Annotated in this window: 24 protein-coding genes, 17 pseudogenes and 1 riboswitch; of the genes and pseudogenes, 38 read left to right on the forward strand and 3 right to left on the reverse strand. The window is 39.4% G+C overall.

From position 1 onward, the window contains the following. Positions 1-3: 3 nt before the first annotated feature. Positions 4-1,003: pseudogene (locus JCM21531_RS09605) on the reverse strand (aspartate-semialdehyde dehydrogenase). Between the two features lie 159 nt (positions 1,004-1,162). After that, positions 1,163-1,340, reverse strand: a riboswitch (Lysine riboswitch). Positions 1,341-1,629: 289 nt separating this feature from the next. Between JCM21531_RS09605 and JCM21531_RS21655 the strand changes: the two are divergent. The 5 genes and pseudogenes from JCM21531_RS21655 (at position 1,630) to yajC (ending at position 6,114) form a co-directional block, all read left to right on the forward strand. Next, the gene (locus JCM21531_RS21655) at positions 1,630-2,025 is read left to right on the forward strand and encodes a hypothetical protein (protein ID WP_243467506.1); all 396 of its coding nucleotides are present in this window, start codon (positions 1,630-1,632) and stop codon (positions 2,023-2,025) included. Positions 2,026-2,233: 208 nt separating this feature from the next. Further along, entirely contained in the window at positions 2,234-3,337 is a 1,104-nt protein-coding gene (locus JCM21531_RS21660) for a SpoIID/LytB domain-containing protein (protein ID WP_243467507.1), read from the forward strand. 217 nt (positions 3,338-3,554) lie between these two features. Next, positions 3,555-4,579, forward strand: a pseudogene (gene queA, locus JCM21531_RS09615) (tRNA preQ1(34) S-adenosylmethionine ribosyltransferase-isomerase QueA). 43 nt (positions 4,580-4,622) lie between these two features. Then, positions 4,623-5,749 (forward strand): annotated as a pseudogene (tgt, locus tag JCM21531_RS09620) (tRNA guanosine(34) transglycosylase Tgt). 65 nt (positions 5,750-5,814) lie between these two features. Continuing rightward, the gene (gene yajC / locus JCM21531_RS09625; protein ID WP_038289325.1) at positions 5,815-6,114 is read left to right on the forward strand and encodes a preprotein translocase subunit YajC; all 300 of its coding nucleotides are present in this window, start codon (positions 5,815-5,817) and stop codon (positions 6,112-6,114) included. A 36-nt stretch (positions 6,115-6,150) separates the two neighbouring features. On the opposite strand, the gene JCM21531_RS09630 is transcribed toward yajC, so the two are convergent. Next, positions 6,151-6,624 (reverse strand): carbohydrate-binding protein, encoded by a 474-nt coding sequence (locus JCM21531_RS09630; protein ID WP_038289327.1) that lies wholly within the window; start codon positions 6,622-6,624, stop codon positions 6,151-6,153. 297 nt (positions 6,625-6,921) lie between these two features. Here JCM21531_RS09630 and JCM21531_RS09635 point away from each other — a divergent pair, with 297 nt between their 5' ends. The 33 genes and pseudogenes from JCM21531_RS09635 to JCM21531_RS09790 all read left to right on the forward strand — a co-directional run bounded on the left by JCM21531_RS09635 (position 6,922) and on the right by JCM21531_RS09790 (position 41,588). After that, positions 6,922-7,332 (forward strand): TIGR04086 family membrane protein, encoded by a 411-nt coding sequence (locus JCM21531_RS09635; RefSeq protein ID WP_038289330.1) that lies wholly within the window; start codon positions 6,922-6,924, stop codon positions 7,330-7,332. A gap of 293 nt (positions 7,333-7,625) precedes the next feature. Further along, the gene (pyrR, locus tag JCM21531_RS09640; RefSeq protein WP_038289332.1) at positions 7,626-8,102 is read left to right on the forward strand and encodes a bifunctional pyr operon transcriptional regulator/uracil phosphoribosyltransferase PyrR; all 477 of its coding nucleotides are present in this window, start codon (positions 7,626-7,628) and stop codon (positions 8,100-8,102) included. Positions 8,103-8,367: 265 nt separating this feature from the next. Beyond that, positions 8,368-9,304: pseudogene (locus tag JCM21531_RS09645) on the forward strand (aspartate carbamoyltransferase catalytic subunit). Continuing rightward, the gene (locus JCM21531_RS09650; RefSeq protein WP_038289334.1) at positions 9,288-10,574 is read left to right on the forward strand and encodes a dihydroorotase; all 1,287 of its coding nucleotides are present in this window, start codon (positions 9,288-9,290) and stop codon (positions 10,572-10,574) included. The pseudogene JCM21531_RS09645 and the gene JCM21531_RS09650 overlap by 17 nt, the downstream one beginning before the upstream one ends. A 52-nt stretch (positions 10,575-10,626) precedes the next feature. Continuing rightward, on the forward strand, positions 10,627-11,571 hold the full coding sequence (pyrF, locus tag JCM21531_RS09655; protein ID WP_038289336.1) for an orotidine-5'-phosphate decarboxylase: 945 nt from the start codon (positions 10,627-10,629) through the stop codon (positions 11,569-11,571). Between the two features lie 28 nt (positions 11,572-11,599). Next, positions 11,600-12,673 (forward strand): carbamoyl phosphate synthase small subunit, encoded by a 1,074-nt coding sequence (locus tag JCM21531_RS09660; protein WP_038289338.1) that lies wholly within the window; start codon positions 11,600-11,602, stop codon positions 12,671-12,673. A 91-nt stretch (positions 12,674-12,764) separates the two neighbouring features. Continuing rightward, positions 12,765-15,977 (forward strand): annotated as a pseudogene (gene carB, locus JCM21531_RS09665) (carbamoyl-phosphate synthase large subunit). Positions 15,978-15,992: 15 nt separating this feature from the next. Beyond that, positions 15,993-16,777, forward strand: a pseudogene (locus tag JCM21531_RS09670) (dihydroorotate dehydrogenase electron transfer subunit). Next, positions 16,770-17,691: pseudogene (locus JCM21531_RS24445) on the forward strand (dihydroorotate dehydrogenase). The pseudogenes JCM21531_RS09670 and JCM21531_RS24445 overlap by 8 nt, the downstream one beginning before the upstream one ends. A 75-nt stretch (positions 17,692-17,766) precedes the next feature. After that, positions 17,767-18,467, forward strand: a pseudogene (locus JCM21531_RS09680) (histidine phosphatase family protein). A gap of 61 nt (positions 18,468-18,528) precedes the next feature. Continuing rightward, positions 18,529-19,521, forward strand: coding sequence for a metallophosphoesterase family protein (locus JCM21531_RS09685; RefSeq protein ID WP_038289340.1), 993 nt, complete (start codon positions 18,529-18,531; stop codon positions 19,519-19,521). Continuing rightward, entirely contained in the window at positions 19,518-20,420 is a 903-nt protein-coding gene (locus JCM21531_RS21665; RefSeq protein ID WP_243467508.1) for an AAA family ATPase, read from the forward strand. The genes JCM21531_RS09685 and JCM21531_RS21665 overlap by 4 nt, the downstream gene beginning before the upstream one ends. Before the next feature lie 8 nt (positions 20,421-20,428). Then, positions 20,429-20,968 (forward strand): hypothetical protein, encoded by a 540-nt coding sequence (locus tag JCM21531_RS21670; protein ID WP_243467509.1) that lies wholly within the window; start codon positions 20,429-20,431, stop codon positions 20,966-20,968. Beyond that, positions 20,968-21,219 carry a hypothetical protein gene (locus tag JCM21531_RS09695; protein ID WP_038289342.1) on the forward strand — a complete coding sequence of 84 codons (252 nt, stop codon included), beginning with the start codon at positions 20,968-20,970 and terminating at the stop codon, positions 21,217-21,219. The genes JCM21531_RS21670 and JCM21531_RS09695 overlap by 1 nt, the downstream gene beginning before the upstream one ends. Before the next feature lie 92 nt (positions 21,220-21,311). Then, complete coding sequence (gene rimO / locus JCM21531_RS09700; RefSeq protein WP_038289344.1) at positions 21,312-22,661, forward strand: 30S ribosomal protein S12 methylthiotransferase RimO; 1,350 nt, start codon at positions 21,312-21,314, stop codon at positions 22,659-22,661. Continuing rightward, positions 22,645-23,262, forward strand: a complete 618-nt coding sequence (pgsA, locus tag JCM21531_RS09705; protein ID WP_038289346.1) for a CDP-diacylglycerol--glycerol-3-phosphate 3-phosphatidyltransferase — start codon at positions 22,645-22,647, stop codon at positions 23,260-23,262. The genes rimO and pgsA overlap by 17 nt, the downstream gene beginning before the upstream one ends. A 458-nt stretch (positions 23,263-23,720) precedes the next feature. Beyond that, positions 23,721-24,288: pseudogene (fapR, locus tag JCM21531_RS09710) on the forward strand (transcription factor FapR). Positions 24,289-24,348: 60 nt separating this feature from the next. After that, entirely contained in the window at positions 24,349-25,368 is a 1,020-nt protein-coding gene (gene plsX, locus JCM21531_RS09715; protein ID WP_038289348.1) for a phosphate acyltransferase PlsX, read from the forward strand. Further along, positions 25,352-26,346 (forward strand): annotated as a pseudogene (locus JCM21531_RS09720) (beta-ketoacyl-ACP synthase III). Before plsX ends, JCM21531_RS09720 begins: the two are co-directional and overlap by 17 nt. A 50-nt stretch (positions 26,347-26,396) precedes the next feature. Further along, on the forward strand, positions 26,397-27,332 hold the full coding sequence (gene fabD / locus JCM21531_RS09725) for an ACP S-malonyltransferase (protein ID WP_038289350.1): 936 nt from the start codon (positions 26,397-26,399) through the stop codon (positions 27,330-27,332). 41 nt (positions 27,333-27,373) lie between these two features. Then, entirely contained in the window at positions 27,374-28,117 is a 744-nt protein-coding gene (fabG, locus tag JCM21531_RS09730) for a 3-oxoacyl-[acyl-carrier-protein] reductase (protein WP_038289352.1), read from the forward strand. An 84-nt stretch (positions 28,118-28,201) separates the two neighbouring features. Next, a complete protein-coding gene (gene acpP, locus JCM21531_RS09735; RefSeq protein ID WP_038289369.1) occupies positions 28,202-28,429 on the forward strand; it encodes an acyl carrier protein in 228 nt (75 codons plus the stop codon). A gap of 137 nt (positions 28,430-28,566) precedes the next feature. After that, complete coding sequence (gene fabF / locus JCM21531_RS09740; RefSeq protein ID WP_038289354.1) at positions 28,567-29,802, forward strand: beta-ketoacyl-ACP synthase II; 1,236 nt, start codon at positions 28,567-28,569, stop codon at positions 29,800-29,802. A 123-nt stretch (positions 29,803-29,925) separates the two neighbouring features. Further along, entirely contained in the window at positions 29,926-30,636 is a 711-nt protein-coding gene (gene rnc, locus JCM21531_RS09745) for a ribonuclease III (RefSeq protein ID WP_038289357.1), read from the forward strand. Between the two features lie 116 nt (positions 30,637-30,752). Next, on the forward strand, positions 30,753-31,769 hold the full coding sequence (locus JCM21531_RS09750) for an elongator complex protein 3 (RefSeq protein WP_038289359.1): 1,017 nt from the start codon (positions 30,753-30,755) through the stop codon (positions 31,767-31,769). A 155-nt stretch (positions 31,770-31,924) separates the two neighbouring features. Next, positions 31,925-32,184: pseudogene (locus JCM21531_RS09755) on the forward strand (stage V sporulation protein S). A gap of 170 nt (positions 32,185-32,354) precedes the next feature. Continuing rightward, positions 32,355-33,364 (forward strand): annotated as a pseudogene (gene pdxA / locus JCM21531_RS09760) (4-hydroxythreonine-4-phosphate dehydrogenase PdxA). A 132-nt stretch (positions 33,365-33,496) separates the two neighbouring features. Next, positions 33,497-37,069, forward strand: a pseudogene (gene smc, locus JCM21531_RS24450) (chromosome segregation protein SMC). Between the two features lie 36 nt (positions 37,070-37,105). Then, a pseudogene (ftsY, locus tag JCM21531_RS09770) lies at positions 37,106-38,013 on the forward strand (signal recognition particle-docking protein FtsY). Between the two features lie 40 nt (positions 38,014-38,053). Then, a pseudogene (locus tag JCM21531_RS09775) lies at positions 38,054-38,700 on the forward strand (YdcF family protein). 176 nt (positions 38,701-38,876) lie between these two features. Next, the gene (locus JCM21531_RS09780) at positions 38,877-39,581 is read left to right on the forward strand and encodes a DUF7852 domain-containing protein (RefSeq protein WP_038289362.1); all 705 of its coding nucleotides are present in this window, start codon (positions 38,877-38,879) and stop codon (positions 39,579-39,581) included. 135 nt (positions 39,582-39,716) lie between these two features. After that, the gene (locus tag JCM21531_RS09785; RefSeq protein ID WP_038289365.1) at positions 39,717-40,490 is read left to right on the forward strand and encodes a CsxC family protein; all 774 of its coding nucleotides are present in this window, start codon (positions 39,717-39,719) and stop codon (positions 40,488-40,490) included. A gap of 154 nt (positions 40,491-40,644) precedes the next feature. Then, positions 40,645-41,588 (forward strand): annotated as a pseudogene (locus tag JCM21531_RS09790) (diaminopimelate dehydrogenase). Between the two features lie 146 nt (positions 41,589-41,734). Here JCM21531_RS09790 and JCM21531_RS09795 read toward each other — a convergent pair. Next, positions 41,735-41,907, reverse strand: a pseudogene (locus JCM21531_RS09795) (asparagine synthase). Positions 41,908-42,229 lie beyond the last annotated feature (322 nt).

A 42,229-nucleotide genomic window follows, 5' to 3' on the forward strand; every position in this document is an offset into this window, starting at 1 on the left:
TAATTATTTATTCCACATTTTAATCAGTTCTTGTGCGATTTGAACGGCATTTGTGGCAGCGCCTTTTCTTATATTATCGGCAACAACCCAAAGGTTTACGCCACTTTCAACACTTTCATCACGGCGGATTCTTCCGACAAAGGTTTCGTCTTTTCCGTTTGCATTAATAGGCATCGGGTAGACATTGTTGGCAACGTCATCTTCAACAATAACGCCGGGTGCATTTCTTAATACTTCTTTTAATTCATCAAGATCAAACTGTTTTTCAAACTCAACATTTATTGATTCGCTGTGGCCGTTGAATACAGGCACTCTTACGGTTGTAGCAGTGATTCTGAGACTGTTGTCTCCCAATATTTTTCTTGTCTCATGTACCATTTTCATTTCTTCCTTTGTATAGCCGTTGGGAAGGAAAACGTCAATATGAGGCAAGCAGTTTCCGGCAATCGGATGTGGGAACTTCTTTGGGGCTTCTCCCTTAAGACCGTTTTCAAGGTCTTTGTATCCGCTTTGGCCGGCGCCGGATACGGCTTGGTATGTGGAATAAACTATTCTTTTAATTTTATATTTATCGTGCAAAGGCTTTAGCACTACAACTGCCTGTATAGTCGAGCAGTTCGGATTGGCTATGATACCCTGGTTCCATGAAATATCCTGAGGATTTACTTCCGGTACTACAAGGGGAACTTTTTCGTCCATTCTCCAGCGGCTGCTGTTGTCCACAACTATACAGCCTTTTGAAGCTGCAATGGGTGCAAATTTTTCACTGGTGCTTGCTCCTGCGGAGAACAATGCTATATCTATTCCTCTGTCAAAAGATGTCTCAGTAAGCTCTTCTACAATGTATTCCTTGTTGTTGAAAATTATAGTCGAACCAGCAGAACGGCTTGAGGAAAAGAAATATATGTTCTCAATAGGCAGATTTCTTTCTTCTAAAACTTTTTAAAAATGTTCTGCCCACCATTCCTGTAGCCCCAACTACTGCTAAATTTACTTTTTTCATAAAAATACCCTCCTGATATAATATTAATCTTATTGAATACTGGATTTTAGTTTGATAGCGTGATATGTCATCTTTATCGTTCTGAAGGACACTAAAAAAGCTGGTATGAGTACCAGCAGTTCATCCGGGATTTTAGTGTAAATATACAACTAAGCTTTATGAACTGATAGCGCTCCATCAAATTACTTGATGACAGTCATACAGCTATTAACCGTACAACCAGACCGTACCTTTTTGAGCAGATACAATCTTCGGCAGTTGACCCTTTCAGCTTTCTTCATCAAAGCTCAAACTTTTCAGAAAACTTACTATTGAAAACTGCACCTCTATCAAACATTATAAAAACACTATTAACTTTATTTTTAACTATTCTATCATCTAAAATATTATATGTCAAACTATTTATTTTTGATATTTAGATTTTCAAATTATTACATATAAATAGGATTATGCATATTATAAATTAATATACGCCGTTTATTATTTTACAATTCTGTTACAAAGAAGGGGATTGGAATCTTTTGTCGAATTATATAACGTAGTGTGGCAATTTTTTGCCTTGATAAATCTTTACCGGTATAATAATAACTTAATGCTAAATACAAAAGACAAATATGGAGGAGAACATGAAAGGGAGTTTGTTGTTAAAGTCAAAAGTAAAGGCGATGGTATTTCGATTGACATTGCTGTTTTTGGTCTATGTGTCGGTATTTTTTTCCCAAAGTTTTATGGTTTATGCATACAAAGGAGTTCCGGACAAAGTTAGGATTGGCCTTTTGTTTAATGATTCACAAACCGGACAATATTCGGCAGTTTCAAGCTTTACAGTAGATTCTCCAAAGGGACTTCAATTCGGATATTCCACTGAAGATGAGTTTGTATGCCTTCAGAAGGAAGCTTCGGAAGAAGCTGTGACCGTAAGGAAGGATGCTTTTTTTGTAAAAGGAAGCAGCGGACTTACCGAATTCAACCTTCTTCAGGCAACCCTCCATCGGGAGAGGTTATTGGAGCCTATCATATAAAAATAGGCAAAGACTATAAAGATTATAATGCTCTTAACAAGGACCTTGCGGAAATCAGAAAAAAAGGTGTTGATGCCTTCTCGGTATATGATGACGGTTGGCAGATTTGGACGGGTTTTTATGTTGATGAAAACGGTGCACAAGCGGCGATAACGGATTATGTTGAGCGGCTTTAAAACTCGGGGACTATAGTGTTGTGGAACCGTCTATGTCAAGAATAGTTGTTTTGTCGAAGGACGGACAAGTTATGCTTATGTTTGATTCAATATATCATGCGTTTCAGGTTCAGCCTGAAACAAAAGACGAAAGCTGTGTTTTAAGAATCAATGGAGATGACAAGAAGAGATATCGCGGTGCTTTTGAAATCTTAAGGCTGTCGGGAAGCGATATGACGGTAATTAATGTCATTAATATTGAAGAATATTTATATGGAGTTGTACCCTATGAGATACAGGCAAGTTCCCACCCTGAAGCCCTAAAGGTTCAGGCCGTTGCGGCAAGAACCTATACGGTAAACAACCTGAACAAATACAAAAGGCTTCAATTTGATTTGTGTCCTACTGTATACTCCCAAGTATATAAGGGTTTTGACGGAGAGGCGTCATCAACAAATAAAGCTGTTGACGATACTAAAGGAAAGGTAGTTACATACAATGGAAAGCCTGCTTCGGTATTTTATTTCAGCTCCAGCGGAGGAATGACAGAGGACGTTAGAAATGTTTGGGGAAGTGAAGGATATCCCTATCTTGTAAGTGTTGAAGATAAATATGAATCGGGAGACTCGTGGCATTACAATTGGGAGGTTTCGTTCACCGCACAGAAGTTAAAGCAGATAATGATAGACCGCGGTTTAAAGATAGGAGACATATTGGGGATTTATATAACAAAAAGATCCGAAGCGGGAAGGGCAACCGAGGTAATAGTTAAGGGAAGTCAAGGGGAAAAGGTGTACACAAACGGTTCCACAAGAAGTTTCTTAAGCCTTGACAGCCAGTGGTATGATATTACGACAGACGCAGATATCTTTGTGAAGGGAAATGACGGTGAAGCGATTAAGACCCAGCTTGGAGGAAAAAAAGTAATGACAGCGTCCGGGCTTAAAACCGTAAGCTCCGCAAACAGCAAGGTAAGTGTTGTCAGTGCAAACGGTACGAAGACTGTTCCGTTGATTCCCACGAACTATATCTTTAAAGGAAAAGGCTGGGGTCATGCAGTTGGGATGAGTCAGGAAGGAGCCAAGGGTATGGCTAATGCCGGATTCACATATGAAGAAATATTAACCCATTATTTTCCGGGAACAAAAGTTGAATAAATTTGCTGCTAAATAAATACTTCAAGAAGCTCCGGAATGTTTTTCCGGAGTTTTTTACGGCTTCTTGGAGTTTTTTGCATTTCAACCTTGCATGAAAGAAGGATTTAATGTATTATTCTATATAAATCGCATAAAATATTTTAAAACTATGTAAATCGGATTATGGAAATGCAAAACGGTGCTTTATCAAATAATATGAAACGGTGTTAGATTGACTATGAAGGTTAGTGATTTTTATTATGATTTGCCGCAAGAATTAATTGCGCAGGAGCCAATTGCCAAAAGGGATATGTCGAGGCTTTTGGTTTTGGACAAGGAAACAGGCCGGATTTGCCATAAAAAGTTTAAGGATATTGTGGAGTACATAAACAAGGGTGATTGTCTGGTTTTAAATGACACCAGGGTTATGCCCGCAAGACTTCTGGGGGAAAAGGAAGGTACCGGGGGCAAAATTGAGTTCGTTCTTTTGAAAAGGATTAACGGAGATGTTTGGGAAGTTATTTTAAAGCCGGGAAAGAAGGCAAAACCGGGAGCAAGGTTTGTATTTGGAAATGGCGAGCTTAAGGCTGAAATTATAGAAATAATTGAAGAAGGAAACAGACTTGTCAGGTTTGAATATGACGGTATTTTTGAAGAGATTCTTGACAGAGTCGGTATTGTACCGCTTCCTCCTTATATTACAAAGAGGCTTGATGATGCGGAAAGATACCAGACTGTGTATTCAAAATACAAGGGTTCTGCCGCTGCTCCCACTGCAGGACTACATTTTACTGTGGAGCTTTTGGATGAATTGGCGAGCCGAGGTGTCAACATTGCTTATGTGACCCTTCATGTAGGACTTGGGACATTCAGGCCGGTAAAGGCTGAAAATTTGGAAGAACATAAAATGCATAGCGAATTTTACCGTATAAATGAAGAGGACTGCAGGAAGATAAATGAGGCAAAGGAAAATGGCTGCAGAGTAATAGCAGTGGGGACAACGAGTTGCAGAGTGCTTGAAACGGTGGGAGATGAAAAGGGTAAATTGAATCCTCAGAGCGGGTGGACCGACATTTTTATTTACCCGGGATATAAATTTAAAGTGGTGGATTCATTAATAACCAATTTCCATTTGCCCGAGTCCACGCTTATTATGCTTGTAAGTGCTTTGGCAGGGCGTGACAAAATAATGGAAGCCTATAATGCTGCCGTTAGGGAAAGATACAGGTTTTTCAGCTTTGCGATGCCATGTTTATAAAGTAAATATTTATAAGGCAAATATTAATAATAAGGAACAGGAAGATGTATGAGTGCAATAAGATATGAGCTGATAAAAAATGTAAACAGTCCGGTGCAAGGCTGGGGAGAGTATATACTCCCCATGGATATTTTGACACTCCGGCTTTTATGCCGGTGGGAACTCAGGCAACCGTCAAGGGTATGTCTCCCGACGAAATGAAGGAGATTGAGGCCCAGATAATTTTGAGCAATACTTATCACCTTCATATGAGGCCCGGAGAGGATATAGTGAAGGAGGCCGGAGGGCTTCACGGTTTTATGAATTGGGACAGGCCGATTCTTACTGACAGTGGAGGCTTTCAGGTTTTTAGCCTTAGTGATTTGAGGGATATTAAGGAAGAAGGTGTGACTTTCAAGTCGCATATTGACGGTTCCAAGCATTTTATTTCTCCCGAGATGGCCATGAAAATACAAAATGATCTTGGGGCTGACATTATAATGGCTTTTGATGAATGCATTCCATACCCTGCGGATTATGACTATGCCAAAAAGTCATTGGAGAGAACGACCCGGTGGGCCAAAAGGTGCAAGGAAGCCCATCGAAATCCGGAAAAGCAAGCTCTTTTCGGGATTGTTCAGGGAGGAATGTATAAGGATTTGAGACAGCAGAGTGCCTATGAATTGCTGGAATTGGACTTTCCGGGATATGCCATTGGGGGATTGAGCGTGGGAGAGCCGGCGGAAGAAATGTATGCAATGTTGGATGTTACAGTTCCGCTGCTTCCTTGGGACAAGCCAAGGTATTTGATGGGAGTGGGAAGCCCAGATTACCTGATTGAAGGAGCTATTAGAGGCATTGACATGTTTGATTGCGTTCTTCCCACAAGAATCGGCAGAAACGGCACGGTTATGACAAGCCGGGGCAGAATGATAGTAAGGGATGCAGTTTATGCACGGGACTATACCCCTATGGATCCGGAATGCGATTGTTATGCCTGCAGAAATTTTACCCGCGCATATATAAGACATCTTCTAAAAAGCGGGGAGGTCCTCGGAATAAGGCTTACCACATGGCATAACCTGAGATTTTTGATTAATCTTATGAAAAATGTCAGACAGGCTATAATGGAAGACAGGCTATTGGATTTTAGAGATGAGTTTTTCAATAATTTCGGATATAAAAAATATAAATAAGTTTAGTTTACCAATATAAGTAATAATAAAGTAAAATAATCAAAAGAACTGAGAGGAGGTTTTTTATGCCAACAGAAGGAGGAGCAGGTTTTCAAGAACTTTTTAGTGCCTTGATTTTACCGTTGGCCTTTGTTCTCATCATGTACTTGATGATAATTTTACCTCAAAAGAAGAGGGATAAGAAGCACGCAGAAATGCTTCAGGCTTTAAAGACCGGAGATAATATTATTACGACCGGAGGAATTATCGGAAAGGTAATAAATATCAAGGATGATGAGATAACTATAGAGACTAGCGTTGAAAAGACCCAGATAAAGCTTGTTAGATCGGCGATAAGCAGAGTTGTGGAATCTAATGAAGAGTAGAATACATAAGTTTATCTGTTGTATGAAAAGGGTAGCCTAATGGCTACCCTCATAAACATAGTTTTTAAAGCAGTAATTCATACCTGAATTGTTGTCCCAGTTGTCGGAATCGTCTTTAAATGCTATATTAATGTTGCCTGCCCTTTTAACGGGAAATAACAGCTCAAACTTTTGATGGCCTATCTTCTGCATTGAATAGGATTCGGTATCCTCCCAGGCAAGGTTGTTTCCGTAACCGATTACTGCATACAACTTATCGGTATTATTTTTAGCAAGGATACCGCTGTACACCAGTCGAAATACATTTCTTGCGTCTTGAATTTCAACTCCGTTATTTGCATAAGAATTATTGGCCTCATACATGTTATTTCCATAAGGTTCTGTTGTCATGTCCAGCGAAAACTCTTCGTTTAAAGGCTGATATTTTTTTGTTTTGCTTTGAGCGGGTTCCGTGTTGTTATCCGACTTAAAGTCGTTTGGTGTATTAAATAAAAAATCAAAAAATCCCATAATTGAACCTCCAGTTTTATCAATTCTTGTTTCCTGTTTCACCGGCTGCTGTTAAAAAGCATTAATATTCTGGAGCTTTTCAATATATAGTTTAATCAATTCGTGTGATATTTATTTTATTAATTTATAGTTTGCAGTGTTTTTTTATTCTATGTATGTCAAAATAAGTTTTTATATTTTCATAAAATATTGAAAAGATAAAAAGCCGTTTTGTTTTAAATTATTTGCTTTATTGGTTCTAACTTTTGAACAAACATAATAGATTGTAGTATAAAAAACATCTATTGGGGGGTTTTTATGATTAACAAGACTGGCCAGACGGCAAAGAATATATTATCCGGACACTCGAATATTGTTACAATTATAAAAGGAATACTGGTATCCTATTTGTTTACAGTGCCGATGTTTGCTATTTTTGCGTATTTTCTTAAATTTTCCGACTTTCCGCTAAAATATATTTCTACTGCTGTTATAATTACGACATTGCTGAGTATAGTTATAGCAGGATGGATTTCTACCAAAAACGTAAAAAGCAAGGGATGGCTAAACGGTGCAATAGTGGGATTTATATATATGCTAATCCTGTATTTGCTAAGCAGCATAGTTTACAGAGATTTTGCCATAAACGGCTATATATTGATATTGCTTACTATTGGAGTATTATCGGGAAGTATAGGCGGTATACTGGGCATTAATTTAAAAAGATAGACGGTAATAATAGAAAAATGAAATTAAGAATAAAAATTAAAATGAAAAATTAAAAAATATATTGATAAATGTATGGACAATTACCTTTTGTTGTGTTAACATTAGATAGAATTAAATAATAAACCTTTAATTAAGTCCAGAGAGACTCAGAAGGTAAGATATTTTGTTGAATAATATAGAATGGTTCTATATGCTTATTGTAATGCAGCTTCTTGCCGACTGGTAAGAAGCTTTTTTAGAGCCTTTTATAAAATAGATTCCGACAAAATATAATAAGTATCGGAGTGTTAAAGATGATAGATAAAGCTGAAATAATGGATGAAAGTGGAATTGTTAGAGCTGTAACCAGAATAGCCCATGAAATTATTGAGAAGAATAAGGGCGTAGAGGGAAAGAGTGTTCCGGTGGGGATTCTCGATATAACGCTTTATAGAGATGACTTAAGCATGCTTTCCGAGCATCCCATAATAAACGGTACAGAAATAGACTTTCCGATAAACGACAAGAAAATTGTCCTTGTTGATGATGTCTTGTATACGGGAAGGACAGTAAGAGCGGCTATTGATGCTTTGATGGATTCGGGAAGGCCCAGGATGGTCCAGCTTGCAGTACTCATAGACAGGGGACACAGGGAACTTCCGATACGGCCGGATTATGTCGGAAAAAATGTTCCGACCTCCAGGTTTGAGGTAGTAAATGTCAAGCTTTCTGAGATTGACGGAGTAAATTGTGTAACTATAAGTGATATAGAAAAGGGAATAAGTCATTAGGAGTATAAGTATTATTTTAGGAATTAAGGGAAGGGTATGTTTTATGCAAAATTATAAATATCTATATATTAATAGAATACAGCAAAAAGAGAAAATATGTACTTTTATTCCCGTTTTTAAATATAAAGCATTAATAATTTGTTCGGAAGAAAATCCGCAAAACATTAAAAAATAGTAAGGAATACCATTATCCTTACTATTTTTTTGAGGACATTTGATACCAATAATATTAATATAAAAGTTTATTTTAGAGTGAGGTGTAGAAATGGGTTTAAAATCAAAAGACCTCTTAGGACTTAGGGATTTGACAACAGAAGAAATTCAATACATTTTAAATACTGCCAAAACGATGAAGGTTATTCTTTCGTCAAAAAACAAGAAGACTCCTCATTTGCAGGGTAAATCAATAATTACTCTGTTTTATGAGAACAGTACAAGGACAAGATTATCCTTCGAACTTGCCTCAAAATACATGAGTGCAAGTGCTGCCAATATTTCGGTAGCGGCCAGCAGTGTTGCTAAAGGTGAAACACTTATAGATACCGGAAAAACAATTGACATGATGGGTGCGGATGTAATTATAATCAGGCATTCGATGTCGGGAGCACCTCATCTTCTTGCAAGAAATGTTACGGCATCGGTAATAAATGCCGGTGACGGTATGAATGAGCACCCAACCAGGCGCTTCTTGATATGTTTACAATTATTGAGAAAAAAGGAAGTCTTGAGGGGTTAAAAGTTGCCATAATCGGTGATATATATCATAGCAGAGTGGCAAGAAGCAACATTTGGGGAATGACGAAGCTTGGAGCCGAAGTGAGTGTTGCCGGGCCTTCAACCCTTATACCTCGGGAATTGGAGAAGACCGGTGTCAAGGTCTTTACCACGGTTCAGGAAGCATTGATTGATGCGGATGTGGTTATGGGACTTAGAATTCAGAAGGAAAGGCAGAAAAGCGGATTGTTTCCGAGCATTAGGGAGTATTCGAGATTCTTCGGATTGGATGAAAAGCGCTTAAAGCTTGCAAAAGAAGATGCTTTGATATTGCATCCGGGACCGGTCAACAGAGGAGTTGAACTGCGTCATCGGTAGTTGACTGTGACAGGTCGCTTATAAATGAGCAGGTTACCAACGGAGTTGCTGTAAGAATGGCTCTTCTTTATCTTTTAACGAGGAGGGATAGCGGTGAGAGTATTAATTAAAGGCGGACATGTTGTAGACCCGAAAACCAACACAAACGGTGTTATGGATATATTGATTGAGGACGGAATAATAACGGAGATAGGCCAAGATATTGAAATTACCAACGGCGACATAATTTATGCCGAGGGCAAGATGGTATTGCCGGGACTGGTGGATGCCCATTGCCATCTGAGGGACCCGGGTTTTGAATATAAAGAGGACATAGAAACTGGAACCATGAGTGCTGCAATGGGAGGATTTACTTCCATAGCATGCATGCCCAATACGGACCCTGTCTGCGATAATGAGGCTATAGTAAAGTATATTATAAATAAGGCAAAGCAGGACGGATTTGTTAATGTATATCCTATTGGGGCGATATCCAAAGGGCAAAAGGGTGAAGAGCTTTCGGAAATAGGTGAACTGAAATTTGCCGGAGCTGTGGCAATTTCCGATGACGGAAGGCCGGTAAAAAGTTCTTCTCTGATGAAGAGGGCTTTGGAATACTCAGCCATGTTTGATATAGCAGTAATATCCCATTGCGAGGATCTGGATATTGCAGATGGCGGTGTAATGAACGAGGGATATTGGTCTACGGTTATGGGACTTAAAGGTATACCTTCGGCTGCTGAGGAAATAATGGTGGCAAGGGATATTATATTGTCCGAATACACAAAGGTTCCGATACACATAGCTCATGTTAGCACTGAGCTGTCGGTAGACCTTATAAGGAATGCCAAAAAGCGTGGAGTGAAAGTGACCTGTGAGACTTGTCCCCACTACTTTGTCCTTACCGATGAGGCTTGCAGCGGATTTAATACCCTTGCAAAAGTAAATCCTCCGCTAAGGACAAAAAGAGATGTTGAGGCTGTGATTGAAGGATTAAAAGACGGCACGATTGACATAATCGCAACAGACCATGCGCCTCATCATAACGATGAGAAAAACGTTGAATTCAATTTGGCGGCAAATGGCATGGTGGGTTTTGAAACGGCATTGCCTCTGGCGATAACCTATCTTGTAAAACCGGGACATCTCACAATCGGCCAACTGGTTGAAAAGATGTGTGTCAATCCTTCAAAACTCCTTGGTATCAACAAAGGTACGCTGGAGATAGGCAGAAGTGCGGATATAACCATTGTTGACATTAACGAAGAGTTTGTTGTGGATATCAATAACTTCAAATCAAAAAGCAAGAACTCTCCTTTTAACGGGTTCAAGCTGAGTGGAAGTGTATACTATACTTTGGTGGACGGCAATGCCATTGTCAGAGAAAAGGTACTTTTATAGAGATTTCTTGAGAATGAGTTTTTGAATTATGCTATATAAGGAGAATGAAATTATGTTTGTTGATATATTGATTGAAAAGATTAAAGAAAAGGATAATCCCTCCGTTGTAGGATTGGACCCAAAGATTGAATATGTTCCGTCTTTCATAAAAGAAGATATGTATAAGGAACACGGAAAAAATTCAAAAGGAGTGGCGCAGGCAATTCTTCTCTTTAACAAATACATTATTGATGCGGTTTATGATATTGTACCTGCGGTAAAACCCCAGCTGGCATATTATGAGATGTATGGCCTTGAAGGTATGAAAGCGTTCTATGAAACCTGCAAATACGCAAAGGAGAAAGGACTTTTGGTTATTGCCGACGGAAAAAGAAATGATATCGGCTCAACTGCCCAGTGCTATTCTTCGGCATATCTTGGCAAAACAGACATTGATGAAGGTATAAGCGAGTCTGTTTTTGATGCGGATGCACTTACGGTAAATCCTTATCTCGGTGTGGATGGGATTAAACCTTTCATAGATGACTGTATAAAATACAACAAGGGCATATTTGTTCTGGTCAAGACATCAAACAAGTCATCCGGGCAGCTTCAGGATTTACTCACTCAAGAGGGCAGGAGTATTTATGAGGTTGTTGCGGAGTATGTTGAGTCATGGGGGGCAAGTGTAAAGGGAAAATACGGATACAGCAGTGTGGGAGCAGTGGTTGGAGCAACTTATCCCAATCAGGCGAAAATCCTTAGAAAGATTCTGAAAAGTTCTTATATACTGGTTCCGGGTTATGGTGCCCAGGGCGGAACAGCAAGAGATGTAGTCCACAGCTTTAATTATGATGGACTTGGGGCAATTGTAAATGCTTCAAGAAGCATAATGTGCGCTTATAAGTCTGAACAGTGGAAGGATCTTTACAGCGAAGAAAAGTTTTATGAGGCATCAAGAGCTGAGGCGATTAGGATGAGGGACGATATTAACGGCGCGTTGCATAACACAAAGTAATTTTATTTAGGATACGAGGTGATATATTATGAAAGCTATTCTGGCTCTTGAAGACGGCACAATTTTTCACGGCGAAAGTTTCGGTGCTGAAGGAGAAGTAATTGGAGAAATAGTTTTTAATACAGGTATGACAGGATATCAGGAGGTTTTGACCGATCCGTCCTATTGCGGACAGATTGTGACAATGACCTATCCTTTAATAGGAAATTATGGGGTGAATAATGAAGATATAGAGTCTGAAAGGCCCCAAGTGAAAGGCTTTATTGTTAGGGAGCTTTGCCAGAGCCCAAGCAATTGGAGAGCGGAAGAGACATTAAACAGCTATCTTAAAAGAAATAACATAATAGGAATAGAGAAAATTGACACAAGGGCTCTTACCAGGATTTTGAGAGAGAAGGGAACAATGAAGGGGTTAATTACAACGGATCCCAATTTCAATTTTGATGAAAAAATTGATGAGATAAAGGCTTATGTTATAAAGGATCCGGTTATGTGTGTTACAACAAAGGAAGTTTTGCATTATAAAGGCGACGGATTTAAAGTTGCATTGATAGATTTAGGCTTAAAGCATAATATTGTACGCTCTCTTTTAAATAGAGGATGCGATGTGCATGTTTTTCCTGCCGATTCTAAAGCAGAGGATATCCTTGCGATTAATCCCGACGGAATAATGCTTTCAAACGGACCGGGCGATCCGAAGGATTGTGTTGTTACCATTGAAACGATAAAGAAGCTTATGGGCAAGAAACCCATGTTTGGAATTTGTCTTGGACATCAGCTGACGGCCCTTGCAAACGGTGCCGACACCGAAAAACTGAAATACGGTCACAGAGGAGCCAATCATCCGGTGAAGGATATCGAAAAGGATTTGACATATATTACTTCGCAAAATCATGGATATACTATTGTTGAGTCATCCATAGATAAATCAAGGATGGTAGTAAGCCACAGGAATATGAACGACGGAACTGTTGAAGGTGTAAGATATACGGATATACCGGTATTTACTGTGCAGTTTCATCCGGAAGCTTCACCGGGTCCTGCGGATACTGCGTATCTGTTTGACGAGTTTATTGAGATGATGAGGAAAAATTTGCAATAGAAAGCTATTGCTCAAGTATTTAGAAGCTTTAAAGTTTATTTTGGCGACGATTATTATTGGAAGAAGATTTAATATATGAGGGGGAAATTAAATGCCAAAAAGGGACGATGTAAAAAAGGTCCTGGTAATAGGCTCGGGTCCTATTGTAATAGGTCAGGCGGCGGAGTTTGACTACGCCGGGACTCAGGCTTGCCGGGCTTTAAAAGAAGAAAATATAGAAGTGGTGCTGGTTAACAGCAACCCTGCTACAATCATGACAGATACCAATATAGCTGATAAAGTATATATTGAGCCTCTTACAGTAGAGGTTGTAAAGAACATTATAATAAAAGAAAAACCCGACAGCATTCTTCCTACTTTGGGAGGGCAGACAGGACTTAATCTTGCTATGGAGTTGGCAGAGTCGGGATTTTTGGATGAGTATGGCGTAAAGCTTTTGGGAACCGCTACCGAGGCGATAAAAATGGCCGAGGACAGACAGGCCTTTAAGGATACCATGGAAAGAATAGGCGAGCCTGTATTGCCAGCAAGGTGGTAAATACAATAGAGGATGCACTGGACTTTGCAAAGGAAATCGGTTATCCGGTTATTGTACGTCCTGCCTATACTTTAGGAGGAACCGGCGGCGGTATTGTGTATAATGAGGAAGAACTTAAGGAGATTGGCTCCAACGGTTTGAGGCTCAGCAGGTGCATCAGGTCCTTATTGAGAAATGTATCTCAGGATGGAAAGAAATTGAATACGAGGTTATGAGGGACGGCAAGGGTAATGTAATCACGGTATGTAATATGGAAAATATTGACCCGGTTGGAGTTCACACCGGGGACAGTATAGTTGTCGCTCCTTCCCAGACTCTTGCGGACAGAGAATATCAGATGCTTCGCTCAGCAGCATTAAAGATAATTTCCGCGTTGGGCATAGAGGGAGGCTGCAATGTTCAGTTTGCTCTAAATCCCAACAGTTTTGAATATGCGGTAATTGAGGTTAATCCGAGGGTTAGCCGTTCCTCAGCGTTGGCATCAAAGGCAACAGGCTATCCCATTGCAAAAGTTGCTTCAAAGATAGCTATAGGCTATGGTCTTGATGAAATTAAAAATGCAGTAACAGGAAAGACCTATGCATGCTTCGAACCTACTTTGGACTATGTTGTACTCAAGATACCGAAATGGCCTTTTGACAAGTTTGTAAAGGCAAAAAGAACTTTAGGAACGCAGATGAAAGCTACCGGTGAAGTAATGGCTATAAGCAGCTCCTTTGAAGGGGCCCTGATGAAGGCGCTAAGATCCCTGGAGCTGGGTATTTTCACGCTGGAGCAGGATATTTACAAAAAGTTCAGTGATGAGGAAATAAGGGAAAAGATAAAGGATGTTAATGATGAAAGACTTCTTGTTATTGCCGAGGGAATTAGAAGAGGTATAACAGTAGAGGAAATTAACGATATTACAAAGATAGATTTGTTCTTCTTAAATAAAATCAAAAAGCTGGTTCTCATGGAAGAAAAATTAAAAACCATGAAGCTTTCGGATTTTGATAAAGAAAACTTAAGAACAGTTAAAAAGATGGGCTTTACCGACGCAGTTATAGCAAACTATATTGGCTGCGGTAAAAAGGAAGTTACGGCAAAAAGAAAAGAGCTTGACATTCATGCCGTTTATAAAATGGTTGATACCTGTGCCGCAGAATTTGAGGCTATGACACCTTATTATTACTCCACCTATGACGAATGCTGCGAGGTTAAGAAATCGAACAGCAAAAAGGTTTTGGTAATAGGTTCGGGTCCTATAAGGATAGGACAAGGTATTGAGTTTGACTACTGCTCGGTTCATTCGGTATGGGGATTAAAGCAAGAAGGTTATGAGACTATAATCGCAAACAACAATCCCGAGACGGTAAGTACTGACTTTGACACAGCGGATAGGCTGTACTTTGAACCTCTGACTCCTGAGGATGTGGAGAACATTGTGGAGAAAGAAGGAGTTGAGGGAGCTATTGTCCAGTTTGGCGGGCAGACGGCTATAAAACTCACAAAAGCTCTTGTTGAAATGGGAGTAAAAATTTTCGGTACCGAACCCAAATATATCGATGCCGCCGAAGACCGTGAGAAATTTGACGAAATTCTTGAAAATCTCGGTATTCCCAGACCTAAAGGAAGGACAATATTTACCCTTGACGAAGCTTTGAAAGCTGCAAACGACTTGGGTTATCCCGTATTGGTAAGACCGTCGTATGTACTTGGCGGACAGGGAATGGAGATAGCTTACAGTGACAAAGACGTAATTGAATTTATGGAGATTATCAACAGAGTAAAACAGGAGCATCCTATCCTGATAGATAAATATATGATGGGTAAAGAAATTGAGGTTGACGCAATATGTGACGGTGAGGATATTTTGATACCCGGTATAATGGAGCACCTGGAAAGAGCCGGTGTTCACTCCGGAGACAGCATATCCGTTTACCCGACACAAACAATAGAAGAAAAGCTTAAGGAAAAGATTGTAGATTATACTAAAAAGCTTGCCAACGCTCTTAACGTAGTAGGTTTGATCAACATACAGTATGTGTATTACAATAATGAACTTTATGTTATAGAGGTTAATCCGCGTTCAAGCCGTACCGTTCCGTATATAAGCAAGGTAACGGGAATACCTATGGTAAATATTGCCACAAGAATAATGATGGGCAAAAAGCTCAAGGATTTCAACTACGGTACAGGACTCTACAAGGAATCCGAGTATGTAGCCATAAAAGTTCCCGTATTCTCCTTTGAAAAACTCCATGACGTTGACACAAGCCTAGGACCTGAAATGAAGTCTACCGGCGAAGTTTGGGTATAGCAAAAACCTTCCCCGATGCACTGTACAAGGGAATTATTGCAACAGGAATCAAGCTTCCCAAAAAAGGCGGGGCAATACTCATGACCGTGAGGGATACCGACAAGCCCGAGCTTATACAATTGGCAGAAGAGTTTGAGAAGCTGGGATTTGAGCTTTATGCCACAGGCAAAACTGCCAACATGCTAAACAACCAGGGAATTGCCACCAATGCCGTGAAAAAGATCGGCGAAGGTGAGCCAAACCTGCTGGATTTGATTGAGTCGGGCAAAATAAGCCTCATAATTAATACTCCTACAAAGGGAAGAAAGCCTGAAAGGGATGGCTTTAAAATAAGAAGAAAAGCTGTTGAGATGTCGATACCTTGTCTTACATCCCTTGATACCGCAAGAGCGGTGCTGGAATGCATAAAGCTGGGAAAAAATGAAAAAGATCTTGGAGTTTTAGATTTGAGTGTATTTAATAACTAGTAAGCGGAGGATGCCATGTCCAAGGTATTAAAGGAAAGAATTGAGAATATTGAGAAAATAGCTAAATCAATTTATAAAATGACCGTTAAATCCGAATATATATCTAAAAATGCCGTCCGGGGCAGTTTGTAAACGTAAAGTGCTGTGAAGGGCTAAATGCTCTTCTAAGAAGGCCTATAAGCATATGCAGCGTTGACAAGGAACGGGGAACATTTGATATTGTTTTTCAGGTAAAAGGAATCGGCACCGAATACCTGTCCCAAAAAAGGTCCGGAAGCGAAGTGGATTTGATAGGTCCCTTGGGAAAACCGTTCCATGTATCTGGGCAATATAAGCGTATTGCAGTGGTAGGGGGAGGAATAGGCATATTCCCCCTGCTTTATCTGTTAAAAGAGATGAAAGAATCGGACAAGTCTGCCTTTTTAGGGTTTAGAAGCAGTGACTATGTGGTAATGACTGATGAATTTGAAGCTGCTTCCGACAGGCTTTCCATATCCACGGATGACGGAAGCGTGGGCTATAAAGGAATAATTACGGACCTTCTTGACAAAGATATTGCCGAAAGGGGATTTGATATTATTTACACCTGCGGTCCCATGCCGATGATTAGAAAGGTAAAAGATATGGCTCAAAAGGCCGGCATCAAATGCCAGGTGTCTTTAGAACAGAGAATGGGATGCGGAATTGGAGCATGTCTTGTATGTGCGTGCAAGACCGGAAAGCCGGATAATTGGGAATACAGCCATGTTTGTAAAGATGGGCCTGTTTTTTGGAGTGATGAGGTGATTTTGGATGACTGAAAAAATTATTGATTTAAGTGTTGATATTGCCGGATTAAAGCTTAAAAATCCTGTTATAGCAGCTTCCGGAACTTTCGGGTTTGGCAGGGAGTTTGCCGATTACATGGACTTAAATAAAATCGGAGGAATATCGGTAAAGGGACTTACTTTGGAAAAAAGGCAGGGAAACAGGCCGCCTAGGATTGCAGAGACTCCGGCGGGTATTCTAAACAGTGTGGGTCTTCAAAATCCGGCGTTAAAGCCTTTATAGAAGATGAGATTCCTTTCTTAAGAAAGTATGATTCAAAAATAATTGCCAATATTGCGGGCAATACTATAGAAGATTACTGCGAAATGGCAGAACAGTTGTCGGATGCGGATATTGATGCTATTGAACTTAATGTCTCCTGCCCCAATGTAAAAAGGGTTGTGTTGCTTTTGGGAATTCTCTGGCAGGGATAAGCGAGATTACAAGCAAAGTAAAAAAATACTGCAAAAAACCGCTTATAGTCAAGCTTACACCAAATGTTACCGATATAAAAGAAATAGCTGTTGCCGCGGAAGAAGCCGGAGCCGATGCTCTCTCCCTTATAAACACAATTCTCGGGATGGCCATTGACATACACAAAAAAAAGCCGATACTGGCCAACAATGTGGGAGGTCTTTCAGGCCCTGCGGTAAAACCCGTTGCAGTGAGAATGGTATATGAAGTTGCCAGTGTTGTCAAAGTACCTGTTATAGGAATGGGCGGAATATCAAGTGGCGAGGATGCTGTTGAGTTTATGCTGGCAGGAGCAAGTGCGGTTATGGTGGGAACAGCCAATTTTATAAATCCTGCTGCATGTGTTGATGTCATGGAAGGAATAAAAAGCTACCTTGAAATGTATAACCACAGCAGCGTTTATGAAATAATAGGAAAGTTAGAGCTCAATTGATAGAATGATATAATATTATATATTGTACCTAATTTGTTTCTATACAAATTTCAAACGAATAACTGCAAGAGGGTGATGGCAATAAAAACCAGAATAATATTTGTTCGTCATGCCGAGGCTGAAGGGAACCTCAACAGGGTATTTCACGGCTGGACCGATTCATCTATTACCGAGAGAGGACATTTGCAGGCTCAAAGGGTTGCCGAGAGGCTTAAAGATGTTGAAGTTGATGTTATTTATTCCAGCAGTTTGAAAAGAACACTTCAAACTGCCCAGTATATTGCTGATGTGAAAAACCTCCCTATAATAAGAACTGATAAGCTCAAGGAAATAAACGGAGGAGAATGGGAAAACAGAGAGTGGGAAGAGCTGCCGAATTTGTGGCCGGAAGAGTATGACAGTTGGGAGAACAGGCTCATGAACATAAAATGCCTGGCGGAGAGTCCATGGTGGAATTTCAGAAAAGGTTGATTGATGAGGTAAAATACATTATCGACGATAACAAGGGAAAAAATATATGTATTGTTACCCATGGAACGGCGATTAGATCCATGATGTGTTATTTTAATAATTGCGATCTTACAGAAATGATAAACGTTCAATGGTATGACAACACTTCTGTGACCATACTGGATTATGAGGATGGAAAATTTGATATAATACTAGAGGGAGATACTTCTCATTTGGAAAAAGAGCTTTGCACCGTGCAAAACCAGAAATGGTGGCAGGAATACAATGAAAAATACGAACAAAGAAAGCAAAAGGAGAGTATGTAAAGTTCCTTCAAACATTATAGAGGTTAATAATGTTTGAAGGTGCTGGAAAGAGAGAGTCCCAATGAAGTTTCTTTTTTTTACAGATTCCCACATTAGAGGAACAACGCCGAAAAACAGAAAAGATAACTTTTATGAGACGCTAAAAGATAAATTTTATGAGATAGGTGATATTTCCAAGCAGCTTAAGGTTGATTATATACTGCATGGAGGGGATTGGTTCGACAGACCCGATATTTCTCCTTCCATAGTCAGGGAATTTGCCGTTATTATAAAGAGTTTTGACAAACCCATCTACACTGTGGCCGGCAATCATGATATCTACGGTCATAATCCTGAAACGGTGGGAAGGACAATGCTGGGCCTTCTTGAAGGAACCGGGATTATAAATCTTTTAGGTTATGATGACGAGGTGATTTTGGAAAAGGACGGAATAACCGTTCAGCTCACCGGAAAGCCTTACAATTATGATATTGACGGTGAGAATTTCAGGGATTATTATATTGTAAAAAAACGAGCTGATGTGGATTATGCCATAAACATAGTTCACGGGATGCTTCTTTTGAAGCCTTTCTATGAGGGTATTAAATATACATTGCTGGATGATATAAAAGAAACGCAGGCGGATATAACTTTTGCCGGTCACTATCACAGCGGATTTGGTGTCAGGGAAATCAACTCGAAATACTTTATAAATCCGGGAAGCATTGTAAGGGTTTCGAGCAGTTTGACGGAGCTTGGAAGAAGACCTGAGGTTGTTTTTTTGGAGCTTGACGGATGCGGAATACATATAGAAGAAATTGAGCTAAAAACCGCCCGGCCGGGAGATGAGGTGCTTGACCGGGAAAAACTTGAGGCTGCAAAGGATAGAAACTTAAAACTGCACCGGTTTTATCAGGGTATCGAGGCATCGGAAAAGTACAAAAAAATAAATATTTCTCAAATAGTTGAAGAGATTGCCTTAAGCGATGATTTGAGCCGGGAGGTTAAGGAGGAAGCTCTAAGAAGGATTGGAATTGCACGAGAGAATTTGTCAAAGGGACAGGATGACGAATGATAAGGATTAATAGGATAAAGATTGAGAATTTTCAGTCACACCGGAATACGGAGCTTTCATTTTCCGACGGACTTAATGTTATTGTGGGACCGTCGGACCAGGGGAAGTCTGCAATTATCCGGGCTATTAAATGGGTTTTGTATAATGAACCCAGGGGCACTGATTTTATAAGGCAGGGAGCAAATTCTGCTAGGGTTTCTATAGAGCTTAACAACGGATATGTCATTACTCGGGAAAGAACATCAAGTAAAAACAGGTATACTCTAAGAGACCCTGAAGGAAATGTAAGTATATTTGAGGGATTTGGCAATGAAGTGCCGTTAGAAATCGTAAAGGCCCATGGCATCCCAAAAGTTGTTTTAGACATGGATATTCGTGCCAGTCTCAACATTGGAGAGCAGCTTGAAGGGCCGTTTCTTTTATCGGAATCCGGTGCTACCCGGGCAAAAGCCATAGGAAGGCTGACTGGGATTCATATAATTGACCAGGCAATAAAAGACTGCGCTACGGATATAAGAAGGGAAAACCAGACCTGCGACAGGGTTCGCAATGAGATTGACGATATTGACAAAAAGCTTGAAGAATATGAAAATATAAAGGAATTGGGAAACAGGCTAGAAGAATCGGAAAAGATAATTGCCAAAATGGAAGCTTTGATGGCAAAAACCGATATGCTCGAAGAGAAAAAGCATTCCCTTCAGGATATTGATGCCCAGTATTTGGCTCAGATAAGGATTCTTTCAAGGCTTGACAGACTGGAAGAATGCAGCGTGTATTTAAAAGCTGCTGAACTGGGTTTCCTTAGGCTAAATCAGATATTGGGCGTAAAAAAGAGATATTCTGAAATTATGACCATGATAGCAGAGATGGAAAAGGTTTTGGAAAAACAGACACTGTAGATGAGGCAATGAAGCTTTTGAAGGATATATCGGATATTTCCTCACGACATGAAATGCTTAGTAAATTACGTTCGGAGTTAACCGATGTTAGCAGGGAGCTTAACATAACAAAGAACATTCTTGACAGGACAGAAAATGTCAAGGACTTTGATTTAATCATAAAAAAGATTTCTGACAGGGTTTTGCTTAGTTCAAAAATTACTCAGGTTCGGGAAAGACTTGTTTCTCTAAATCGAGAGATATCGGTGCTAAAAGACAAAGTATCCTATTATGAAAAAGTAAATTTGGTACAAGATATTGTGATTTCCATTGATAAAAAGCTGGAAGTATTGAATAAACTTGAAGGAGCCAAAAAAGAATACAGTGCAACCTGCGGCAGTCTAAATGACGGTTTGGCGTTTATGGAGAAGAATAAAAAGGAGATACAGGAAAATCTTAATTTATATATAGATATTCTTAGAAAAAACGGAGTATGTCCTCTATGTAAAAGCAGCATTGGTGATGAAAAGCTTGAAGACATAATAAGACATTATGAGGAGGTGCACTAATGTCCGACTATGAGAAAAAGCTTAATCAAATTAAGGACAATTTGGATAAAGCAAAAAGTTTACGAATAAGGGCAGAGGCTAAGCTTGAGCAGCTTAACAGGCAAAAGGAGGAAATACTTTCAGAGCTCAAAGAGCTGGGAGTGGAGCCCGAAAACTTGGATAGCGAAATTGCAAAGCTTAAGGATGAAATCGAAAGTCTGATAAGCAAGGCAGAAAGTTTGTTGCCGGAAGAACTTGTAACGAGGCAATAAATGTCACTTGTTTAAAAAACGATTGACAATTTGCATGTTAAGATAAATAATGAAAATGATATTAAAATATTAACGGCAATGAGGTGTATGATTTGAAGAAAAAGGTAGGTATTATTTCGCTTGGCTGTCCGAAAAACCTTGTTGATAGTGAAATAATGCTGGGATTACTAAAGAAAAGTGATTTTGAAATCACATCTGACAGTGACAAAGCCAATATTATAATTATTAACACTTGCGGCTTTATTGAGTCTGCAAAAGAAGAGTCTATAAATACTATTCTTGAAATGGCAAGTTACAAGAATAAAAATTGTGAAATGCTTATTGTTGCCGGTTGTCTAGCCCAGAGATATAAAGATGAAATAATAAAAGAAATACCGGAAGTGGATGCGGTTGTGGGTGTTTCCGGATATGACGAAATAGCAAAGGTTATTGACCGGTTTTACAGCAAAAACAATAAAGAAAAAGCTGTGTTTCATAAGGACACTTTGAGTGTGGAATATCTGAATAACGAGCGTATGCTGTCCACAAACGGCGGTTATGCTTATTTGAAAATATCCGAGGGATGTGACAATTGCTGTACTTACTGTGCCATTCCTTCTATCCGCGGGCCTCACAGAAGCAGAAAGATAGAGGATATAGTTCTTGAAGCCAGATCCCTTGCAGAAAAAGGAGTCAAGGAAGTCATTTTAGTGGCACAGGATGTTACCGTTTACGGTAAGGATCTTTACGGTCAAAAGAAGATTGTGGAATTGCTGAGGCAAATCAGCAGTATACAGGGAATTGAATGGATAAGACTTTTATACAGCTATCCGGAAGAGATTAGCGAGGAGCTGATAAAAGAAATTGCACACAACGAAAAAATAGTAAAGTATTTGGATATACCCATTCAGCATATAAGTGACAAGATACTGAAGCTAATGGGAAGAAGAAGTACGGGTGATGGTGTCAGGAATATTTTGGATAAACTAAGGGCCGAAATTCCCGGTATCGTTATAAGGACTTCGTTGATAGTTGGCTTTCCCGGTGAGGATGATAAGGACTTTAAAGCACTTTATGATTTTGTCAGAAAATACGAGTTTGACAGACTTGGCGTCTTTACCTACTCGAGGGAAGAAGGCACTCCTGCCTATGATTTAAAACCGCAAATAAAAAAGAGTGTTAAGGAGTCAAGAAGAAGCGATATAATGCAGCTTCAGAAGGAAATTGTACAAAGAAAAAATGAAAATAGATTGGACAAAGTGTACAAGACCCTGGTGGAAGGGGTATCTGAAGACGGTATTTTCTACTATGGAAGGACTTATGCGGAAGCTCCGGATATTGACGGTTCGGTTTACTTTACCAGCGCAGAACCTCTTAGATTTGGAGAATTTGTGGATGTTAAAATATTAAATGTTGATGATTATGATTTAATAGGAGAGGTTATAAATGAATCTTCCAAATAAACTGACTATATCGAGAATTATTTTGGTCCCGGTTTTTATGCTATTGATAATACCGATTCCGGAATGGATTGTAAACAGCAGCCTTCTGTCTTTTGCTCATTCGCAGCTTAAAGACATAAACTTTTTCATTGAAAACTACGGCAATTATATTGCAGCAATGTTGTTTTTTATAGCTGCAAGCACCGATGGTCTGGACGGATATATAGCAAGAAAGAGAAAGCAGGTAACGAATTTCGGAAAGTTTTTAGACCCTATAGCTGACAAACTCTTAGTTACAGCTGCACTTATTGCTCTCGTAGAAAGAAACGATCTTTCTTCATGGGTTGCCATTATAATAATCGCAAGAGAGTTTATAATTACGGGGTTAAGACTTGTTGCTGCCAGTGAAGGAATTGTTATTGCAGCAAGCAAATGGGGGAAAATCAAGACAGTTACTCAGATTATTGCTATTTTAGCCGCACTTGTAAGAGGTTATCTGGTGGATGTTTTGCTGGGATTTCCGATAGACAAAATTTTAATTCTGCTTGCTGTTATTGCCACCATCTATTCCGCTTATGAATATATTGTGAAAAATGCCCATGTTATTAACCAAGACAAGTAAAATAGAGAGAAAAGGAGTCAGAGAACATTGCTCTGGCTCTTTTTTATAATCAAATTCCCAATTTAAAAAAGTGTACAAAGCATGTTTATCAGCCGAAATGCAACATTTAATACTGTGATATAAAAAAGTGAATAATAAAATTGGTAATTCAAAATTTGGAAAATGTATTGATTAAAAATAAACTTGTAGCTATAGCAAATACAAGGGTTTCAAGGAGAATTTAAAGGATAATTGCAATAAATGTTTTGCGAAAAATTGAGGAAATCCTTGCATATATGATAAATATATTATATACTTTTAATATCAGAGATTAGTACCAGGTAATAATTATGCAAAAAGATAATATAATATATAATAAATGACATGTTACTCAATGATAATTTGAAAAAAAGAAAGAACCATATTGCTCCGGGACGAAAAACTCTATAGAATGGCCCGGAATAAAAAGAGGTGAACACATGAGCAGGTCGTCATGTATGAAGAAAGAGAGGCAGGCTATACTCCTCGAAAAACTTGAGCATGACCCCTTTCTTACAGATGAAGAGCTATCTGAAATGTTAGGTGTGAGTGTGCCTACAATAAGGCTTGACAGACTGGAACTGGGTATTCCGGAGCTTAGGGAAAGAATAAAAAAACGTGGCACAAAAAAACTATAGCAAGGTAAAATCACTTCAGGTTAAGGATATAGTTGGAGAACTGGTTGATATAACGTTGGGGCAGGGAGGTATTTCGATACTTGAAACCAACTCAAAAATGGTTTTTGAGAAAACAAGAATAATTCAGGGACATTATATATATTCCCTGGCAGAATCCCTTGCCATTGCAGTGATAGATGCCCAAGTAGCCTTGGTTGGAGTGGCAAATATAAAGTACAAGATTCCGGTATATGCGGGAAGCAAGCTTGTTGCCAAGGCTGAGGTTAAAAAAGCAAAGGATAATAAATTTATAGTTTGGGTAAAGATTACTGAGAAAAATGTTGAAGTGTTCAGGGGGAAATTTATTTTGGTGTCCCTTGAAAAAATTTGAAATGTGTAGTAATTTATTGGAGAGAAAATTATAGACTATTGGTTTTAGGAGTGAATACTTTTGATTATATTGGTTGATGCAATGGGTGGAGATAATGCGCCCGATGCCATTGTTAACGGATGTTTGGATGCTGTTTCGGAAGCTGAAGGCTTTGAAGTGTTGCTAATAGGTGACGAGGAAAGAATCCGGGAAATATTGAATAAGAGAAGCTATGATACCTCTCGAGTCAAGATTCACCATGCTTCTGAAGTTATCACTGTTGAAGATACGCCTACAAAGGCAATCAAAACCAAGAAGGATTCTTCCATGGTTGTAGGTTTCAAGCTTCTAAAGGAGAAAAAAGGAGACATATTTTTATCCTGCGGTAACAGCGGAGCACTGATGGCAGGTGCCCTATTCATACTCGGCAGAATAAAGGGTGTTGACAGGCCTGCAATTGCAGCAATAGTACCCACCAAGTCAGGAAAAGGCCTTATTATAGATGCAGGACTCAATACCGTTTGCAAACCTGTTAATTATCAGCAGTTTGGTATAATGGGCTCAATTTATATGAAAGAGATGCTGGGGGTTGACAATCCGAAGGTTGGCCTTTTAAATATTGGAGCCGAAGTGGGAAAGGGCAATGAGACGCTGAAAAACGCGTATTCGCTTCTTTCAGAATCAAGTATTAATTTTGTAGGAAATATTGAGGGAAATGATGTGGCTTTAGGCACAGTCGATGTGGTTGTTTGCGATGGTTTTGCAGGAAATGTGCTGCTCAAATTCTATGAAGGAGCAGGTTCATATTTCTTTAGCCTCATAAAGGGTATTTTGCTTAAGAATTTTAAGACAAAAATGGCAGCCCTTTTGCTCAAGAAAGATATGAAGGTTATAAAAATGATTATGGATGCAGACGAAAACGGAGGCGCTCCTATATTGGGAGTTGACGGTCTTGTACTCAAAAGTCACGGCAGTTCAAACGCGAAAACAATAAAAAATGTAGTTATTAAAGCCAGTAAATTTGCGGGAACGAAGGTATTGGAAAAAATAAGGCAAGAGTTTGTTAATATGGAGGTCGAGGAGATTGAACAGGACTTATAATTGCGGGATTTTAGGATTGGGAAGCAGCCTTCCGGAGAAGGTTCTTACTAATCAAGATTTGGAAAAAATGGTGGACACATCGGATGAATGGATTACAAAGAGAACCGGAATATCGGAAAGAAGAATATTGGATGAGGATATGCCGACGTACAAACTGGGAGTGGAGGCTGCCAAGAAAGCTCTGGCCGATGCCGGAGTAGAAGCGGAAGAAGTCGATTTGATAATTGTAACTACGGAAACACCCGACTATCTTACACCATCCATGTCCTGCCTTATTCAAAGCGAGATTGGAGCAACCAGGGCAGCAGCCTTTGATCTAAATGCTGCATGCTCGGGATTCATTTATGGAATGTCTGTAGCAAATCAGTTTATTAAATCGGGATTTTACAAATATATATTGATTGTAGGTTGTGAAGGACTTTCAAAAGTAACCGATTGGAAAGACAGGAATACCTGTGTGCTCTTTGGAGACGGGGCAGGTGCGGCGCTGTTCGGACCGGTAGAGGAGGGCTATGGAATAATCACCACCTATACCGGAGCGATAGGTGAACTGGGTAAAAATCTTACCATCCCCTGTTGTTTTGTTTCACCTCAGGATATTGAGGTAAGAGTAGGAGAAAATAAAAGGACGCTGTGGATGGATGGCGGCGAGGTCTTTAAATTTGCAGTAAGAATAATGGAGCATGGGGCATTAAAAGTATTGGAAGACTCGGGACTTACTATGGATGACATAAAGCTGATTGTACCACACCAGGCAAATATCAGAATTTTGGAAGGTGCGGCAAAGAGGCTTGACGTACCAAACGACAAGATATTTTCAAATCTTCACAAGTACGGTAATATCTCGTCTGCGTCCATACCTGTGGGATTGATGAGTCTTATAGGCAAAATCTCATTTCAAATGGAGATAATTTGATTTTGGTTGGCTTTGGAGGAGGTCTTACTTGGGGATCTGCCATAATCAAATGGAATAAATAAATCATGGATAAATCAAGCTGAAACTTTGCTTTAATATTGGAGGGAGAGGAATGGGAAAACTAGCGTTTTTGTTTTCGGGACAGGGAGCACAATATGTCGGAATGGGTAAACAAATAGCTGATGAGTACAAATCTGCCGATGCGATATTTGATGAGGCATCGGAAGCTTTGGGCTTTGATGTAAAGAAAATGGTTTTTGAAGGTGATGAAGATACCCTCAAGATAACTGAAAATACTCAGCCTGCTATTGTGACAACAAGTGTGGCTTTGCTTCAGCCGCTTCTTGAGAAAGGGATAAAGCCCGATGTTGTCGCTGGATTGAGTCTTGGAGAATATTCAGCCCATGTTGCGGCAGGTACAATGAGTTTTAAAGATGCCGTATCTTTGGTAAGAAAAAGAGGTAAATTTATGCAAGAGGCGGTGCCGGTTGGAGTTGGCACCATGGCAGCTATAATAGGTCTTGACAGCCAAGCGGTGAAGGAATGCTGTAAAAAGGCATCCTCCGAAGGAATAGTAGAGCCGGCAAACTTTAACTGCCCGGGTCAAATAACTGTTGCAGGAGAGGTAAAAGCTGTAGAAAAGGCTGTAGAGATTGCAAAAGAGATGGGAGCAAAAAAAGCAATGCTTCTTGCCGTTAGTGCTCCGTTTCACTGCAGCATGTTAAAGCCGGCAGGAGATAAGCTTGCACAGGAGCTTGAAAAAGTGAGCTTCAGCGACATTCAAATTCCTGTGGTAACGAATGTAACAGCAGAATATATTTTTGATAAAGACAAGGTAAAGGATCTTTTGATAAGACAGGTAAGCAGTTCGGTATTGTTTGAAGATTCTATAAGAAATATGATTGAAAATGGTGTGGATACTTTTGTTGAGATAGGTCCAGGTAAAGTACTAAGCGGTTTTGTTAAGAAGATCAGCAAAGAAATGAAAACTCTCAATGTTGAGGATATCGAATCCCTTAATAAAACATTGCAGGAACTTGGAGCCTGATAGAATAAAGATATTCATAATGGCAATGAGAGGTGAATAGTATGCAATTAAAGGGGAAAACTGCAATTGTAACCGGCTCGGGCAGAGGTATCGGCAAAGCTGTAGCATTCAAACTGGGTAATATGGGAGCAAATATTGTTCTTAACGGTACACCCGCTTCAAACAGCGTTGATGCGGCTGCTGAGGAATTTAAAGCTGCCGGAATAAATGTTGTTGTCACAAAAGGTGATGTAAGCAATCCTGAAGATGTCGAGAGTATGGTTAAAACAGCAGTGGATACATTCGGAAGAATTGATATACTTGTAAATAACGCTGGTATAACCAGAGATATGCTCATGCTCAAAATGTCTGAAAAAGATTGGGACGATGTTTTGGATATCAATTTAAAAGGAGCTTTTCTTTGTACAAAAGCTGTTTCTAAAATCATGTTGAAGCAAAAAAGCGGCAAAATTATAAATATTACCTCTATTGCAGGTGTTATGGGTAACCCAGGTCAGGCTAATTATTCAGCATCTAAAGCAGGCTTGATAGGTCTTACAAAATCAACTGCAAAAGAATTTGCTGCTAAGGGGATTTGCTGTAATGCTGTGGCGCCGGGTATAATCATAACTTCCATGACTGATGTTTTACCTGACAAGGTGAAGGAAAACTATTTGAATAACATACCGCTAAAAAGGTTTGGGACGCCTGAAGAAGTGGCAAATGTTGTCGGTTTTCTTGCATCTGACGATTCAAATTATATAACGGGTCAGGTAATAAATATTGACGGCGGACTGGTAATGTAATAATATCTTATTGTAACACTATTTGGTTAAAATCAATAGTTTACACTAAGATCAATCAAAACCCCCTGTGGAAGGAGGTGAATGATAGTGTTCGAAAAAGTAAGAAAGATTATTGCAGAGCAGTTAGGTGTTGAAGAAGATGAGATAACAATGGAATCATCTTTTATTGACGATCTAGGTGCAGACTCATTGGATATTGTTGAATTGATAATGGCCCTTGAAGAGGAGTTCGACCTCGAAATTCCTGATAGCGAGGCTGAAAAGATTTCAACAGTAGGAGATGTTGTTGAGTACATTAAGAATAATTCATAAAAAAAGTCCCTGCAAAAGGGACTTTTTATGATAAACTTATGCTTAAGTCAAAACGGGAAGAATAATTGTTAATTATCATAGAAATAGTTAACTTTATTATATATTTACGTACAAGTATTAGTACAGGAGGTTTAACAATGAAGAGAAGAGTAGTTGTTACAGGTCTTGGAGTTGTATCCGCGTTGGGTACCGATATTAACGAGTTCTGGAACGCGATAAAAGAAGGTAAATCCGGAATAACCGCAGTAACCAAGTTCGACGTATCGAATATGCCTACAAAGGTTGCAGCTGAGATAAAAGACTTTGATCCTACCAAGTTTATTGATAAAAAAGAAGCAAAAAGAATGGATCCTTATTGTCAGTATGCATTGGCTGCTTCAAAAATGGCTGTGGAAATGTCAGGACTTGACATTGAAAAGGTAGATAAAAACAGGTTCGGAGTTGTTGTGGGTTCGGGAATAGGCGGAATAGGTACATTTGAAGAGCAGTACAAGGTTTATATGGAAAAGGGGCCCGGCAGAGTAAGTCCGTTCTTTATACCCATGATGATTTCAAATATGGCAGCGGGACAGATTGCCATACAGTTTGGAGCAAGAGGCTTTAACGAGTGTGTTGTAACTGCGTGTGCAACATCGACTAATGCAATTGGTGACGCTTTTAAAGTTATTCAGCGGGGAGATGCCGATATTATTATTACCGGAGGATCGGAAGCTTCCATAACACCTTTGTCTTTTGCAGGTTTCTGTTCAATGAAAGCTATGACCACAACAGAGGATCCGGCTCTTGCCTGCAGACCTTTTGACGCAGAAAGAAACGGATTTGTCATGGGAGAAGGCGCAGGTATTCTTGTATTGGAAGAATTGGAGCATGCTCTAAAGAGAGGTGCAAACATTCTTGCTGAGATTGTGGGATATGGAGTCACAAATGATGCATATCATATTACCGCTCCGGCACCGGAAGGCGAAGGTGGAGCAAGATGCATGAAAATGGCTATAGATGATGCAGGAATAAAACCTGAAGATGTGAATTATATTAATGCACATGGAACATCTACCGAATACAATGACAAGTTTGAAACTGCTGCTATAAAGGCTGTATTTGGAGACCATGCAAAGAAGCTGGCTGTAAGCTCTACCAAGTCGATGACAGGACATCTTTTAGGTGCAGCAGGTGCAGTTGAGGCTATAATTACTGTCCTTGCGTTAAAGGACGGTTTCTTGCCTCCGACAATCAATTACAAGACACCGGATCCGGAATGTGATCTTGATTATGTTCCGAATAAAGGAAGAAGTTCCGACATAACCTATGCATTGTCAAACTCTTTAGGTTTTGGAGGTCACAATGCAACTATTGCACTGAAAAAATTCTCTTAATAATTGCAATTGTATTTTATAGAAGGGGGACGGAATTATTCCGTTCCCCTAAAGTCGTGAGGTGTTATGATATTTTTTCCATCGGGGAATGTATATTATAGCCTTTGAAGGATGGGAGGAGCAATGTTTAGTTTAGACAGTTTTATGGGCAGGATAAAGGAACTGGAAGGGATTATTGATTATTGCTTTGAGGACAAGATGAAGCTGGTATTGGCTTTGACTCACAGTTCCTATGCCAATGAATGCAGGGATGAAAGAATATCAAGCAATGAAAGGCTTGAATTTCTGGGTGATACCGTTTTAAACATGGTTGTCAGCGAATACATTTATACAAACTGTTCATACCTGGCAGAAGGAGAAATGACGAAGTTTAGAGCCAATGTGGTATGTGAACGTACTTTGGCTGAGTGTGCACAAAACATAAGCATTGGGAAATACCTCCTTCTCGGAAAGGGCGAGGAAAACACCGGTGGAAGGACAAGGGTTTCAATACTTTCAGATGCTGTTGAAGCGCTGATAGGGGCTATATATATTGACGGCGGCCTGGAGAATGCAAGAACTTTTGTATTGAACCAACTGGGCAAAACAATAGAGGAATCTATTCAAGGAATACTTTTTATGGATTACAAGACCCAGCTTCAGGAGATTATTCAGAAAACAAATGACCACAAAATTGCATATGAGATAATTGAAGAAAAAGGGCCTGACCACAGTAAGGTGTTTGTTGCACAGGTAAAAGTTAATGAAAAGGTAGTAGGAGTCGGGGAAGGCCGGACCAAAAAGGAAGCGGAACAGATGGCTGCAAAATCATCATTAAAGAATATCAATGCCTAAATATCAATCCATAAAACTATAATATATAAAATTTTAAGCGATAATAGATATGCAATAAAACATAATGTCGAGTCTAATTAAATACATTATTACAACAGGATTTAAGAGGGAAAATAATGGCTTTTAAGCATATTGTTATACCGATTTTTATTCCCCACAAGGGTTGTCCTTTTGACTGCATATATTGCAATCAAAAGTATATAAGCGGTCAAAAAGATGATATGACCGAAGATAAGATGATATCGATTATTGAGTCCCATATTAATTCTGCCGGCCAAGATGCATACATTGAGATTGGCTTTTATGGCGGCAGTTTTACAGGAATAGAGAGAGAAGAACAATATAAATATCTTGGGACGGCCAATAGATATATAAAAGAGGGCAAGGTTAAAAGCATACGGCTTTCAACCCGTCCGGACTATATAACCGGTGAAATTCTTGATTATTTGAAGAAATATTCTGTAAACACAATAGAGCTAGGGGTACAGAGCCTTGATGATGAAGTCCTTCAAAAGACCTGCAGGGGTCATAGTGCTGAGGATGTCTACAATGCTTCGGCTCTTATAAAGAAGTGGGGCTTTGTTCTCGGAATACAGACAATGATAGGGCTTCCGGGAGACAGCAGGCAGAAGGCCCTTCATACTGCAGAAAAGGTTGTTGGCATAAAACCTGATATTTTAAGGATTTATCCTACACTGGTGGTTAGGGGGACCTATCTTGAAAAGATGTATAACAAGGGTGAATACACTCCTTTAGAGCTTGAGGAAGCAGTTGAACTTTGTGCCGAGCTTCTCTATATTTATGAAAAGAACAATATAAATGTAATAAGAATTGGGCTTCAGCCTACCGAGAGCATAAATGAAGGCGGTGACGTGATAGCCGGTCCTTTTCATCCGGCTTTCAGGCAGTTGGTAGAGTCAAGAATGGCTCTTGACGTTATCGAAAAGGCGATTATAGAGCAAAATCTGTCGAAAAAAAGCAGTCTTATAATTTGCACCGATAAAAAAGAAATATCGAATGTTATAGGTCAGGGCAGGAAAAATGTAGAATATTTAAGAAAAAAGTATGGATATGATAAAATAATTGTCAGAGAATATAATGTGGGACATGAAATTTATGATATAAAATATTAATTTTATAATATTGTTTGTTAGTTTGGATTGTTATAAAATAGTATTAGGCTAGAAATTATCTCGTATCGGTTATCATATATTTCTAAAGAGAGAATTAAATTTATTTTATTTTATTTAATTTATATAAGTTATATTTTATTGAGGAGGAAAAGTGTATGGAAGTATTAAAGGTATCAGTCAATCGCAGCCGAAGATGGTCGCTGGAGCATTGGCAGCAATTCTTAGAGGCAAATCGACAGCAGAAATTCAAGCAGTGGGGGCAGCAGCGGTAAATCAAGCTATTAAAGCAATAGCAATCACAAGAGGTTTTGTGGCACCAAATGGTATAGACATCGTTACAGTTCCAGCTTTTTCATCTATTAGTATCGATGGGGAGGAGAGGACTGCGATTAAGTTCTTAGTCGAACCTAGATAATTTTATTACATAATTACTGTTTTGAGGCTGTTCTTATAATTTAAGAACAGCTTTTTTAATTTGTTTTTTTGAGGTAGAATCTAAATAGCATATATAAATGTTTCGAAATATATGAAGTGTAAAAAGTATGCATAAAAACGTTATTGGAAGAAGGACAGGAGGAAAATCACGTGGAAAAGCCGATAGTAGGAATACCTCTTGGGGATGTGGCGGGTATTGGCCCTGAGATAGTGGTAAAAGCGCTAAAGGAAGAAAACATTTACCGATTCCTTACGCCCGTTGTCATAGGCTCAAAAGACGCAGTCTGTCAGGCATTGGAGATTTGTGGGCTCGACAGCCGAATAAATGTTATAGATGAAACTCTCCATGGATTGATATCCGATAGCAGTGCGATTAACCTTGTTGATACCGGAGATATTGGTGTGTCAAATATTAAAATGGGACAGGTCCAGGCACAGTGTGGAGAAGCAGCTTTTAATTATATAAAACGTGCTGTGGAGCTTGCCATGGATGGAAAGATAGATGCTGTGGCCACCACACCCATAAACAAAGAATCGCTGAAAATGGCAGGAGTGGACTATATCGGACATACGGAAATTCTGGCGGGACTTACCGGTACCAAAGACCCTTTAACTATGTTTGAAGTGGGAAACTTAAGAATATTTTTCCTTAGCAGGCATGTCTCTTTGAGACAGGCATGCGATTTGGTCACAAAGGAAAGGCTATTGGACTATATTAAAAGATGCACAAAGGCACTGGGGCTCTTGGGTATTAATGAAGGAACCATGGCGGTGGCAGGGCTTAATCCCCACAGCGGAGAGCACGGGCTTTTTGGCCGAGAAGAGGTTGATTCTGTGATACCTGCCGTAAAGGAAGCGGTTTTAATGGGCTATCGTGTGGAAGGACCTATTGGTGCTGACTCTGTATTTTATCTTGCAAGCAAGGGAAGATATAACTCGGTGCTTTCCCTGTATCATGATCAGGGGCATATTGCTGCCAAAACCTTGGATTTTGAAAGAACAATTTCAGTTACCATAGGGCTTCCTTTTTTAAGAACGTCCGTGGACCACGTACTGCATTTGATATTGCCGGTACGGGAAAAGCCAGTGCCGTAAGCATGGTGGAAGCTTTGCTTGTTGCGGGAAAATATGCCCGAAGCTATAAAAACAACATTTTGTAAAATATGGTTTTGCTTTGCCGGAAATATTGATGTGAGATAATATTGCCGTGTTGATTATATAAAAAATTATGTTAGAATAATTAATGTATAAAAATTTGAGGTTTTCATTCTAAAATTACCGAGGTGTTTTATTTGCATCTAAAAAGACTTGAGATTCAAGGCTTTAAATCCTTTGCAGACAGAATACAGCTTGACTTTAATTCCGGCATTACTGCTGTGGTAGGACCGAATGGAAGCGGTAAAAGCAACATTTCCGATGCAATAAGGTGGGTGCTTGGAGAACAGAGTGCCAAAACCTTGAGAGGCGGAAAAATGGAGGACGTAATATTTGCCGGTACCGAGCACAGAAAGCCTTTGGGCTTTGCAGAGGTTTCTCTTACCTTTGACAATTCTGACGGCATACTTCCTATTGATTTTAGTGAGGTTACCGTAACCAGGAGGGTGTATCGCTCCGGGGAAAGCGAGTATATGATAAACAAGACCCAGTGCCGTCTTAAGGATATTTATGAGTTGTTTCTTGATACCGGGATCGGTAAGGATGGCTATTCCATAATCGGACAAGGAAGAGTTGACGAAATCTTAAGCTCAAAATCAGAAGAAAGAAGGGGCATTTTTGAAGAAGCCTCCGGAATAATGAAGTACAAGGTCCGAAAGCAGGAAGCGGAACGAAAGCTGGAAATGACAAGGCAAAATCTGCTTAGAATAAATGACATTATTACAGAGCTTGAAAACCAGTTGGAGCCTTTAAGAGAGCAGTCCGAGGTGGCAAAAAAGTACCTGAACTTAAGGGATACTTTGAAAGAGTTAGAGATAAACGTATATATAGAAAATATCACTAAATACAAGGAAAAGATAAAGGAATTGGAAGAGGGTTATGCTTCGGTAAAGGATAATATAGACAGCGAAAATAAAAAGCTGGAGGATATTACCAATCTCAACCAGAAAAATCTTGGCATTTTAAAGGAAATGGAAGGAAAGCTTGAAGCTGCAAAACAGGAGTTTTATGCTATTGATGGCAGCCTTGAAAAATCCAATTCCGAAATCAGGCTAAATCAGGAAAAAATCAGCAACCTGACCTCAAATATTGCTCGTCTTGACGGGGAAATATCGGAGGTTGAGGAGAAGATCAAGGCTATATCGGAAGAAGAGGCTGCAAAGAACAGTAAAATCCTTTATCTAAAAGAGAGGTATGATGAGTATTCCGCCAAGCTTGAAGAGTCCGAAAAAAAGCTTCAGGCCATTATTGCCACATTGAACGAGAATGAGAGATATATTGAGAACTTGAAGACTGAGATAATGGAAATGCTCGATATACAGTCGGACAAGAGGACACAGATAAACAACATAAAAAACCATATTGAAGGTATCAAAAAAAGACAGACAAGCATTGACACGGAAGTATATCAGTTGACTCTTGACAAAGACAAGGAGAGCATGAAGAAGGAAGAACTGTCGGAGAGTATTTACAAAACAAACGAACTGATTAAAAATATTAAAGATTTGCTTTCTGAATTGAATGAAAAAAGAAAGGACCTTGGCATAAAGCTGGAAGAAGAAAAGAAAAAGCAGAATAACGTCAGGTCCCAAATACAGGTGATGACCTCGAGGCAGAAGATGTTAATGGATATGGAGCGAAACCTTGAGGGCTATAACCGGAGTGTAAGGGTTGTTTTACAGGCGTGCCAGCAGTCGAAAGAGTTTGGAAAGGGTATTCACGGTGCGCTGGCACAGCTCTTCTCTGTGGACAAGAGGTATGAGACAGCGATTGAGATGTCTCTAGGAGGAGCTTTGCAGAATATAGTCACCACCAGCGAGGAGGATGCCAAAAGGGCAATAGAATATTTAAAGAGAAACAATTTGGGAAGGGCAACTTTTCTTCCTATATCCTCTGTAAAGGGAAAATATCTTGACGACAGCATATTAAACCAGCTAAAGGGTCATGAAGGTTTTATTGGAGTTGCGTCCGACCTTATTGAATATGATGAGCAATACAGGGGAATAGTTTTGAGTCTTCTAGGTAAAGTGGTGGTAGTAGACAGCTCGATGCCGGGATAAAAATGGCGAGAAGGTTTGGATACAGCTTTAGAATAGTATCTTTAGACGGTGATATATTAAGCACCACCGGTTCCATGTCCGGAGGAAGCAAAGAGAAGAGAGAGTCTGGGATATTGAGCAGAAACCGGGAAATCTCAGAGCTGGAAAAGAACATTGCAGAGCTAAAAGAGGACGATGGGACGATAGAAAAAAACGTTGAAACGCTAAGCAGAGAGCTCACAGAGATAATAGACAAAATATCTTTAGAAGAAAGCAGCCTTAAGGACAACGAGCTTATAAAAATAAGAGATGAGAGCCATTTGGCCCAGATTGAGGAAAATATCAAAAGAAGCATTGCAAGAATTGATATGTTAAAGCAAGAAAAAGAGCAGCTCATTAGACAGGAAAAGGATACTTTTGAGGAGCTCTCAAAATACGAAAACGAGCTTTCCAAAATAGAAGGTGATATTGCAGAGAAAAAAAAATATTGTGGCAAAATATCAGGAGAAGAACAAGGAAGAGCAGTCGATAAGAGATGCGTTGCATACCGACATTACCGACTACAGAATTTCGGTAAACTCTATTTTGGAGAGTATAGAAGGCGTAAAAGAAACGCTGGAGAGGCTAGAGAATGAGAAAAACGGCCTTGTAAAAGGAATCGAAAGAAAGAGAGTTGAAAAGACAAGAAACGAACAGGAAATAAAATCCCTGGAAGAAAAAAATGAAGGGCTGGACAAGTTAATTAAAAAGTATGAGGAAGAAAAATCCGGGAAAACTTTTGAAATAGACAGGATTACGGAGGAAAAAAAGATCCGGGAGGAAGAATCCGCGGGTATTATAGATCAGATAACCGAAATAAACAAGAATATACTGTTGCTTCAGGAAGAACACAGCAGAATTGAGGTTAAGAAGGCAAGGCTCGAGTCCGAGATGGAGTCGATTCAGAACAGGATGTGGGACGAATATGAGCTTACCTATACCAATGCATTGGAGCTTAAAAAGGATATCGGAAGCATAACACAGGCTCAGAAAAGAATAACCGAGCTGCGAAATGAGATAAAAGAGCTTGGGCCTGTTAACGTCACTGCTATCGACGAGTATATAAAAACTAAAGAGCGTTTTGAATTCATGTCGGCACAGAAAAACGACATGGAGCAGGCAGAGGAAAAGCTTCAAAAAGTAATAAATGAAATGGTATCTATAATGAAGCGCCAGTTTATGGAGCAGTTTAAACTCATAAATGAAAACTTTAACATGGTATTTAAAGAGTTGTTTGACGGCGGAAGGGCAGAGTTGATTCTTGTAGACAAGGAGAATATACTCGAAAGTGGTATTGAGATAGAGGTACAACCTCCGGGGAAAAAGCTTCAAAACCTTATGCTCCTGTCGGGGGGAGAAAGGGCGTTTACTGCAATTGCGCTGCTCTTTGCCATTTTAAGACTCAATCCGACACCTTTCTGTGTGCTGGATGAGATTGAAGCGGCTTTGGATGATGCAAATGTGTACAAGTTTGCACAGTATTTGAAGAAGTATTCCAATGTAACACAGTTTGCTGTTATTACTCACAGAAAAGGTACTATGGAAGCTGCCGATACCCTGTATGGAGTTACAATGCAGGAGCATGGTGTTTCAAAAGTGGTTTCCCTGAAGATGGGAGAAAAAGTGGGATAAAAATATTAAGAAATTTGGATGGAGGAAAAGTAGGATATGGGTTTTTTTGACAAGCTAAAAGAAGGACTAAGGAAAACAAAAAACACAATCACCGAGAGAATTGACAAGGTATTGGTGTCTTTCGGAAAAATTGACGAGGAGTTGTTTGAGGAACTGGAAGAAATACTTATAACTTCCGATGTGGGAATCGATACTAGCATGAAGATTATTGAAAACCTTAAAACCAGGGTCAAGGAGACAAGAACCACGGACCCTGCCAAGGTAAAAGAACTTCTTAAGGAAGAACTGGCAAAAATTCTAAGCAGGGAGAGTCGGAGCTCAAGCTCGATACAACTCCAAGTGTCATATTGGTGGTTGGAGTAAATGGCGTGGGCAAGACTACGTCCATAGGTAAAATTGCAAACCTTTTAAAGTCAAAAGGAAAAAAGGTTATCCTTGCTGCAGGGGATACCTTTAGGGCTGCTGCAATAGATCAGCTTGAAATATGGGCCAACAGGGTTGGTGTCGAGTTGATAAAGCAAGCGGAGGGTTCAGACCCCGCAGCCGTTATTTATGATGCCGTGCAGGCAGTAAAGGCTCGAAAGGCTGATGTGTTAATCTGTGATACGGCGGGAAGACTCCATACAAAGAAAAATTTGATGGAGGAGCTCAAAAAGGTATTCAGAATAATAGACAGGGAGCTTCCGGGAGTATCTAGGGAAGTTTTGCTTGTGCTTGACGCTACTACGGGTCAGAATGCCATCTCACAGGCAAAAACTTTCAGTGAGGTAACTGATGTTACCGGAATTGTACTAACAAAGCTCGATGGGACTGCCAAGGGCGGTATAATAATTGCTGTGGCTTCAGAGCTGAATATTCCTGTGAAGCTTATTGGTGTAGGAGAGCAAATCGACGACCTGCAGAGATTTGATGCAAGGGAATTTGCTGAGGCACTTTTTTCATAGAATAAATATCAAGTATATAAGTTTATCGATGGTGAAAAACATGGAAAAGGAAAAGCTGATACAGATTCTATGGGACTATCTTCGCATGAACCATAGACTTTCAAAATCCGATTGCATAGTTGTGTTGGGAAGCCATGATACTAGGGTTGCCAAGAGGGGAGCAGAAGTCTTTTTGGAGGGCTTTGCTCCTCTAATTGTATTCTCGGGAGGATACGGCAAGCTTACAAAGCATATATGGAACTGCACCGAGGCTGAAAAGTTTGCGCGGATTGCGGTGGATATGGGGGTTCCGGAGGAATGTATCCTTATTGAAAGCAAATCCTCAAACACGGGCGAGAATATTCTGTTTACAAAGGAGCTATTAAATAAAAGGCAAATAAAAGCCCGGAAAATTATTGCGGTCAACAAGCCGTATATGGAAAGAAGGACCTATGCAGCATTTAAAAAGCTCTGGGAAGATGCAGACGTGATTGTTACTTCTCCTAAGATGGAGCTTATGGAGTATCTTGCGGCTACGCCAGCGGGGAGATTACGGAGGATGAAGTCATCAGTGTGATGGTTGGCGACCTCCAGAGAATAAAGGTGTACCCCGAAAAAGGCTTCCAAGTGCATCAGGATATTCCAAAACAGGTGTGGGATGCATACTTAAAACTTGTTGAGATGGGATATACCAAGCACCTTTGCTAAAATATCTTTTGCCCAATTGAAACACTTTAAAACAAAAAGAAAACTTTAGTACAAGTGGAAAATTTTCTATATCCCGAAGTGTTATAAGCTTATGGACCGGTACAAGATTAGCTGTCTTCTCATATTATGAAAAAGGATATTAAGCGGCTGTTTTTCGATTAATAGGGGCAATTGCTATGAGTACTGAGCGTGACTTAAAAGAGTTTAAAGTTGAAACGAGAACCATTACGGAGGTTCAAAGCGAGCCGGTTTACCCCACCGGCCGGTGCGGCCCTGTGCTTGCAAGAATTCCTGTTGTTGTTTCCCAATCAAAAGTACATATAGGCATTGAATCTAAGGTTTGTTTTGACCATTCTGTTTTAGAAATCTACAGCAATTCAAGGAAAGTATATCTTACCCAATGCAAACTGTTGAACACGGGCAATAAAAGGTACGGCAAAATTTATCTGAACGGTTATGTAAGTGAAAATATTGCGTATGCGACATACTGCTTGAAAGACAGGGAATATGGAAATAAGAAAAATACGTCGGCTGATGTGCTTTATAAAGCTTTAAAGGTACCTTTTGAATGTGTAACCAAAATCGAGTATTGCACCTTTCCTGTATTTAAAACTTCAAACGGGTTTATAACCGTTGCATTGCCGGATAAGGAAAATATTCCTGAAGATTCTTATTTTTCCGGAGAAAGATTCTTTTGCGAGTTGGACGAAGCATCTATATGCGAGTCGAATGTGGAGAGAAAAAAAAGATTTTCAGGGGTTAGTGCCAAGGAAGATTCATTTGATACCTTGACTGAATATTTGGAGCTGTCTATAACATTTACACTGTTGCAATGGCAGCAGGTAAGGATTCCGGGATATTTGACCAATAATCTTATATAAAGCTATGACATAATGTTACTTTGCATGAGGAATGGCATAGTTTACATAACACACATAAGTGTACTCTTTCATATATTGTTAGTAGGAGGTAAAAAAATATCTCTAATACCAATCCATGTTTTAGGAGGTGGCGAGATGGATAAAGAGTACACTTGCAAAGGTGGAGTAATTAAATCGGAAACTCTTACTGAATGTTCAAACGAATTTTTAACTCCAAGAGGTTTTAGCGGACCCTTTGTTGGAAAAATACCTGTAGTTCTTGCCGAGCCTGTTATACAAATTGATGTAGAATCGGTTATTCAGTTAGATGAGCCCGCCTTTGAAATCAAAAGAATCAAAAAGAACTTGTTTATTACCCAGTGTAAACTAATTGACACAGGATTCGATTATGAATGCAAAACAAAGAAAACCGGAAAACTGTTTCTTAGCGGCTATGTAAGAAAAAATATTGAATATGCTACTGCTGACTGCATTAATCAAAGCAAAGACGGAATAAGCGGAAAGATAAAGCACACAACTGTAAAGGTTCCGTTTCAGTGCGCAACTAAAATAATATTCGATGTTCCTCCGGTGATTTGTCAAACAGGTCCTGCAAAGGAAATAGCTTCCTTTGTTGACAACATAAAAGGCAACGACTTTTGCGGACAAGAGATTATCGGCAGTGATCCGTGCGAAATGGGATTTGCACACGTTGAGTGTTTCAACGAAAAAGTATTTTGCGAACTTGAAGAAGTGAAAATATTTGAAGATGATATTTTGAAAGATCCTAAAGGGCTTGGATGTTACGGTAAAGAAGAATTTATCTTTGACAAAATCATTGAAAAAATGGTCATATTTATAAGATTGAAGCTTTTGCAGAAGCAGCAAGTAAATATTCCGGGCAAAGAAATAGGTGACAAAAAGAAATAATAGATTAAAAACTAAAATTGGGAAGCCGTTTGGCTTCCTTTATTGTTTATATTCACAATGAAAAAATATATAAAAATCTTTATTCAATAGATGTAGAATTGGCTATAATATGATAAAATACATAACGCAAAGTTTTTTCGAGATACTTGTTTTGATGAATGGAGGAGTTACTTTGGAAAAGATAAGAATAGGTATTGTGGGATACGGCAATTTGGGAAAGGGTGCCGAGATAGGAATTAGACAGAACAAGGATATGGAACTGGTAGCCATATTTACAAGAAGAAATCCCGATTCAATCAAGCCATTGACTGAAGGTGTAAAAGTTTATTCTCTTGACGATGCCAAAAATATGAAAGATAAAATAGATGTTATGCTGCTATGTAGCGGAAGCATGTCGGATTTGCCGGTGCAGGGACCGGAATTTGCGGAAATGTTTAATATTGTGGATGGATTTGATACCCACAATAAAATTCAGGAATATTTCGAATCTGTGGATGAGAAGGCAAAACAGTCAAAAAAAGTTGCTGTTATAGCCTGCGGATGGGACCCGGGAATGTTCTCTTTGAGCCGCTTGTTTGGAGAGGTTATCCTGCCTGAAGGAAAAACCTATACTTTCTGGGGCAAGGGCGTAAGCAGGGCCATTCCGATGCCATAAGAAGAGTTAAGGGTGTGCTGGATGCAAGGCAGTATACCATTCCGGTTGAGAGTGCTATTGAATTGGTAAGAAAGGGAGGAAACCCCGAACTTACAACGAGGGAAAAGCACATCAGGGAATGTTTTGTAGCGGCAGAAGAAGGAGCAGATAAAGAAAGAATTGAAAAAGAAATTAAAACCATGCCGGACTATTTCGCAGATTATAATACAATTGTGCATTTTATTTCGGAAGAAGAGTTGAAAGAAAAACACAGCGGAATTCCCCACGGAGGATTTTCAATAAGAACAGGTAAAACCGGTGTCAATAATGAGAACAACCATACTATAGAATATAGTCTGAAATTGGATTCCAATCCGGATTTTACAGCCAATACTTTGATTGCATATGCCAGAGCTGCTTATAGATTAAACAAGGAAGGCGTTTGGCGCCAAAACGGTTTTTGATATTCCTCCGGCATACCTTTCTCCAAAATCCGGTGAAGAGCTCAGAAAGAGTCTATTATAATTATAAAAATTTGCCTCTTTCATTTTACTTAAAGAGGCTAAATAAGATAGACAGGGCTCGTTACTTCCCTGTCTATTTATATATTTTACACATATTCTTTGCGGTGCTCTATAAGGTCAATTGTACCTAGGAGTATGTGGGCGAGCCAAAACCGGTTAGACCCCATGAAATTTTGGATGAAAGCGGTTTAAGCGATAATCCTGTTGCAGTAACTACAGTTCCGAGAATTGTTGGTATCATTCCTTCGCGCATTTTCATAATAATGACCTCCATAATTGTTGAGTTTGGTTGTAGTTTGTGTAGTTTGACGGTTTTAATGCTTGGGAATAATTAATTGAGATGCAGATAAAGGGCAATTAAGCCATAATGTTTTGCAAAGTTGTGTTATAATAATTGATGTTGCTAAAAAGTATTGCTTAATTTAAAATAGAAGAATGAACGGCCGTATTTTTCACAAAATATCACAGATTTTAAAGGATGTTTAAGAAAACTTTATGGTATCATTATTTATGACCAAATGCGGAATTTGATAAATAGTTTTAAAAATATATTGAATGAATTCCATTATGATATATAATAT

The sequence above is a fragment of the Acetivibrio straminisolvens JCM 21531 genome (assembly GCF_000521465.1).
Classification (GTDB): domain Bacteria; phylum Bacillota; class Clostridia; order Acetivibrionales; family Acetivibrionaceae; genus Hungateiclostridium; species Hungateiclostridium straminisolvens.

What these genes read in the sequence shown, in the direction of transcription:
- JCM21531_RS21655 (WP_243467506.1), top strand. Translation starts at nt 1,630, where the DNA reads ATGAAAGGGAGTTTGTTGTTAAAGTCAAAAGTAAAGGCGATGGTATTT.
- JCM21531_RS21660 (WP_243467507.1), top strand. Translation starts at nt 2,234, where the DNA reads ATGTCAAGAATAGTTGTTTTGTCGAAGGACGGACAAGTTATGCTTATG.
- yajC (WP_038289325.1), top strand. Translation starts at nt 5,815, where the DNA reads ATGCCAACAGAAGGAGGAGCAGGTTTTCAAGAACTTTTTAGTGCCTTG.
- JCM21531_RS09630 (WP_038289327.1), bottom strand. Translation starts at nt 6,624, where the DNA reads ATGGGATTTTTTGATTTTTTATTTAATACACCAAACGACTTTAAGTCG.
- JCM21531_RS09635 (WP_038289330.1), top strand. Translation starts at nt 6,922, where the DNA reads ATGATTAACAAGACTGGCCAGACGGCAAAGAATATATTATCCGGACAC.
- pyrR (WP_038289332.1), top strand. Translation starts at nt 7,626, where the DNA reads ATGATAGATAAAGCTGAAATAATGGATGAAAGTGGAATTGTTAGAGCT.
- pyrF (WP_038289336.1), top strand. Translation starts at nt 10,627, where the DNA reads ATGTTTGTTGATATATTGATTGAAAAGATTAAAGAAAAGGATAATCCC.
- JCM21531_RS09660 (WP_038289338.1), top strand. Translation starts at nt 11,600, where the DNA reads ATGAAAGCTATTCTGGCTCTTGAAGACGGCACAATTTTTCACGGCGAA.
- JCM21531_RS09685 (WP_038289340.1), top strand. Translation starts at nt 18,529, where the DNA reads ATGAAGTTTCTTTTTTTTACAGATTCCCACATTAGAGGAACAACGCCG.
- JCM21531_RS21665 (WP_243467508.1), top strand. Translation starts at nt 19,518, where the DNA reads ATGATAAGGATTAATAGGATAAAGATTGAGAATTTTCAGTCACACCGG.
- JCM21531_RS21670 (WP_243467509.1), top strand. Translation starts at nt 20,429, where the DNA reads ATGAAGCTTTTGAAGGATATATCGGATATTTCCTCACGACATGAAATG.
- JCM21531_RS09695 (WP_038289342.1), top strand. Translation starts at nt 20,968, where the DNA reads ATGTCCGACTATGAGAAAAAGCTTAATCAAATTAAGGACAATTTGGAT.
- pgsA (WP_038289346.1), top strand. Translation starts at nt 22,645, where the DNA reads ATGAATCTTCCAAATAAACTGACTATATCGAGAATTATTTTGGTCCCG.
- fabD (WP_038289350.1), top strand. Translation starts at nt 26,397, where the DNA reads ATGGGAAAACTAGCGTTTTTGTTTTCGGGACAGGGAGCACAATATGTC.
- fabG (WP_038289352.1), top strand. Translation starts at nt 27,374, where the DNA reads ATGCAATTAAAGGGGAAAACTGCAATTGTAACCGGCTCGGGCAGAGGT.
- fabF (WP_038289354.1), top strand. Translation starts at nt 28,567, where the DNA reads ATGAAGAGAAGAGTAGTTGTTACAGGTCTTGGAGTTGTATCCGCGTTG.
- rnc (WP_038289357.1), top strand. Translation starts at nt 29,926, where the DNA reads ATGTTTAGTTTAGACAGTTTTATGGGCAGGATAAAGGAACTGGAAGGG.
- JCM21531_RS09750 (WP_038289359.1), top strand. Translation starts at nt 30,753, where the DNA reads ATGGCTTTTAAGCATATTGTTATACCGATTTTTATTCCCCACAAGGGT.
- JCM21531_RS09780 (WP_038289362.1), top strand. Translation starts at nt 38,877, where the DNA reads ATGAGTACTGAGCGTGACTTAAAAGAGTTTAAAGTTGAAACGAGAACC.
- JCM21531_RS09785 (WP_038289365.1), top strand. Translation starts at nt 39,717, where the DNA reads ATGGATAAAGAGTACACTTGCAAAGGTGGAGTAATTAAATCGGAAACT.